48 protein-coding genes and 2 pseudogenes are annotated in these 57,671 nt (G+C 65.4%); 18 read left to right on the top strand and 32 right to left on the bottom strand.

Annotated features, from left to right (window positions below):
• Positions 1-16: 16 nt before the first annotated feature.
• Entirely contained in the window at positions 17-1,684 is a 1,668-nt protein-coding gene (ettA, locus tag HWX09_RS12590; protein ID WP_027783420.1) for an energy-dependent translational throttle protein EttA, read from the top strand.
• 130 nt (positions 1,685-1,814) lie between these two features.
• Here the strand turns inward: ettA and HWX09_RS12585 are convergent, their stop codons facing one another.
• The 4 genes from HWX09_RS12585 to HWX09_RS12570 all read right to left on the bottom strand — a co-directional run bounded on the left by HWX09_RS12585 (position 1,815) and on the right by HWX09_RS12570 (position 5,151).
• On the bottom strand, positions 1,815-2,438 hold the full coding sequence (locus tag HWX09_RS12585) for an HAD family phosphatase (RefSeq protein WP_027783419.1): 624 nt from the start codon (positions 2,436-2,438) through the stop codon (positions 1,815-1,817).
• The gene (locus HWX09_RS12580; RefSeq protein ID WP_027783418.1) at positions 2,435-2,986 is read right to left on the bottom strand and encodes a cysteine hydrolase family protein; all 552 of its coding nucleotides are present in this window, start codon (positions 2,984-2,986) and stop codon (positions 2,435-2,437) included. Before HWX09_RS12580 ends, HWX09_RS12585 begins: the two co-directional genes overlap by 4 nt.
• 77 nt (positions 2,987-3,063) lie before the next feature.
• Positions 3,064-4,878, bottom strand: a complete 1,815-nt coding sequence (locus tag HWX09_RS12575) for an aminopeptidase P family protein (RefSeq protein ID WP_027783417.1) — start codon at positions 4,876-4,878, stop codon at positions 3,064-3,066.
• Positions 4,879-4,896: 18 nt separating this feature from the next.
• Positions 4,897-5,151, bottom strand: coding sequence for a hypothetical protein (locus tag HWX09_RS12570; protein WP_006477062.1), 255 nt, complete (start codon positions 5,149-5,151; stop codon positions 4,897-4,899).
• A gap of 171 nt (positions 5,152-5,322) precedes the next feature.
• On the opposite strand from HWX09_RS12570, the gene HWX09_RS12565 reads away from it, so the two are divergent.
• From HWX09_RS12565 to HWX09_RS12535, 7 genes are all read left to right on the top strand, one after another.
• Positions 5,323-6,087, top strand: a complete 765-nt coding sequence (locus tag HWX09_RS12565; RefSeq protein WP_027783416.1) for a response regulator transcription factor — start codon at positions 5,323-5,325, stop codon at positions 6,085-6,087.
• Between the two features lie 26 nt (positions 6,088-6,113).
• Entirely contained in the window at positions 6,114-7,412 is a 1,299-nt protein-coding gene (gene hemA / locus HWX09_RS12560; RefSeq protein WP_027783415.1) for a glutamyl-tRNA reductase, read from the top strand.
• A gap of 93 nt (positions 7,413-7,505) precedes the next feature.
• On the top strand, positions 7,506-8,588 hold the full coding sequence (gene prfA / locus HWX09_RS12555; RefSeq protein WP_027783414.1) for a peptide chain release factor 1: 1,083 nt from the start codon (positions 7,506-7,508) through the stop codon (positions 8,586-8,588).
• Positions 8,589-8,595: 7 nt separating this feature from the next.
• A complete protein-coding gene (gene prmC / locus HWX09_RS12550) occupies positions 8,596-9,438 on the top strand; it encodes a peptide chain release factor N(5)-glutamine methyltransferase (RefSeq protein ID WP_027783413.1) in 843 nt (280 codons plus the stop codon).
• A gap of 67 nt (positions 9,439-9,505) precedes the next feature.
• Positions 9,506-9,817, top strand: coding sequence for a Grx4 family monothiol glutaredoxin (grxD, locus tag HWX09_RS12545; protein ID WP_027783412.1), 312 nt, complete (start codon positions 9,506-9,508; stop codon positions 9,815-9,817).
• 13 nt (positions 9,818-9,830) lie between these two features.
• A complete protein-coding gene (locus HWX09_RS12540) occupies positions 9,831-10,427 on the top strand; it encodes a UbiX family flavin prenyltransferase (protein ID WP_027783411.1) in 597 nt (198 codons plus the stop codon).
• Positions 10,428-10,628: 201 nt separating this feature from the next.
• The gene (locus HWX09_RS12535; RefSeq protein WP_027783410.1) at positions 10,629-11,420 is read left to right on the top strand and encodes a class III extradiol ring-cleavage dioxygenase; all 792 of its coding nucleotides are present in this window, start codon (positions 10,629-10,631) and stop codon (positions 11,418-11,420) included.
• 101 nt (positions 11,421-11,521) lie between these two features.
• On the opposite strand, the gene HWX09_RS12530 is transcribed toward HWX09_RS12535, so the two are convergent.
• Positions 11,522-13,120 carry an APC family permease gene (locus HWX09_RS12530; RefSeq protein ID WP_027783409.1) on the bottom strand — a complete coding sequence of 533 codons (1,599 nt, stop codon included), beginning with the start codon at positions 13,118-13,120 and terminating at the stop codon, positions 11,522-11,524.
• A 420-nt stretch (positions 13,121-13,540) separates the two neighbouring features.
• Between HWX09_RS12530 and HWX09_RS12525 the strand changes: the two genes are divergently transcribed.
• Complete coding sequence (locus tag HWX09_RS12525; protein ID WP_006477070.1) at positions 13,541-13,744, top strand: cold-shock protein; 204 nt, start codon at positions 13,541-13,543, stop codon at positions 13,742-13,744.
• Between the two features lie 99 nt (positions 13,745-13,843).
• On the opposite strand, the gene HWX09_RS12520 is transcribed toward HWX09_RS12525, so the two are convergent.
• The 3 genes from HWX09_RS12520 to HWX09_RS12510 all read right to left on the bottom strand — a co-directional run bounded on the left by HWX09_RS12520 (position 13,844) and on the right by HWX09_RS12510 (position 17,327).
• Positions 13,844-15,094, bottom strand: a complete 1,251-nt coding sequence (locus HWX09_RS12520) for an Hsp70 family protein (RefSeq protein WP_027783408.1) — start codon at positions 15,092-15,094, stop codon at positions 13,844-13,846.
• Positions 15,095-15,281: 187 nt separating this feature from the next.
• Complete coding sequence (locus HWX09_RS12515; protein WP_027783407.1) at positions 15,282-15,887, bottom strand: nitroreductase family protein; 606 nt, start codon at positions 15,885-15,887, stop codon at positions 15,282-15,284.
• A gap of 156 nt (positions 15,888-16,043) precedes the next feature.
• A complete protein-coding gene (locus HWX09_RS12510) occupies positions 16,044-17,327 on the bottom strand; it encodes an MFS transporter (protein ID WP_027783406.1) in 1,284 nt (427 codons plus the stop codon).
• A gap of 214 nt (positions 17,328-17,541) precedes the next feature.
• Between HWX09_RS12510 and HWX09_RS12505 the strand changes: the two genes are divergently transcribed.
• The gene (locus tag HWX09_RS12505) at positions 17,542-18,162 is read left to right on the top strand and encodes a TetR/AcrR family transcriptional regulator (RefSeq protein WP_027783405.1); all 621 of its coding nucleotides are present in this window, start codon (positions 17,542-17,544) and stop codon (positions 18,160-18,162) included.
• 112 nt (positions 18,163-18,274) lie between these two features.
• A complete protein-coding gene (locus HWX09_RS12500; RefSeq protein ID WP_027783404.1) occupies positions 18,275-18,847 on the top strand; it encodes a DUF1415 domain-containing protein in 573 nt (190 codons plus the stop codon).
• Positions 18,848-18,905: 58 nt separating this feature from the next.
• On the opposite strand, the gene HWX09_RS12495 is transcribed toward HWX09_RS12500, so the two are convergent.
• From HWX09_RS12495 to HWX09_RS12480, 4 genes are all read right to left on the bottom strand, one after another.
• Positions 18,906-19,796 carry an SAM-dependent methyltransferase gene (locus HWX09_RS12495; RefSeq protein WP_027783403.1) on the bottom strand — a complete coding sequence of 297 codons (891 nt, stop codon included), beginning with the start codon at positions 19,794-19,796 and terminating at the stop codon, positions 18,906-18,908.
• 89 nt (positions 19,797-19,885) lie between these two features.
• Positions 19,886-21,019, bottom strand: coding sequence for a class I SAM-dependent methyltransferase (locus HWX09_RS12490; RefSeq protein ID WP_027783402.1), 1,134 nt, complete (start codon positions 21,017-21,019; stop codon positions 19,886-19,888).
• A 135-nt stretch (positions 21,020-21,154) separates the two neighbouring features.
• Positions 21,155-21,487: a YegP family protein gene (locus tag HWX09_RS12485; RefSeq protein ID WP_027783401.1), complete on the bottom strand. Its 333-nt coding sequence runs from the start codon at positions 21,485-21,487 to the stop codon at positions 21,155-21,157.
• Positions 21,488-21,642: 155 nt separating this feature from the next.
• Positions 21,643-22,137, bottom strand: a complete 495-nt coding sequence (locus tag HWX09_RS12480; RefSeq protein ID WP_027783400.1) for an LEA type 2 family protein — start codon at positions 22,135-22,137, stop codon at positions 21,643-21,645.
• Positions 22,138-22,780: 643 nt separating this feature from the next.
• Between HWX09_RS12480 and HWX09_RS12475 the strand changes: the two genes are divergently transcribed.
• Positions 22,781-24,949 carry a M1 family metallopeptidase gene (locus tag HWX09_RS12475; protein WP_027783399.1) on the top strand — a complete coding sequence of 723 codons (2,169 nt, stop codon included), beginning with the start codon at positions 22,781-22,783 and terminating at the stop codon, positions 24,947-24,949.
• Between the two features lie 158 nt (positions 24,950-25,107).
• On the opposite strand, the gene HWX09_RS12470 is transcribed toward HWX09_RS12475, so the two are convergent.
• Both HWX09_RS12470 and HWX09_RS12465 read right to left on the bottom strand, forming a co-directional pair.
• A complete protein-coding gene (locus HWX09_RS12470) occupies positions 25,108-26,136 on the bottom strand; it encodes a transporter (RefSeq protein ID WP_027783398.1) in 1,029 nt (342 codons plus the stop codon).
• Between the two features lie 218 nt (positions 26,137-26,354).
• Complete coding sequence (locus HWX09_RS12465; RefSeq protein ID WP_027783397.1) at positions 26,355-27,341, bottom strand: hypothetical protein; 987 nt, start codon at positions 27,339-27,341, stop codon at positions 26,355-26,357.
• A gap of 121 nt (positions 27,342-27,462) precedes the next feature.
• On the opposite strand from HWX09_RS12465, the gene HWX09_RS12460 reads away from it, so the two are divergent.
• From HWX09_RS12460 to HWX09_RS12445, 4 genes are all read left to right on the top strand, one after another.
• On the top strand, positions 27,463-28,308 hold the full coding sequence (locus tag HWX09_RS12460) for a M15 family metallopeptidase (protein WP_027783396.1): 846 nt from the start codon (positions 27,463-27,465) through the stop codon (positions 28,306-28,308).
• A gap of 304 nt (positions 28,309-28,612) precedes the next feature.
• The gene (gene tssM / locus HWX09_RS12455; protein WP_027783395.1) at positions 28,613-32,587 is read left to right on the top strand and encodes a type VI secretion system membrane subunit TssM; all 3,975 of its coding nucleotides are present in this window, start codon (positions 28,613-28,615) and stop codon (positions 32,585-32,587) included.
• Complete coding sequence (tagF, locus tag HWX09_RS12450; protein ID WP_027783394.1) at positions 32,584-33,573, top strand: type VI secretion system-associated protein TagF; 990 nt, start codon at positions 32,584-32,586, stop codon at positions 33,571-33,573. The genes tssM and tagF overlap by 4 nt, the downstream gene beginning before the upstream one ends.
• A gap of 4 nt (positions 33,574-33,577) precedes the next feature.
• Positions 33,578-34,516, top strand: a complete 939-nt coding sequence (locus HWX09_RS12445) for an OmpA family protein (protein WP_027783393.1) — start codon at positions 33,578-33,580, stop codon at positions 34,514-34,516.
• A 92-nt stretch (positions 34,517-34,608) separates the two neighbouring features.
• Here HWX09_RS12445 and HWX09_RS12440 read toward each other — a convergent pair whose 3' ends face one another.
• From HWX09_RS12440 to HWX09_RS12430, 3 genes and pseudogenes are all read right to left on the bottom strand, one after another.
• Positions 34,609-34,803, bottom strand: coding sequence for a hypothetical protein (locus tag HWX09_RS12440; RefSeq protein WP_027783392.1), 195 nt, complete (start codon positions 34,801-34,803; stop codon positions 34,609-34,611).
• 21 nt (positions 34,804-34,824) lie between these two features.
• Positions 34,825-35,629, bottom strand: a pseudogene (locus HWX09_RS12435) (hypothetical protein).
• Positions 35,630-35,690: 61 nt separating this feature from the next.
• The gene (locus HWX09_RS12430) at positions 35,691-36,545 is read right to left on the bottom strand and encodes a DUF3304 domain-containing protein (protein WP_027783391.1); all 855 of its coding nucleotides are present in this window, start codon (positions 36,543-36,545) and stop codon (positions 35,691-35,693) included.
• Positions 36,546-36,852: 307 nt separating this feature from the next.
• On the opposite strand from HWX09_RS12430, the pseudogene HWX09_RS12425 reads away from it, so the two are divergent.
• Positions 36,853-37,101: pseudogene (locus tag HWX09_RS12425) on the top strand (OmpA family protein); the annotation flags it as partial.
• A gap of 62 nt (positions 37,102-37,163) precedes the next feature.
• Here the strand turns inward: HWX09_RS12425 and HWX09_RS12420 are convergent.
• The 15 genes from HWX09_RS12420 to HWX09_RS12350 form a co-directional block, all read right to left on the bottom strand.
• Positions 37,164-39,425 carry a DUF2235 domain-containing protein gene (locus HWX09_RS12420; RefSeq protein WP_027783389.1) on the bottom strand — a complete coding sequence of 754 codons (2,262 nt, stop codon included), beginning with the start codon at positions 39,423-39,425 and terminating at the stop codon, positions 37,164-37,166.
• Complete coding sequence (locus HWX09_RS12415; protein ID WP_034185457.1) at positions 39,412-40,332, bottom strand: DUF3304 domain-containing protein; 921 nt, start codon at positions 40,330-40,332, stop codon at positions 39,412-39,414. Before HWX09_RS12415 ends, HWX09_RS12420 begins: the two co-directional genes overlap by 14 nt.
• A gap of 118 nt (positions 40,333-40,450) precedes the next feature.
• On the bottom strand, positions 40,451-41,305 hold the full coding sequence (locus HWX09_RS12410; RefSeq protein WP_027783387.1) for a DUF3304 domain-containing protein: 855 nt from the start codon (positions 41,303-41,305) through the stop codon (positions 40,451-40,453).
• A 209-nt stretch (positions 41,306-41,514) separates the two neighbouring features.
• Positions 41,515-42,300 carry a hypothetical protein gene (locus HWX09_RS12405; protein ID WP_158683500.1) on the bottom strand — a complete coding sequence of 262 codons (786 nt, stop codon included), beginning with the start codon at positions 42,298-42,300 and terminating at the stop codon, positions 41,515-41,517.
• 28 nt (positions 42,301-42,328) lie between these two features.
• The gene (locus HWX09_RS12400) at positions 42,329-43,351 is read right to left on the bottom strand and encodes a DUF4123 domain-containing protein (RefSeq protein ID WP_027783385.1); all 1,023 of its coding nucleotides are present in this window, start codon (positions 43,349-43,351) and stop codon (positions 42,329-42,331) included.
• Entirely contained in the window at positions 43,351-45,909 is a 2,559-nt protein-coding gene (locus HWX09_RS12395) for a type VI secretion system Vgr family protein (RefSeq protein WP_027783384.1), read from the bottom strand. The genes HWX09_RS12400 and HWX09_RS12395 overlap by 1 nt, the downstream gene beginning before the upstream one ends.
• Positions 45,910-45,977: 68 nt before the next feature.
• Positions 45,978-47,099, bottom strand: a complete 1,122-nt coding sequence (tssA, locus tag HWX09_RS12390) for a type VI secretion system protein TssA (protein ID WP_027783383.1) — start codon at positions 47,097-47,099, stop codon at positions 45,978-45,980.
• Between the two features lie 43 nt (positions 47,100-47,142).
• On the bottom strand, positions 47,143-49,812 hold the full coding sequence (tssH, locus tag HWX09_RS12385) for a type VI secretion system ATPase TssH (protein ID WP_027783382.1): 2,670 nt from the start codon (positions 49,810-49,812) through the stop codon (positions 47,143-47,145).
• Positions 49,813-49,851: 39 nt separating this feature from the next.
• The gene (gene tssG, locus HWX09_RS12380) at positions 49,852-50,952 is read right to left on the bottom strand and encodes a type VI secretion system baseplate subunit TssG (RefSeq protein WP_027783381.1); all 1,101 of its coding nucleotides are present in this window, start codon (positions 50,950-50,952) and stop codon (positions 49,852-49,854) included.
• The gene (gene tssF, locus HWX09_RS12375) at positions 50,916-52,751 is read right to left on the bottom strand and encodes a type VI secretion system baseplate subunit TssF (protein WP_027783380.1); all 1,836 of its coding nucleotides are present in this window, start codon (positions 52,749-52,751) and stop codon (positions 50,916-50,918) included. The genes tssG and tssF overlap by 37 nt, the downstream gene beginning before the upstream one ends.
• Before the next feature lie 76 nt (positions 52,752-52,827).
• Positions 52,828-53,313 (bottom strand): type VI secretion system baseplate subunit TssE, encoded by a 486-nt coding sequence (tssE, locus tag HWX09_RS12370; RefSeq protein WP_027783379.1) that lies wholly within the window; start codon positions 53,311-53,313, stop codon positions 52,828-52,830.
• A 63-nt stretch (positions 53,314-53,376) separates the two neighbouring features.
• Entirely contained in the window at positions 53,377-53,880 is a 504-nt protein-coding gene (locus HWX09_RS12365; RefSeq protein ID WP_006477093.1) for a type VI secretion system tube protein Hcp, read from the bottom strand.
• Between the two features lie 70 nt (positions 53,881-53,950).
• A complete protein-coding gene (gene tssC, locus HWX09_RS12360; RefSeq protein WP_027783378.1) occupies positions 53,951-55,441 on the bottom strand; it encodes a type VI secretion system contractile sheath large subunit in 1,491 nt (496 codons plus the stop codon).
• Between the two features lie 15 nt (positions 55,442-55,456).
• Positions 55,457-55,972: a type VI secretion system contractile sheath small subunit gene (gene tssB, locus HWX09_RS12355; protein ID WP_027783377.1), complete on the bottom strand. Its 516-nt coding sequence runs from the start codon at positions 55,970-55,972 to the stop codon at positions 55,457-55,459.
• Between the two features lie 46 nt (positions 55,973-56,018).
• A complete protein-coding gene (locus HWX09_RS12350; protein ID WP_027783376.1) occupies positions 56,019-56,645 on the bottom strand; it encodes a tetratricopeptide repeat protein in 627 nt (208 codons plus the stop codon).
• A 374-nt stretch (positions 56,646-57,019) separates the two neighbouring features.
• On the opposite strand from HWX09_RS12350, the gene tssJ reads away from it, so the two are divergent.
• Positions 57,020-57,631, top strand: a complete 612-nt coding sequence (tssJ, locus tag HWX09_RS12345; RefSeq protein WP_027783375.1) for a type VI secretion system lipoprotein TssJ — start codon at positions 57,020-57,022, stop codon at positions 57,629-57,631.
• The last annotated feature ends 40 nt before the right edge of the window (positions 57,632-57,671 follow it).

Raw genomic sequence — 57,671 nt, 5'->3', positions numbered from 1 at the left:
TGACTTTCACACCGAAATGGCCCAATACGTTTTCACGATGAACCGGGTCGGCAAGATCGTGCCGCCCAAGCGCCAGATCCTGAAGGACATCTCGCTGTCGTTCTTTCCCGGCGCGAAGATCGGCGTGCTCGGCCTGAACGGCTCAGGCAAATCGACGCTGATCCGCATCATGGCGGGCGTCGACAAGGACATCGAAGGCGAAGCCACGCCGATGCCGAACCTGAACATCGGCTACCTGCCGCAGGAACCGCAGCTCGACCCGACGAAGACCGTGCGCGAAGCCGTCGAGGAAGGCCTCGGCGACCTGTTCCAGGCCAACAAGAAGCTGGAAGAAATCTACGCCGCGTATGCCGAACCGGACGCCGACTTCGACGCACTCGCGGCCGAACAGGCGAAGTACGAAGCGATCCTCGCGTCGAGCGACGGCGGCAGCCCCGAGCAGCAGCTCGAAGTGGCCGCCGACGCGCTGCGCCTGCCGGCGTGGGACGCGAAGATCGAGCACCTGTCGGGCGGTGAAAAGCGCCGCGTCGCATTGTGCAAGCTGCTGCTCGAAAAGCCCGACATGCTGCTGCTCGACGAGCCGACCAACCACCTCGACGCCGAATCGGTCGACTGGCTCGAGCAGTTCCTGGTGCGCTTCCCGGGCACCGTCGTCGCCGTCACGCACGATCGCTACTTCCTCGACAACGCGGCCGAGTGGATTCTCGAACTCGACCGCGGCCACGGCATTCCGTGGAAGGGCAACTACAGCAGCTGGCTCGACCAGAAGGAAGAGCGCCTGAAGCAGGAAGAAGCGTCGGAATCGGCGCGCCAGAAGGCGATCAAGAAGGAACTGGAGTGGGTGCGCCAGAACCCGAAGGGCCGTCAGGCGAAGTCGAAGGCGCGTATCGCGCGCTTCGAGGAGCTGAGCAGCCAGGAATACCAGAAGCGCAACGAAACGCAGGAAATCTTCATTCCGGCCGGCGAACGCCTCGGCAACGAAGTGATCGAGTTCAAGAACGTCAGCAAATCGTTCGGCGACCGCCTGCTGATCGACAACCTGAGCTTCAAGATCCCTGCCGGCGCGATCGTCGGCATCATCGGCCCGAACGGCGCCGGCAAGTCGACGCTGTTCAAGATGCTGACCGGCAAGGAACAGCCGGATTCGGGCGAAGTCGTGATGGGCCCGACGGTGAAGCTCGCGTACGTCGACCAGAGCCGCGACGCGCTCGACGGTTCGAAGACGGTGTTCGAGGAAATCTCGGGCGGCGCCGACGTGCTGACGGTCGGCAAGTACGAAACGCCGTCGCGCGCGTACATCGGCCGCTTCAACTTCAAGGGCGGCGACCAGCAGAAGATCGTCGGCAACCTGTCCGGCGGCGAACGCGGTCGGCTGCACCTCGCGAAGACGCTGATCTCGGGCGGCAACGTGCTGCTGCTGGACGAACCGTCGAACGACCTCGACGTCGAAACGCTGCGTGCGCTGGAAGACGCGCTGCTCGAATTCGCGGGCTCGGTGATGGTGATCTCGCACGATCGCTGGTTCCTCGACCGGATCGCGACGCACATCCTCGCGTTCGAAGGCGATTCGCAGGTCACGTTCTTCGACGGCAACTACCAGGAGTACGAAGCCGACAAGCGTGCGCGCCTCGGCGAGGAAGCCGCGAAGCCGAAGCGCCTGCGCTACAAGCCGATCAGCCGCTGACCGGCGCGGCCCGGGCGCCCGGCACCGCGATCGCGCGGCGCTGGGTGCCGAAGGCGGCCGCATCCGGAACGGCACAACGAAAAAGCGGGCTCATGGCCCGCTTTTTTATTTGCCCGGCGCCCGTCCGCCCTTACGCGAGCGCGCCCAGTTCGCGCAGCCGCGCCTCGGTCGCCGCCGCGCTCGTATGATGAATGCCGTGCCAGCCGAGCGCCGTCGCAGCCTCGGCGTTCTTCGCGTTGTCGTCGATGAACACGAGCTCGTGCGGCGCGATGCCGGGCAGGTGCGGATCGATCCGCGCATGCATCTCGCGGTAGATCGCCGGATCGGGTTTCACGAGCTTCACGCGGCCCGACACGACGATGTCCTTGAACCGGCGCAGCACCGGGAAGTTGTCCCATGCGTACGGAAACGTCTGCGCGGACCAGTTCGTCAGCCCGAACAGCGGCATCCCCTGCGCCTCCAGCCGATCGACGAGGGCCGCGCCCTCTTCGAGCACGCCGCCGATCATCTCGTGCCAGCGCGCGTAGAACGCGCGGATCAGTGCTTCGTGCTCCGGAAACTTCGCGACGAGTTCCGCCGTGCCCTCCTCGATCGTCTGCCCACCGTCCTGACGGACCACCCAGTCCATCGCGCACACGTGCGTGAGGAACCAGCGGCGCTCGCCCTCGTCGGGAATCAGTTCACGGTAAAGATACTCGGGGCTCCAGTCGATCAGCACGCCGCCGAAATCGAACACCACTGCCTTGATCGTCATGCGAACTCCGCGGCGAGCACGTCGGCGAGCGGACGCGGCGTCACCGCGTTGCCCGACAGCGAATTGTTGTGCCAGATGAAGTGATGATGCGCGACGATCTGCGCCGCCGACAGGTGGGCGCGCTCGTTCGTCGTATGCAGATCGGACACGACGGTCGTCCGGTAGCCGAGCAGCGCGGCACGGCGCGCGGCCGAATCGACGCAGAACTCGGTCGCATAGCCGCAGATCAGCACCGAACGGATGCCGTGGCGATCGAGCTGCGCCGCGAGCGGCGTGTCGTGGAACGCGTCGCTCGCCTGCTTGCGCACGCGCCAGTCGTCGCGACCGACGACCAGCCCTGCGTGCAGTGCCCAGCCCGGCGTGCCGGGCACGATGTCGTCGTCCGCGTCGCCGTCGTGCTGCACGAAGCACACCGGCGCATTCGCCGCGCGCGCCGCCGCCGTCAACCGGTTGATGCCCGACACCACGTCGTCGAGCCGGTACGCGGGCTGCGCCCGCTCCACCAGCCCGCGCTGCATGTCGATCACGATCACCGCGGTGTCCGCCATTGCTTGCCCTCGCCGTCGTTGTCCGGCCGTCGTGCGACCGCTACCCGGCCGCTATCCGGCCATTACCGCGCGTTGCGTCAGATCGGCTGCGTGCGCACATCGAGCCATGCCTTCGCGTCGCCGCTCAGGTGCCGGCCGACGCGCTCGCGCACCGTTGCGTGATACGTGTTCAGCCACGCGCGCTCTTCGTCGTGCAGCATCTCGATCAGCACGCAACGCGTGTCGATCGGGCACAGCGTCAGCGTCTCGAACGCGAGAAAATCGCCGAATTCCGTCTGCCCTGCCGCGCGGTTCACGACCAGGTTCTCGATCCGGATGCCCCACTGGCCCGGACGGTACACGCCCGGCTCGATCGACGTGATCATCCCCTCTTCCATCGCCGTGTACGGCTCGGCCGGCGCGTAGTGCGAGATGACCTGCGGGCCTTCGTGCACGTTCAGGAAGTAACCGACGCCATGCCCGGTGCCGTGGCCGTAGTCGAGCCCGGCCGCCCACATCGGCGCACGCGCGATCGCGTCGAGCATCGGCGAGCGGATGCCGCGCGGGAAGCGGGCGCGCGACAGCGCCATCATCGACTTCAGCACGATCGTGAAATCGCGCCGCTGCAGGTCGCTGACGGTGCCGACCGGCACGACGCGCGTGATGTCGGTCGTGCCCGTCGTGTACTGGCCGCCCGAATCGATCAGCAGCAGCCCGTCGCCGGCGATCGTCGCGTGCGACTCGCGCGTCGCGTGGTAGTGCGGCATCGCGCCGTTCGCGTTGAAGCCGGCGATCGTCGCGAAGCTCGCCGACACATAGCCGGGGCGGCGGGCGCGCGCGGCCGTGAGCTTCTCCTCGATCGTCAGCTCGGTGATCGTCTCGCGATTGACGGCCTGTTCGAACCACGCGAAGAATTCCGCGAGCGCGGCGCCGTCGTGCTCCATCGTCACGCGCACGTGCTCGATCTCGGCGGACGTCTTGCGCGACTTCGCGAACGTCGACGGATTCACGGCCTCGACGAGCTTCACGCCGGCCGGCACGGCCTCGAGCGTGCCGAACGTCACGCGGCGCGGGTCGATCAGCAGCGTCGCGCCGTCGGGCAGCGCCGCGAGCGACGCACGCGCGGCGTCGTACGCGCGGACGTCGACGCCGTCCTGCGCGAGCGACGCGGCCAGCGCCGGCGGCACCTTGCCGTCGGCGACGAACAACGTCGCGCGATCGGCGCCGATCATTGCGTGCGCAACGAACACTGGATTGAAGTTGACGTCGGCGCCGCGCAGGTTGAACAGCCACGCGAGATCGTCGAGCGTCGACACGAAGTGCCATTGCGCGCCCTGCGCGTGCATCGCGCGGCGCACGTCGGCGAGCTTGCTGGCGCGCGTCGTGTCGGCCTGCGGCGCCACGTGCTCGAATACCGCGTCGCCGGGCAGCCCCGGCCGCTCGGGCCAGATCGCGTCGAGCAGGTCGACGTCGGTACGCAGCGCGATGCCGCGCGCGCTCAGCGCGGCCGTCAACCCGCGTGCGGCCGCGACGCCGAGCACGGCGCCGTCGACCCCGACCGTCGCGCCGGCCGCCACGTTGCGCGCGAGCCAGTCGACGTACGGTGCGCTCTGCTGCCCGCCCGTCATCTTCATCAGCTGGACGCCCGTGCCCGCCAGTTCGGCATCGGCCTGCACCCAGTAGCGGCTGTCGACCCACAGCCCCGCGAAATCTGCGGTCACGACCAGCGTGCCGACCGAGCCCGTGAAGCCGGACAGCCAGCGGCGCGCCTGCCAGCGTTCGGGCAGGTATTCGGACAGATGGGGATCGGCGGACGGCACGAGATAGGCGGCCAGATTCTCGCGGGCCATGGCGCCGCGCAGCAGCGCGAGACGGGCCGGCACCGGCGAGACTTCGGGGAGACGGGCATTCATGATTTCACCTGAGAGCATTCAGCGACGGGCCGACAGCGCGACCGTCACGGCTACGGCGAGGAACGCGACGCCGGTGCAGACCGGCCATTCGAGCGTCTCGCCATCGTAAAACAGTCCCGAGAGATTGCCGACCATGCGGGCGGCGGCCGCGCCCACGATGCCGACGAGCACCGCGATCCACCACGCCGGCCGGCCCGTGCGCCGCATCGGATGCAGCCAGCGGCCGAACAGCCCGACGGCCGCTCCCAGGACAAGGATTCCAAACCAGTTCATTCAACGCCTTCTATAAATTCAGATTCGTCCCATAGGCGTGAACGCTGCCAGCGGCTAGCATCGATTCATCCATCGAACCCGAGACCAGCCGGGCGCCGCGAACATTCGAGTGTAGGGGCCGACTCGACGTTATGGCAAGCGCACACCGGCTGCCATATTGAAGAAATTCTCATGCGAATCGCTCTGATCGATCCGGAATCGCGTCATACCGCACTCCTGAACCGCCTGCTCTTCGCGGGCGGTCACGTGTGCCATGCGTTTCCGTCCAGCACCGCATTCTTCGAGTGGCTCGCCGCCGACAACACCTGCGACATGCTGGTCACCGGTCATTGGGCCGGTGACCAGCAGGCGCAGGAAGTCATTCCGCGCGCGCAGGCGGTCCTGCCCGGGCTGCCGGCCATCGCCGTGATGCAGTCGGCGCGCGAAAGCGAAATCGTGTCGTGCCTGCACGCCGGCGCCGACGATTGCCTCGTGCGTCCCGTGAGCGGGCCCGAGCTGCTCGCGCGTGTCAACGCACTGAGCCGGCGCGCCGGCGTACGGCGGCCACCCACCCGCTCGCGCGAAATGTATGGCGAATACGCGTTCGACGCCACGCATTGCCTCGTGCGTTTCGGCGACGCAATCGTTTCACTCACGCCGAAAGAGTTCCGTTTCGCCCAGTTGCTGTTCACGAACCTGTCGCGGCCCGTGTCGCGCGCGCATATCCTCGAAACGGTATGGGCGCGCCGCCGCGACATGAAGTCGCGCACGCTCGACACGCACGCGTCCCGGCTGCGCAGCAAATTGCAGCTGCTTCCGGAGCGCGGCTACCGGCTGTTGCCGCTCTACGGCTTCGGCTATCAGCTCGACCGCGTGCCGATCGAGCCCCCAAATTCGCGGCCGCGCCACGCCGATGCCCGGTATGCGGCGAGTGAGGAAATCGCCGAAACGCTATAATATGGGGCTAAACGATAGCCCTCGATATGCAACTCCTCACGATCGGAATCAACCACCACACTGCGCCTGTCGCCCTGCGCGAACGCGTGGCGTTTCCGCTCGAGCAAATCAAACCGGCTCTCGTCACCTTCAAGAACGTGTTTCTCGGCCCGCAGGCGCCCAATACGCCCGAAGCGGCGATTCTCTCCACCTGCAACCGCACCGAACTGTATTGCGCGACCGACGATCGCGCGGCCCGCGAAGGCGCGCTCCGCTGGTTGTCGGAGTATCACCGGATTCCGGTCGACGAACTCGCGCCGCACGTCTATGCGCTGCCGCAGTCGGAAGCGGTCCGGCACGCGTTCCGCGTTGCCTCCGGCCTCGATTCGATGGTGCTCGGTGAAACCCAGATTCTGGGCCAGATGAAGGATGCCGTTCGCACCGCGACGGAAGCCGGCGCGCTCGGCACCTATCTGAACCAGTTGTTCCAGCGCACGTTCGCGGTCGCGAAGGAAGTGCGCGGCACGACCGAAATCGGCGCGCAGTCGGTGTCGATGGCCGCCGCCGCGGTTCGCCTCGCGCAGCGGATCTTCGAGAAGGTGTCGGATCAGCGCGTGTTGTTCATCGGCGCCGGCGAAATGATCGAGCTGTGCGCGACGCACTTCGCCGCGCAAGGCCCGCGCGAACTCGTCGTCGCGAACCGCACGGCCGAACGCGGCCAGCGGCTCGCCGAACGCTTCAACGGCCGCGCGATGCCGCTGGCCGACCTGCCCACCCGCATGCACGAATTCGACATCATCGTGTCGTGCACCGCATCGACGTTGCCGATCATCGGCCTCGGCGCGGTCGAGCGCGCGGTGAAGGCGCGCCGCCACCGTCCGATCTTCATGGTCGACCTCGCGGTGCCGCGCGACATCGAGCCTGAAGTCGGCAAGCTGAAGGACGTGTTCCTCTACACCGTCGACGATCTCGGCGCGATCGTGCGCGAAGGCAACGCGTCGCGCCAGGCCGCGGTCGCCCAGGCCGAGGCGATCATCGAGACGCGCGTGCAGAATTTCATGCAATGGCTCGACACGCGCAGCGTCGTGCCGGTGATCCGTCACATGCATACGCAGGCCGACGCGCTGCGCCGGGCCGAAGTCGAGAAGGCGCAGAAGTTGCTCGCGCGCGGTGACGATCCGGCCGCCGTGCTCGAAGCGCTGTCGCAAGCGCTGACCAACAAGCTGATCCACGGCCCGACGAGCGCGCTCAACCGCGTCAACGGCGCCGATCGCGATTCGCTGATCGACCTGATGCGTGGCTTCTACCAGCACGCGCCGCGCTCGAACGACCCGTCCGGCCACTAGCGCCGGCCGCTCGCCCTGCCGCCGGCCGGTCGTTGTGCTGTCGCCGGTCTATCCTTTCCGAATACCCCTTGCCCGGGAGCGCCGCTCCACACCATGAAGACGAGCATGCAACGCAAGCTCGACCAGCTTTCCACCCGGCTGGCCGAACTGAACGACCTGCTGAGCCGCGAAAACGTCACGGCCGACCTCGACCAGTACCGCAAGCTCACGCGCGAACATGCGGAACTCGGCCCGGTCGTCGAGCAATACGCGTTATGGCGCCAGTCGCGCAGCGACGAGACGGCCGCGCAGGAACTGCTCGCCGATCCGTCGATGCGCGATTTCGCGGAAGACGAAATCCGCAGCGCGCGCGAGGGCATGGCGCGCCTCGAGGTCGAGCTGCAGAAGATGCTGCTGCCGAAGGATCCGAACGACGACCGCAACATCTTCCTCGAAATCCGCGCGGGCGCGGGCGGCGACGAATCGGCGCTGTTCGCGGGCGATCTGCTGCGCATGTACCTGCGCTTCGCGGAACGTCAGCGCTGGCAGGTCGAGATGATGTCGGAGAGCGCGTCGGATCTCGGCGGCTATAAGGAAGTGATCGTGCGGATCGCGGGCCAGGGCGCGTATTCGCGCCTGAAGTTCGAATCGGGCGGCCATCGCGTGCAGCGCGTGCCGGCCACCGAGACACAGGGGCGCATCCATACGTCCGCGTGCACGGTCGCCGTGATGCCGGAAGCCGACGAGATCGGCGAGGTCGAGATCAATCCGGCCGACCTGCGCATCGATACGTTCCGCGCGTCCGGCGCGGGCGGCCAGCACATCAACAAGACCGACTCGGCGGTGCGCGTCACGCACCTCCCGACCGGGATCGTCGTCGAATGCCAGGACGACCGCTCGCAGCACAAGAACAAGGATCGCGCGCTGAAGGTGCTCGCCGCGCGCATCAAGGACAAGCAGTATCACGAGCAGCATGCGAAGGAAGCCGCGACGCGCAAGAGCCTGATCGGCTCCGGCGACCGTTCCGAACGAATCCGCACGTACAACTTCCCGCAGGGCCGGATGACCGACCACCGGATCAACCTGACGCTGTACCGGCTCGAGGCGATCATGGACGGCGATCTCGACGAACTGATCGGCGCGCTCGTCACCGAGCACCAGGCCGAGCTGCTCGCGTCGCTCGGCGAAGCCGACTGAGGCCGCGATGTCCGACACCACCGCCGACGCGCTGCTGCGCGCATCGCCGCTCGACCCGGTCGATGCACGCGTGCTGCTCGCGCACGCGCTCGGCTGGACCCGCACGCAGCTGATCACGCGCGGCGACGCGCCGCTCGATGCCGCCGCGGTCGAACGCTATCGCGCGCTCGAAGCGCGGCGCGTCGCCGGCGAGCCCGTCGCGCAGCTGGTGGGGATGCGCGAGTTCTTCGGGCGCCCGTTCGATGTGACGGCCGACGTGCTGATCCCGCGCCCCGAAACCGAGCTGCTCGTCGAAGCCGCGCTCGAGGCGATCGACGGGCTGCCGCACGCGGCCGTGCTCGATCTCGGCACCGGCAGCGGCGCGATCGCCGTGTCGATCGCGGCCGAGCGTCCCGATGCGCGCGTGTGGGCGCTCGACCGTTCGCCGGACGCGCTCGCGGTCGCGCAACGCAATGCCGACAAGCTGCTCGGCGCGCCGCGCCCCGGCGGCCCGCTGCACTGGCTGCGGAGCGACTGGTACGCGGCGCTCGATCCCGCGCTCGCGTTCGATACGATCGTCAGCAACCCGCCGTACATCGCGCGGCACGATCCGCATCTCGGGCAAGGCGACCTGCGTTTCGAGCCGCGCGGCGCCCTCACCGACGATGCCGACGGCCTCAGCGCGATCCGTACGATCGTCGCGGGCGCCGGCGCCTATCTGAAACCGGGCGGCACGCTGTGGATCGAGCACGGCTACGACCAAGCCGAAGCCGTCCGCGCGATACTGGCGTCGCACGGCTTCGTCGCGGTCGAATCGCTCGCCGATCTCGCCGCCATCGAACGCACGACCGGCGGCCGCCTGCCCGGCTGATGTCCGGCCCGCCCGGTTGAAATCCGCTATCATTTCGATCTAACGCCCCGCTAAAGCAAGGTCAGTCATGGACACCCAACAACGTATCAAGCAAATCGTCGACGAAAACCAGGTCGTGCTCTTCATGAAGGGCAACGCGCAATTCCCGATGTGCGGCTTCTCGGGCCGCGCCGTGCAGGTGCTGAAGGCCTGCGGCGTCGACCAGTTCAAGACGGTCAACGTGCTGGAAGACGACGAAATCCGCCAGGGCATCAAGGCATTCTCGAACTGGCCGACCATCCCGCAGCTCTACGTGAAGGGCGAATTCGTCGGCGGCTCGGACATCATGATGGAGATGTACCAGTCGGGCGAACTGCAGCAACTGTTCGCGGCCGCGTAACGTCCCCCTTTCGATGGCATCTCCCAGCGCGCCGCCACGCCGGCTGATCGTCGCGATCACCGGCGCCACCGGCGCGATTTACGGCGTGCGGCTGCTCGACCTGCTGCGCGCCGCCGGCGGCGTCGAAACGCACCTGCTGATTTCGAACGCCGGCTGGCTCAACATCCAGCATGAACTGAAGCTGCCGAAGGCCGATGTCGAAAGCCGCGCGGACGTCGTGCATTCGGTGCGCGACGTCGGCGCGACGATCGCATCGGGCTCGTTCGCGACCGACGGCATGGTGATCGCGCCCTGCTCGATGAAGACGCTCGCGAGCGTCGCGCACGGGCTGTCCGACAACCTGATCACGCGCGCGGCCGACGTCACGCTGAAGGAACGCCGCCGTCTCGTGCTGATGGTGCGCGAAACGCCGTTCAACCTCGCGCATCTGCGCAACATGACCGCCGTCACCGAAATGGGCGGCATCGTCTTTCCGCCGCTGCCCGCGTTCTATGCGATGCCGAAGACGATCGAGGAACTCGTCGATCAGACCGTCACGCGCGTCCTCGACCTGTTCGCGCTCGGCGCGCCGCTCACGACGCCGTGGGCCGGCATCCGGCACGCGCAGTAACCGCGCCTCTTTTTCGCGCATCGCCGCCAAATCGCGCTGCAATTCCTTCGATTTCCCACTTTCGGATGCGAATCGGTATTCGATTGCCTGCCGCCGCAGCGATTATCAACCAGCAAGCACCAATCAAATTCACGTTCGCCGATTTATCAATGCACGGTGCGCGCCTATAGTCACAGGCAAACCCTTTTGCAGGTCATCCCCATGAACCGCTTGCCTTCGCTGTACCTGTCCCACGGCGCCCCGACGCTGCCGATCGACCCGGCGCTGCCGTCCGGCGCATTCGCGCACCTCGGCGCCGAATTGCCGCGCCCGCGCGCGGTGCTGATGCTGTCCGCGCACTGGGGCACGCAACAGCCGGTCGCGAGCGTCGCCGCGCATCCGGACACGATTCACGACTTCTACGGTTTCCCGCAGGCGCTGTACGACATCCGCTATCCGGCGCCCGGCGCACCCGACGTTGCCGAGCGCGCGGCCGCGCTGCTGAACGCAGCCGGCATCGCGACCGCGACGGCCGAACACGGCCTCGATCACGGCGCGTGGGTGCCGATGCTGCTGATGTTTCCGGAAGCCGACGTGCCGGTCGCGCAACTGTCGATCCAGCCGCGCGCGGATGCCGCGCATCACTTCGCGCTCGGCCGCGCGCTGCGGCCGCTGCGCGACGACGGCGTGATGGTGATCGGTTCGGGGCAGATCACGCATAACCTGCGCGCCGCCGATTTCGGCGCGGCGCCCGAGGATGCGGATCCGCGCGTCGCGGAATTCACGGACTGGTTCGAGGCGAAACTTGCCGCGCGCGACGTCGACGCGCTGCTCGACTACCGTCGGCAGGCGCCGCACGCTGCGCTGATGCATCCGGCCGACGAGCACCTGCTGCCGGTCTTCACGGCGCTCGGCGCGGCGGACGACGACTACCGGCTCGGCATCCAGTCGCTCGGCACCTACCAGCGCGTGCTCGCGATGACGAACTACGTGTTCGCGAGCGCCGGCGCCTGATCCGCGGCGCAACCGCCCAGCAAAAAGCCCGCCCGAGCATCGCTCGGGCGGGCTTTTGTCACTGCATCCTGCCGCCGCCGAATCCGGCGACAGGTCAGCCGTCAGACACCGACCCCTTCGAGGATCTCGTCGTGCGACTCTCGCTCGTCGAGATACTGGGTCCGGTAACCGGTATTCACGCCCCAGAAGTAGAACACCAGCGCGATTGCCGCGACGACCAGCATGTCCCAGCCGTACGGCAGCACGCCGTGACCGCCGAACTCCTTGCTGCCGATCAGCGACAGCACGGCCATCGTCGGCAGGTACGCGACCAGCCACCATGCGGCCTTCAGGTCGGCGCCCCAGCCGGTCCAGCCCGACTTCGCCTGGAAGAAGAAGTACACCGGCAGCGCGACGATCATCAGCAGGATGATTTCGCCCGTCAGCGGCCACTTCGCCCAGTACAGGATCAGCGATGCGCACACGAACGCGAACGGTGCGATCAGCTTCATCAGCGGAATCGACAGCGGACGCTCGATGTCGGTCGCCGCACGGCGCAGCGCCATCAGGCTGATCGGGCCGGTCAGGTACGAGATCACCGTCGCGACCGAGATCACCGCCGCGAGCGAGCTCCAGCCGCGGAAGAAGAACAGGAAGACGAACGACACGAGCAGGTTGAACCACATCGCCTGGCGCGGCACGCCGTAGATCGGGTGCACGTTGCCGAACATCTTCGGCATCGTGTTGTTGCGCTCCATCGCGTAAATCATGCGGGTGGTCGTCGCCATGTAGGTCGTACCGGTGCCGCTCGGGCTGATGAACGCGTCGACATACAGCAGGATCGCGAGCCAGTTCAGGTTCAGCGCGATCGCGAGTTCCGCGAACGGCGACGAGAAGTTGAAGTGCGCCCAGCCCTTCGCGACGTCGGCCGGATTCACCGAACCGATATACGCCATTTGCAACAGCACGTAGATCACGAGCGCGAGCAGGATCGACGTGATCACCGCGAACGGCACGCTGCGCGACGGATTGCGCGCTTCACCGGCCAGATTCACCGGGCTCTGGAAGCCGTTGAACGCGAACACGATGCCGCTCGTCGCGACCGCGGTCAGCACGGCCGACCAGCCGTACGGCGCGAAGCTCGTATTCGACGCGGTGCCGAGGTTCTCCGAGTGGAAGCTCGTCAGCATCAGGCCGAGGATCGTCAAGCCGGGGATCAGGAACTTGAAGATCGTGATCGCGGTGTTCGCCCGCGCGAAGGCCTTGACGCCCCAGTAGTTCAGCATGAAGTAGATGACGACCAGCACGGCCGACAGCAGCAGGCCGAGGGTTTGCAATTCTCCGTTCACGAACAGCGCATGCGCCCACGGATACGGCCACGTGCTCATGTACTGGATCGACGCTTCGGCCTCGATCGGGATCACGGATACGATCGCGATCCAGTTGGCCCATGCGCTGATGAAACCCACCAGCGAACCGTGCGAGTAGCGCGCGTAGCGCACCATGCCGCCCGACTCGGGGAACATCGCGCCCAGTTCCGCATACGTCAGCGCAATCGCGAGAATCACGACCGCGCCGATGATCCATGCGCAGATCGCCGCCGGACCGGCGATCTTCGCGGCCTTCCAGGCACCGAACAGCCAGCCCGAGCCGATAATCGAACCCAGCCCCGTCAGCATCAATGCAAACGGGCCGATGTTCCGTTGAATAGAACTCTTCACATCCTCTCCTGTGTCTCAAAAAGCATGGTCGGCCTGCGGTCCGGGATCGGCTCGGACAGCACCGCGCACGCATTCTTGGGGGGGAGGGTCACCCGATCGGGGCAACCCGTCCACGCGGCGCGTAGTTTAACGGTTGCACCTCGAACGTGGCGCCAAAATCGATCGGCCCCTACAAAAAATTCGCATGGCTTGCAAGCTTTGTAAACCTGATCTCCGCAATAACCCTGAGAGCACGGGAATACGGTTGACCATCAGACGGATTAGCCGTATAAAGGACTTCGCAGGATTTCAAGTGGCGAGTGAATTGGTTCTTTCGTAGTTCGCCCATCAACGGTACTCCGGTTGGTCCTATTACCCCTTCCTTGATTTTCCGCACACCATGGGCTTCGGCCCCGTTTTATCTTTTTAGGAACAAGTAACATGGCAACCGGTACCGTCAAGTGGTTCAATGACGCAAAGGGCTTCGGCTTCATCACCCCGGAAGGCGGCGGCGACGATCTGTTCGCGCACTTCTCGGAAATCCGCGTCGAAGGCTTCAAGACGCTGCAAGAAAACCAGAAGGTTGAATTCGAAGTGAAGACGGGCCCGAAGGGTCTGCAAGCTGCGAACATCCGTCCGGTCTAAGCTTGGCGCGATCATTCGTGTAAAAAAGCCCCGCTTCGGCGGGGCTTTTTGTTTTTGGTGCCGGCCGTCCGGCATGGGGAGCGATAGCCGCCCCGCCATTCAGCCGAACAGTCGCTGCGCGTGAATACCGAGCCCCGTCGCGACACTCGCGAGGCGGTCGCCGAACACCGGCTGCGCATCCGGAAACGCGCCGGCGAGCGCGCTCGACAGGAACCCGAGCCCCGTCGAACCGCCGGTGAAATACAGCGCACCGACCTCGCGCGGCGCGACGCCCGCGAGCCGCACCGTCTCGCGCGCGGCGTCGACGATGCGCGCGGTATCGTCCCGACTCGCGTCGACGAGGCGATCCGCGTCGAACGCGATCAGCAGATCTTCTTCCACGTCGTTCAGGTCGATCATCGTCTCCCCGCCCGCCGCGACGCCGATCTTCGCTTCTTCCGCGCGCGCCATCAGCGCGTGCCCGAGCCGCTGCTCGACCACGCTCGTGAGCCGGTCGTACTGCCGCACATCCTGGTACAGGTGCTTCATCAGCTTCAGCTCGCCGACCCGCTTCGGCGTGTAGACGGTGTTGATCAGGTGCCAGGTCGCGAGATCGAAGTAGATCTTGTTCGGCAGTTCGCGTCCTTCCGGGTCGAGCGAACGGTAGCCGAATGCGGGCAGGATCGCCGCCAGCTCGACACGCCGGTCGTAGTCGGTGCCCGCGACGTGCACGCCGTGGTGCGCGAGCACGTCGTCCTTGCGCTCGAGCCGCGCCATCCGCTCCGGGCCGACGCGCACCAGCGAGAAGTCGGACGTGCCGCCGCCGATGTCGGCGACGAGCACCAGACGCTCGGCCGGCTGGCGCGATTCGTAGTCGAACGCGGCGGCGATCGGTTCGTACTGGAAATGCACGTCCGCGAAGCCGACCGATCGCGCGGCCGCCTCGAGCTGATCCTGGGCGAGGCGGTCGGCGCGCGGATCGTCGTCGACGAAGAACACCGGCCGGCCGAGCACCGCGCGGCCGATCGGCGCGCCCGCGCGCGCTTCGGCCTTGCGCTTCAGGTGCGTCAGGAAGCGCGCGATGATTTCGGTGTACGCGATCGCACTGCCGTCGCCCAGGTCGGTCGTCGTTTCCGCGAGCGGCGAGCCGAGAATGCTCTTCATCGAGCGCATCAGCCGGCCGTCGAAACCGTCGATATAGGAGGCCAGCGCCGCCCGGCCGTATTCGACCGTCTCTTCGTCGTTGTTGAAGAAGATCGCGGTGGGCAGCGTCAGGTGGTCGCCCTCGACGGGCGCGAGGCGCATGCCATCGCCGTCGGGCAGCGCCACGGCGGAATTGGACGTGCCGAAATCGATCGCGCAGTAAGTCATGGGAAATTGCCGCAGCAGGCCGGCGCGAAAACGGAAAGGACCGGCTTTTTAACATGAAGCCCGCGGGATCACAACCGGGGCCGGCCACCAGCGCCGCGCAACGGGCGCCGGCGGCAACGGCGCGCGGCGTGGCGCACCGGGAACATGCGCGGACAGGACGCGCGACGCAGCCTGCCCGCCCGCGGGGTCAGGCTGCCGCGTCGAAGCTCTTCTTCCACGCACCCGCGTAGACGACTTCGCCGATCGCATGGCGCGTACGCGGCGCCTTCTCGCGATCGCGCAGCACGGGATCGAGCTTGTCGACGTTGCCGTAGTGGCCGAGCGAGATGATCGACGCGATCGCAACGTCCGCCGGAATCGCGAACGCGTCGCGGAACGCCTTCGCGTCGAACCCGCTCATCTGGTGCGCGGCGAGGCCGAGCGCGTGCGCCTGCAGCACCAGCGACATCGCGGCGGCGCCGGCGTCGTACAGCGCGGTCGGCGCCGGCTCGCCCTTCGGCGTCAACGTGTGCGCGGTGACCGCGATCAGCACCGGCGCCGGCGCATTCCAGCCCTGATTGAACGGCACCAGCGTCGCGAACGCGCGCTTGAATGCATCTTCGTCCTGGGCGCGTTCGAATACGATGAAACGCCACGGCTGCGCGTTGTACGCGGACGGTGCCCAGCGCGCCGCTTCGAGCACCGCGTGGAGATCGCCGACGCTGACGGGTTCGTCCGAATACGCGCGCGGGCTCCAGCGGCCCGCGATCAGATCGTGAATCGAAACAGTGGTGGGAGCAGGTTTGACGGACATGCGGTTCCTCGCTGACATCGATGAAGGGGCGCGAACGCCCGGCGAACCGCAAGCATACCCGCTTGAGCGATTGCGCGCCCGATCCCGCCGCGCCATGCAAATCTCCTGGTGTGCAATGGCCGGCCGCAGCCTGTACGGCCGGCCGGGCCGCCGCGATCAGGCTGCCTGCGCGGCCGCGCGCGACGGTCCGCGGTTGATCCGCAGCACGATCAGCGCCCCGACGATGCACAAGCCGCCCGAGATCATCGACGCAATCGTATAGGTGCCGAGGCTCGCGCGCAGCAGCCCCGCGCCGAGCGCCGCGAACGCCGCGCCGAGCTGGTGGCCGGCGACGATCCAGCCGAACACGACCGGCGCCGCGGCCTTGCCGAACACGTCGGTCGCGAGCCGTACGGTGGGCGGCACGGTCGCGATCCAGTCGAGCCCGTAGAACATCGCGAACAGCGGCAGCCCGAAGAAATCGATCCCGAACGCATGCGGCAGATAGATCAGCGACAGCCCGCGCAGCCCGTAATACCAGAACAACAGCACGCGGTTGTCGTAACGGTCGGACAACCATCCCGACAGCGTCGTGCCGAACAGGTCGAACACGCCCATCGCCGCGAGCAGCGACGCGCCCTGTACTTCGGTCATCCCGTAGTCGCTGCACATCGCGATCAGGTGCGTGCCGACATAGCCGTTGGTGCTCGCGCCACAGATGAAGAAGCTGAAGAACAGCAGCCAGAAGTCGCGCGAGCGGCTCGCCATCAGCAGCGTGCGGAACGCGACCGCGAGCGGGTTCTCCTTCGTCGCATCGGGCGCGGACGGCGCATCGGCCGGCTCGCCGTACGGGCGCAACCGCACGTCGGCCGGCCGCTCGGGCAGCAGGAACGCGACGAGCGGAATCACGATCGCGGCCGCCACCGCGACGACCAGCACGACCGGCCGCCAGCCGTGGCGCTGCGCGATCGCCGCGAGCATCGGCAGGAACACGAGCTGGCCGGTGGCCGTGCTCGCGGTCAGGATCCCCATCACGAGGCCGCGCCGCGCATGGAACCAGCGCGTGACGAAGGTCGCGGACAGCGTCAGCGCGACGACGCCCGTCGAGCTGCCGACCATCAGGCCCCAGATCGCCACCATCTGCCAGCTCTGCGTCATCATCGACGACAGCGCGACGCCCGCGCTCATCGTCACGAGCGCGGTGAGGATCGTCGGCCGCAGCCCGAAGCGCTGCATCGCGGCGGCCGCGAAGGGGCCCGTCAGGCCGTACAGCGCGATGTTCACCGAAATCGCCAGCGAAATCGCCGCCCGGCTCCAGCCGAGCTCGCGTTCGAGCGGCACCATCAGCACGCTCGGCGTCGCGCGTGTGCCGGCCGCCGCCAGCAGGATCAGGAATACCACCGCCGCCGCGAGCCATCCGTAATGAAAGCGCCCGCCGATTCGTGTCACTGCCCAGTTCATCTTCGCGTTCTCCAGTTGGCGGCTCCGGCGCCATCGCGCCTGCCCCGCCCCGCCAGGCCACCTCCGCCGCACACCGCATCGGCTGACCCGGGCCGATGCTTGGCATTTTCCGTCGATCCGGCCGGCATTGTTACCGGTCGGTCACAAGTGTGTTGCGATCGTAGTTACCAGTCGGTAACATGTCAAGCAATTCACCACGTAGTCGAGGGTCATCATGTCGGGCATCGAGGTCGCCAAACCGCTGGCGCGACGCACGCGCCGGCAAATCGACGGCGCCACCGCGCAGGAGCACCTGCTGCGTGCCGCCGAGGAGCTGTTTTACAGGGAAGGCGTGCGAGCGGTCGGCGTCGAGGCCGTGGTGGAGCGCGCGGGCGTCAACAAGATGAGCCTGTATCGCCAGTTCTCGTCGAAGGACGAGCTGATCCTCGCGTATCTGGAACGGATGGACGCGTGCTTCTTCGAGCGGCTCGACACGAGCGCCGCGAAGCATCCGGGGCAGCCGAAGGCGCAGTTGATCCAGTACTTCGTCGATCTCGCCGAGCGTGCGACACAAAAGGACTATCGCGGCTGCCCGTTCGTCAACGTCGCCGCCGAATTCCCGGATGCGTCGCACCCGGCGCGCGAACGCGTCGCGCAGAACAAGGAGCAGTTGATGAAACGGCTCGTCGCGCTTTGCGAAGGCGCCGGTGCGCGACAGCCGAAGGCGCTGGCCGATGCGCTCGCGCTGGTGGTCGAAGGCATCTACGCGGCGAGCCAGACCTACCGGCACGGCGAAACGCCGATCGGCATTGCGCCCGCGCTCGTCACGCAGTTGATCGAAGCGGCCTGCGCGTGACGGGTCGCGCGCGTTCGTCCCCGGCGCGCCCGCTACAATGCGGCCCTCTTCGCCCTTTTTGCCCTTTTTGCCCTTTTTGCCCTTTTTGCCCTTCCGCCCGACTGGTATCACGATGACCGACACCCGCCCCGACTCGCACGACGACATCCTCGCCGCCACGCGGCACTGGCTCGCGCGCGCGGTGATCGGGCTCAACCTGTGCCCGTTCGCGAAAAGCGTCTACGTGAAGGAACAGGTGCGCTACGCGATCAGCGAAGCGACGACGCTGGAAGACGCGCTCGCCGAACTCGAAACCGAGTTGCGCGCGCTGGAAGCAGCGGACCCGCAGCAGGTCGATACGACGCTCGTGATCTACCCGCACGCGTTCGCCGATTTCGTCGACTACAACGATGCGCTGTTCTTTGCCGAGCGGCTCGTGCGGCAATTGCGGCTCGACGGCGTGCTGCAGATCGCGAGCTTCCATCCGCGCTACCAATTCGAAGGCACCGAACCCGACGACATCGAGAACTACACGAACCGCGCACCCTATCCGATCCTGCACCTGCTGCGCGAGGACAGCATCGCGCGCGCGGTCGACGCGTTCCCGGACGCGTCCGCGATCTACGAAAAGAATCAGGAAACCCTACGCCGCCTCGGCCACGAAGGCTGGCGCGAATGGATGCGCCGGCCGGGCGACGACGTGTGACACGGCGTGCAACGGGGCGGCGCGGGCGCCATGCCCGCGCCGCCCACGCGCTCGCGCGTCAGCCTTCGGCCGGCTCGACGATGTCGTCGCCCGCGGCGGCGGCTTGCGCGACGAAGAAGCGCTCGTTCAGTTCGGCGAGCCCGAACATTTGGAGGATTTCGTTCAGCCGCTCGCCGGGCTTGCGGCGCGGCAGGTTCTTGTACTGCGCGATGATCAGCTCGTTCTTCATCGAATGCTCCCAGCCGACCAGCTCGGTCACGCTGACCTGGTAGCCGTGCGCCTCGAGCTGCAGGCAGCGCAGCACGTTGGTGATCTGGCTGCCGAATTCGCGCGTATGCAGCGGATGGCGCCACACCTCGGTCAGCGCATTCGCGAGCGACTTGCCCTTGTTCCTGCGCAGCACGCCCGCGACTTCCGCCTGGCAGCACGGCACCAGCACGATGTGCTGCGCGCGCTTCGCGAGCGCGAAGCGGATCGCGTCGTCGGTCGCCGTGTCGCACGCGTGCAGCGCGGTGACGACGTCGACCGTTTCGGGCAGTTGCGGCGACGTGATCGAATCGGCGACCGACAGGTTCAGGAACGACATGCCGCCGAACCCGAGCCGCGCGGCAAGCTCGGTCGAACGCGTGACGAGCTCCTCGCGCGTCTCGATGCCGTACACGTGCGACGCGAACGCCGGCGTGCCGTGCCCCGGCTGCTGCTTGAAGAACAGGTCGTACAGGATGAAGCCGAGATACGACTTGCCGGCGCCGTGATCGACGAGCGTCACCTGACCTTTGTCGGCCTGCACGCCGGCGAGCAGCGGCTCGACGAACTGGAACAGGTGATAGACCTGCTTCAGCTTGCGGCGGCTGTCCTGATTCAGCTTCCCGTCGCGGGTGAGGATGTGCAGTTCCTTCAGCAGCTCGACGGACTGCTCCGGACGGATTTCGTGGGTTTTGTTCGACATCGTGAAGCGCCGCCGGGCCACGGTCTGTCGACCACGGCCCGGCGGCGGGAATTCGTGAGGAATGGCGGTAGTTTACCGAAAATACGCGGTCAGGCCCGGGCGCCGAGCCGCCACAGCGACGTGACCTCGGCGCGACGCGCCGCATGCAGCGGATCGTCGGCGTCCGTCGACTTCGGATGCGCGGGGCGGATGTCGTCGCGGCCGAGCACGACGAGGCCGGCTTCGTCGATCCACTGCAGCAAGGTTTCGCGCGGCCGCAGGCCGAGATGCTCGGCGAAATCGGACAGGATCAGCCAGCCCTCGCCGCCCGGCTCCAGATGCGCGGCCAGCCCTGCGAGGAAACCGCGCAGCATGCGGCTGTCCGGGTCGTAGACCGCGTATTCGATCGGCGCGCTCGGCCGGGCCGGCACCCACGGCGGGTTGCAGACCACGAGCGGCGCGCGGCCGGGCGGAAACAGGTCGGCCTCGACGATATCGACCTGGCCCGCGTGCCCTAGCCGCGCGACGTTCTCACGCGCGCAAGCCAGCGCGCGCGGATCCTGGTCGGTCGCGACGATGCGCTCGACGCCGCGCGACGCGAGCACCGCCGCCAGCACGCCGGTGCCCGTGCCGATATCGAACGCGAGCGACGTCGCCGGCAGCGGCGCACGCGCGACGAGCTCCACGTATTCGCCGCGCACCGGCGAGAACACGCCGTAGTGCGGATGGATCGGCGCGCCGCCGAGCGCCGGGATCGGCACGCCCTTCTTGCGCCATTCATGGGCGCCGACGAGGCCGAGCAATTCGCGCAGCGACACGACCGACGGCGCGCCGCCGGGGCCGTACGCCTCCTCGCAGGCCGCCCGCACGTCGGGCGCGCGGCGCAGCGGGATCGTGTAATCGGCGTCGAGCGGGATCAGCAGCATGCCGAGCGTGCGGGCGCGCTGCGATTGCGCGAGACGATGCAGGTTGAACGCATCGACGCCGGCCGCGGCTTTCGCCTTCTTCGGCTTGCGTTCGACACGGCGCGCCATCGCCTGCACGAGCTGGCGCGCATTCTGGAAGTCACCCTGCCAGACGAGCGCGGTGCCTTCGCAGGCGAGGCGGTAGGCTGCGTCGGCGGTGAGACGGTCGTCGGCGGGCACCGCGCGCTTCGGCGGCGGCACGCCGGCTTCGGAGCGCCAGCGCACGGCATGATCGACGCCGTCGGCGTCGGTCCAGTGGAAAACGGGGGAATCGGTCACGCGAACTCGGTACGGTTGGCTTCAACGGCGGCGAGAATTCGCCGCGCGGACCACACCATACCGCGCTTTGCCCGACCCGGCAAAACGGGCGCCGCGACGGCCGCCCGCAAGTGTTCGTCGCGGCGCAACCGTCGATCAGGCGAGATCGACGGCTTCCGCAACGGGCGCGTCGCGCTTGACGGCAGCGATGCCGTTCTCGCGTGCCTGCACGCTGCTGTACGTCTCGCTCGTGCCGATGACCTGGTGGTTGGCCGCCTTCAGATTGAACATCGGCTCACCGTTGTGGGCGAGCTTGCGCTCGTAACGCTCGTCGAGCGGCGCATTTTCCCGCACGGATGCAATCCCGTTTCTCGCACCGCTTTTCTCCTCGTACCGCTCGCTCGCGAGGATGATCTCGCCGTTCGCCGACTTCAGGTGGAAGTAGTACTGACCGTTCGTGGCCTTCTTGAGCTCGAATTTTGCCGCCATGGATTTCCCCTAAAAGAATGTCCGACCCTCGGACATCGGCAAGTGTAAGGGGGCCCGTCGACGAAAGTCGACATTCCGCGGAGATAGGCGTTAAAGACTGTTAAATAGTAAATATTTCGACACATTTGGCCGATGTTGAATTTCGATCGGACGATCTAGCCGCCCCATCCCGGCAGGGTCGGCAGACGCAGCGTGCCCGCGTCGCTGAAGTGCACGGTGCCCAGCACGCTGCCGGCGAGCCGGCCGCGCAGCGCATACGGCAGCTCGCCGTTCGCGGCCGCGCCGGGCAGGTTCCACGCCTGCCGCGCGGCCGCGAAGGCCGATACCGAAACCGGCACGTCGAGCACGGCCTCGCCGAACCGCGGCACGGTGCCCGCCCGATCGCTGACGCCGCTCGCGAACGGCGTGCCGTTCAGGTCGAGCGCGACCGAGATGCCGTCGTAGTCGATCGGCGCATCGTTCGGGTTCTGCACGCGCAACTTCAGGCTGAAGCGCATCTCGAGGCCCTGCCCGACGAGCGGGTCGAGCCCGGCGACCGACACGCGCACCGGCTCGCGCGTGAGCCCCGCGCAACCACCCAGCACGAACATGGCGGCAAACAGCAGCAGCGCGGCGCGCAGCGGCGCGATACGGAACAGGGCTCGTGGCATGGGACAGTCTCCTCGCGGCAATCGGTGAACGGGATCGTCGATGCATTGTACCGACCGTGCCGCCCTTCACCGGATTTCGTAGTTTTCGCGGCGGCGCAAGATTGTTAATAGATTAAAACTACGAAATCGCCAGCTAAACGGAAAGCACATTAATGACTTTCAGCATTCAATGAAGCGCTCGGAATTCAATAGATGCTCTTTCTAAATTTTTCGTTTCCTTTACCCAAAACCATCAAGTATATTTACGCATCCTTGGAGCAAGCCGACAAACCTTGAAGCCGCATGACGGCGAATTTACGGGATGGCGACACGCTGTCCTTCCGTCCTGCGGACTGGCCCGGCCAGCCCCGTAGGTCGTCGGTTCAAAGGGATTGCGCGCCCGCGCCGGGCGTGCGGCCCCGTGTCGTGCGCGCGAAATCAATTCAGTACAACACGCGTGCGGCCATTTTGAACCGGCCAGTTAACCGACATCCGGAAATTCAGAGGGGGCAGTAAACCATGATTACCTTCACGTAGTCGGCCGCCGTCTTTTCGAATAATCCGTCATTGGCATTTTTTCGCTGTTGATTAAACGGCGAGGGGATTGCTTTTGCCGGCGTTTTCGCAGCACTGAACGATTCTTTCAACAATCGAGGATTCAGTCATGTCGATTCATATTCGCAAGATGCGTTATCTGCCGCTCGTCGCCGCACTCGCGCTCGCCGGGTGCGGCGGCGACGACGGCGGTGCGGGCTCCGCTTCCGCGCTCAGCTCCGCCGGCGCGCCGCACACGGGCTCGTCGCCCGCCGTCACCGCGCCGCCGAGCGCATCGAACGTCGACAAGAGCGTCCCGCCTGTCGAACTGCCGGACACCGTGGTGCCCGTGAACTACCGGCTGTGGTTCCGCCCGAACGAAGCGCTGAACGCGTTCGACGGCCGCGCCGACGTCGAGATCAAGGTGCTGAAGCCGGTCAACAACATCGTGATCGCCGGCCACCGGATCAAGTTCACCAACGGCCGCATCACGCTGCAGCCGGGCAACATCCAGCTGATCGCGACGCCGCAGGACAAGGGCGACTTCTATCAGTTGCGCCCCGTCGCCGGCACGATCGCGCCGGGCAACTATTCGCTGCACATGGAGTGGTCGGGCATCATCAACTTCAAGTCGTACGACGATCCGGCCACGCAAACGGGCGGCAGCTGCGGCGACGATCCGTATCCGGGCTGCTCGGCCGCGGAAGGCGTGTTCCGCGTCGACCTGAAGGGCACCGACGGCAAGACGAGCGGCGCGATCCTGACGCAGGGCGAAACCAACCTGTCGCGCCAGTGGTTCCCGGGCTGGGACGAGCCGGCGTTCCGCCCGACCTATGAAGTGACGGCCGAAGTGCCGCAAAGCTGGCGCGTCGTGTCGAACGCGGCCGAGAAGCCGTCGACCAACGTCGGCGGCGGCTACAAGCTCGTGCAGTTCGAGAAGACCCCGCCGATGCCGTCGTACCTGCTGTTCTTCGGCGGCGGCATGTTCGACACCTACGAGGACGACTTCACGAGCCCGCTGCCGGGCGGCAAGGGCGGCCTGCACCTGCGCGTGTTCACGCCGCCGGGCATGAGCGAGTGGGCGAAGCCGGCGATGGACCGCACCAAGCAGGCGCTCGACTTCTACTACCGCTACACGGGCATCGCGCTGCCGCTCACGAAGTTCGACACGGTGGCCGCGAACGACGCGTTCAAGGAGCAGAAGGACCTGAACTTCGGCGGGATGGAGAACTGGGGCTCGATCCTCGAGTTCGCCGACGACATCCTGCCGCAGCCGGGCCAGCCGATGTCGCACTACGGCAACGAAGTGCTGACGCACGAAGTGGCGCACCAGTGGTTCGGCGATCTCGTGACGACCGACTGGTGGGACAACGTGTGGCTCAACGAATCGTTCGCGACGTTCTTCGAGACGAAGACCACGATCCAGTTCTTCCCCGACGAATTCAGCTGGCTCGACCAGGTGAAGAACAAGTACCGCGTGATCAATCGTGACATCGGCCCGAACGCGTTCCCGGTCGCGCCGAACTTCAACGACTGGGCATCGAACGACTTCGTGCTGAGCGCCAGCGCGTTCACGTACGACAAGGGCGGCCACGTGCTGAAGACGCTCGAGAACTATCTCGGCGAGCAGACCCTGCGCAAGGGGCTGCAGCAGTACCTGGTCGACTACTCGTTCGGCAACGGGACGCCGAAGCGTCTGTGGGATGCGCTGTCGAAGGAAAGCGGCCAGGCGGTCGGCCCGATCGGCGACAGCTACGTGCGTCAGACCGGCGTGCCGCTGATCTCGCTCGACACGCAGTGCGACATGACGAAGAACCAGACGGTCGTCACGCTGAAACAGCAGCCGTTCCCGAACAAGAACGCGTATCCGGGCCTGCAGTGGACGGTGCCGATCACGCTCGCGTACGGCCAGGGGCTCGCGAAACGCACGACGCTCGCGCTGAAGGATACGCAGGCGCAGACGCGGATCGACGGCTGCACGGGCGTGGTCGCCGACCCGAGCGGTCTCGACTACTACGTCGTGAACTACAGCGACGCGGCCTGGAGCGGGCTGCTCACGCAGGTCAACGGCTCGACCGATCCGGTGCTGCTGGCGAACCTGAAGAGCGAAGCGGCGCTGCTCGTCGCGAACAACCTCGCGCCGGCCTCGCGCTCGACGTCGATCGGCTCGGTCGCTTCGCCGGCCGCGATGAAGCTGCGCCAGACGCCGACCTTCGGCGGCATCGAACCGGTGACGAAGGAACGCCCGGCACGGCAATACCAGGGCATCTTCAAGCCGCGCAAGGTAGTGACGCAGTAACGGTGCGGATCCGGCCGGCGCCGCGCCACCCGCGGCGCCGGCCGGCGTACCGGTTTCTCCGACCTGTTGACGGGCCTCGCACGCGAGGCCCTTTTTTCATGCCGTCCGGCGCGGGCGCGAAACGCGCTGCCGCGTCGATGCGATGCTCGAATGCCGCGCTAGCGATCGTCACGGCGCCGAAACGCCCACCACGCAGCCAGCGCGGTGAAACCCGCGACGAGCAGCACCATCAGCCAGAAGCCGTGCTTGTTCTCCGAGAACGGCACGCCGCCGACGTTCATCCCGAAGAAGCCCGCGACGATGTTGATCGGCAGCGCGATCACGGTGACGAGCGTCAGCGTGAACAGCGTCCGGTTGTTCTGCTCGTCCAGGCGCGAGCCGATCTCTTCCTGCAGCAGCTTGATGCGCTCGTTGAGTCCCGACAGATCGGCGAGCACCAGCGAGAATTCCTCGGTCGACTCGCGCAGCTCCTGCACGTCTTCCGTGTGCAGCCACGCGGGCGGCTTCGCGAGCAGCCGGAAGATCGAGCCGGGCTCCGGCGCGAGCATGCGCTGCAGGCGCGTCAGCGTGCGGCGCATCGCGCCGAGCTCGATGCGGCTCGACGTGAGCCGCTGCGACAGGAAGCGATCCTCGATGCGGTCGACATCGACGCTCGTGCGCCGCATGATCTGGATCAGCAGGTCGGCCTGGTCGCGCAGCAGGTGCACGAGCAGTTCCGCGGGCGAGCGGAATTGCTCGCCGTCGCGCACGCACGCGCGCAGCGTGTCGACGGAGCGCAGCGGCTTGAGCCGCGCGGTCACCATGATGCGCCGCTCGACGTGGACGAACAGCGTCGCGATCTCCGACGGCGTGAGCTCGAGATTGAACATCACGTCGTTGACGACGGCGCGCAACGCGCCGTCCTCCTGCTCGATGCGCGTCGAGCGCGAGCCTTCGTGCAGGAATTCGAAGAAGCTGTCGGGCAACCCGAGATGCGTGCGCATCCAGCGTTCGCTCGCGCCATGCGCGAGATTGAAATGCAGCCAGACGAAATCGCCCGATGCGGCCGCGCCGTGCTCGCGGCACGTGCGCAACCACGCGGCGGCCGCGTCGGCATCGAGCATCGCGCCGGCGCCGCCCGGAACGAAGCGGAATCCGCACACCATGCCGGACGTATCGGCGCCGTAAGTCTGTACGATCAGATCCATCGTGTCGAAGGTCGTGCGGCGCGCGGCGCGCGGCACGCCGCACATCGCGGGTCGCGGGCCCGCGCCGGGAAAGATAGGAAACGTATGCCCGACGGGCGTGACGCGCTCGTGACAGTGTCACGCGGCATCCTACCGGCAGCCGCTCCTTGCCCCGAAAACAACGCGCCGCCCATTGGGCGGCGCTGACGGGAAAGACATCGCGGCGTGCGCGGCACGCGTTACTGCCGCGTCTCCGACTGCGCGGCGCTCGGGCACGCGGGATCCTTGCCCCAGTGGCCGTCGCACACGCGCCAGCGGCACAGCTGATCCTCGAAGAAACCGCGCTCCGAACACTCCTTCACGCGCGACGCCAGCGAGCCGCCGGTCGCCGCCGCCGTCTTGGTCGGCACGGCCTGCCCCTTCTGCGCGGCGAGTTTCTTGTCGGCCGGCTTCGTGCGCGCGACGAGCGCGGCGAGCAGATCGGCATCCGGATCGTCCTTGCCGCCCGCCTTCGCGGTTCGGGTCGGCGTCGCGTCGCGGCGCTTCTTCGCCTGCGCGAGCTCGGCCTGCTGTTCCTTGCGATGCTTGCGGGCTTCGGCCTTCGTGTCGGCCTTCGCCTCGGCTTTCGTGTCGGCCTTGCCGTGCGCGGCGACCTTCGTGCTCTTCGACGCGTCGGCCTTCGCCGTCTTGGCCGTCGCCGCCGCGGCGGCCGCCGCCGTTGCGGCTGCGCCGGCCGTGGCCGCGCCCGATGCGTCGTCGGCGCCGTTGGCAAGCGCGCGCGACAGGCGGCTGTTGTCCGCGGCAGACGCGGCCGAAGCCGATGCAACGGCCTGGGACGCCGAATCGTCGTTGACGATCGTGGCCGGTTGCACGGCCGACGCGGCGGATGCGCCGTTCTGCGCGACCTGTACGGCGGCGCCGCTGGCCGGTGCGGCCTTGTCCGGCGCAGCCGCCGCGGGTGCGGGCGCAGCCGCGACGACCGCGGGCCGTTCGCCCGACGACTGCTGCATGCGCCATGCGCCCCAGCCGCCGACGGCCACGACCAACGCCACCACGGCGGCGATCGGCGCCTTCAGCGAACGGCGCGGCGGCTCGGCGGGCGGCGTGACACGCCCTTCCAGATCCGCGAGAATGCGCGACTGCCGAGGTCCTCCCTCGCCTGCCGGTTTAGTATCGGACAGCAGGCTGGGCGGAGTTTTCGAATTTGAATTTTCCGGCGCACTCATTCAGCGTCTCATTGAATCCTGGTTTAATTCACCGCGATAATATAGCCCGGCCTCTCGAAGCAGCCTGATTCTAAGAGCAAGCATTGCAAAACACAATCAATTCCAATTTCCGGGGATTTCGTTGATAGCCGTCGCACTCGTCGCCTATTTCGCCCTTGCCGTCGCCGTCGCGGCACTGTTGCTTTTACCGGGTATCCGCGCGACCGTTTTTGAATCCGTCGCCCAGTTTCACGGCCGCCTTACGCGTCGTGCGAACGATCGCGCCGCGCGCACGCGGAGTCAGATTGTTAAATCGGCAAGCGCGACGCGCGGCGCATTAAGCGATGTGCAAAATTTACTGGTTCGGCGGCGCTTGATGATTATGGTATCGGCAGGTATTCTTGCGACGCCGCCATTGGTCGCCATTGCGTTACGCGGCCGGCAATTGTTCCAGTACGACGACACGGCGCGCGTGCCCGACGAGAAAATCGCCGCGTTGCTGCAGGGCGAGCAACTCGTGCCGCCCCCGCCGCTGCCGCCGGAAGTCTTCGCCACCAAGGAAGTCGAACAGGTCCGCCCGGCGCTGAAGGATGCGAGCCGCGACTGGAACCTGCTGGACCCGGATTTCCGTACGCGTTTGCTGCTGGTCTACAAGATCATGCACGAACAGCACGGTTATGAAATGGCGTTGCTGGAAGGTTACCGGAGCCCGGAACGGCAGAACCGGCTGGCACAGATGGGCAGCAACGTGACCAACGCGGCAGCCTTCCAGAGTTATCACCAATTCGGGCTGGCGGCCGATAACGCATTCCTGCGCGACGGCAAGCTGGTCATTTCCGAGAAAGATCCGTGGGCGATGCGCGGCTACCAGTTGTACGGCCAGGTCGCCGAGCAAGTCGGCCTGACCTGGGGCGGCCGATGGAAAATGATGGATCTCGGGCACGTGGAATACCATAAACCCGGTTTTAAACTGGGACGCGGCAGCTAGCCAGGGCTGCCGGACAAGAAATAATGAGGGCGGCATGGGGCTTTTTAATCACCCGGCAGGAAACGATCTGGGCGGCGCAAACAATCGGGCATTCCGGTGCGCGATTTTTTCCGGCCGCCGCTTCCGTTTTAAATCTCACAGCGTCCTTTCGTTAATGCGCGCGCCTTCTCCGATGCCGCGAGCGCGTTGATGCCAGCCTCCTCCTTCATCCCGTTTGACAGCATGGCGACACATCGCGGCGCCACCCTTGCCGCTCGGCGCGCCTGCGTCGCCTCACCGAATCGCACCGGAACCTGAACGTCCTATGCAACGCATCCTCAACGTGCTGACTCATCCGCGTACGCTCTCGATCGTCGGGATCGTCGCGCTAGCGGCCATCCTGTTCATCGTCGCCGACATGCTGCAGTTGCCGCTCCTGTGGGCGGCGATCGCATTCGCGGCGGTCCTCGCGCTGTGGCTCGTCGTCGCGCTGTGGCGCCGCTGGCGCGTGAAGCGCGCGAACCAGCAGCTCGGCCAGGTGCTGGAAGAGCAGGCGGAAACCGGCAAGATCGCCGCACCGGCCGCCGCCGCGCTCGCGCCGGACGCGAAGACGGCCGATCTCGACGTGCTGCGCACGCGCCTGTCGGATGCGGTGAAGACGATCAAGACGTCGAAGATCGGCCAGGTGTCGGGCGGCTCCGCGCTGTACGAGCTGCCGTGGTACATCGTGATCGGCAACCCGGCCGCGGGCAAGAGCAGCGCCGTGCTCAACTCCGGCCTGCAGTTCCCGTTCGCGGACAAGAACAGCGCCGTGATCCACGGCATCGGCGGCACGCGTAACTGCGACTGGTTCTTCACGACCGAAGGGATCCTGCTCGACACGGCCGGCCGCTATTCGGTGCACGAGGAAGACCGCAGCGAATGGCTCGGCTTCCTCGGGCTGCTCAAGCGCTACCGTCCGAAGGCGCCGATCAACGGCATCATCGTCACGGCGAGCATCGCCGAACTCACCGGCAACCGCCCCGAATTCGCGATCAACCTCGCGAAGAACCTCCGCCAGCGCGTTCAGGAGCTGACGGAAAAGCTGGAAGTGTTCGCGCCGGTCTACGTGATGTTCACGAAGGCCGACCTGATCACCGGCTTCACCGAATTCTTCAGCAGCAGCGACAAGCACGAGTACGACCGCGTGTGGGGCGCCACCCTGCCCTACGAACCCGACGACAAGCGTGACGTCGTCGCGCAGTTCGACACGCACTTCGAGGAACTCTACGAAGGGCTGAAGGAAATCAGCGTCGCGCAGCTGTCGCTGTCGCGCGGCAACCAGCTGTCGCCGGGCCAGTTGAGCTTCCCGCTCGAATTCTCGACGATCAAGCCGTCGCTGCGCGCGTTCCTCGCGACGCTGTTCGAGAACAACCCGTTCCAGTACAAGCCGATCTTCCGCGGCTTCTACTTCACCAGCGCGCTGCAGGAAGGCGAAACCAACAGCACGGCCGCGCAGCGCATCGCGCACCGCTTCGGCCTCGACGGAAGCGCGCTGCCGAAGCCGCACAGCGCGTTCTCGAAGAACGGCTTCTTCCTGCGCGATCTGTTCTCGAAGGTGATCTTCGCGGATCGTCAGACGGTGCGCCAGTTTGCGAGCCCGACCAAGACGCGGCTGCGCTACGCGACCTTCTTCGGCTTCGTCGCGGCGCTCGCGCTCGCGCTCGGCGGCTGGACCTGGTCGACGATCGGCAACCAGCAGCTCGTCGCGAACGTGCAGGCCGACCTCGACAACGTCACGCGCCTGCAGCAAGGCCGCAACGACCTGCAGTCGCGCCTGCAGGCGATGGACATCCTCGAGGACCGGATCGAGCAGCTCGAACAGTTCCGCCGCGACAAGCCGATGTCGGTGTCGCTCGGCCTGTACCAGGGCGACCGTCTCGAGCAGCACCTGCTGACCGAGTACTACAACGGCGTGCGCCAGATCCTGCTGGCGCCGGTCTCGCAGAACCTCGCGTCGTTCATGAAGGACGTGAACGCGCACCCCGACCAGCTCGTGCCGATGACGCGCCCGCCCGAATCGGGCGCCGTGCAGGGCGGCACGCTGCCGGTCTCGACGAACGCGGCAGGCGCCGCGCCGCAGGCCGGCGCCGTGCTGGCCGCGTCGGCCGCCGCGCCGGCCGCCGCCCCGCAGCAGGCGGCCGCGCCGCAGGGCGGCCTCTACAGCGACGCGTCGCCGACCAACGTGCAGGACGCCTACAACGCGCTGAAGACGTACCTGATGCTGTCCGACAAGCGCCACGTCGAACAGGCGCACCTGACCGACCAGCTCGCCCGCTTCTGGCGCGGCTGGCTCGAGACGAATCGCGGCAACATGCCGCGCGACGAGATGATCCGGAGCGCCGAGCGCATGATCTCGTTCTACCTGTCGCGCGTGAACGACGACGACTGGCCGATGATCGACGCGAACCTCGCGCTCGTCGACCAGACCCGCGAGAACCTGCGCCGCGTGGTGCGCGGCATGCCGGCCCGCCAGCGCGTCTACGAGGAAATCAAGGCCCGCGCGTCGACCCGCTTCGCGCCGATGACCATCGCGCGCATCGTCGGCGACGGCAACCAGGGGCTCGTGGCAGGCAGCTACGCGATTCCGGGCACGTTCACGCGCGAAGCGTGGTTCGACTACGTGCAGCCGGCGATCCGCGATGCGGCGACCAAGGAACTGCAGGCGAAGGACTGGGTGCTCAACACGTCGACGCAGGACGACCTGACGCTCGAGGGCAGCCCCGAGCAGATCCAGAAGACGCTCGTCGGCATGTACAAGACCGAGTACGCGCAGCACTGGCAGAAGTTCATGCAGGGCATCGCGGTACAGGGCTTCACCAGCTTCGGCCAGGCCGTCGACGGGATGAACCGCCTCGGCGACCCGCAGGATTCGCCGATCCGCAAGATCCTCGAGACCGCGTACGACCAGACGTCGTGGGACAACCCGTCGCTCGCGAACGTGACGATCAAGAAGGCGCAGACGGGCGTCGTGAACTGGGTCAAGCAACTGTTCTCGCGCTCGCAGGCCGGCCAGGTGGCGGCGGCCAACATCGACATCAACGGCAATCCGGCCGAGGTGCCGATGGGTCCGATCGGCCAGGAGTTCGTCGGGCTCGCGCGGATCGTCGCGACGCATGACGGCACGTCGATGCTGAAGGGCTACATGGAGTCGCTGTCGAAGGTCCGCACGCGCTTCAACGTGATCAAGAACCAGGGCGACCCGGGCCCGGGCGCGCGCCAGCTGATGCAGCAGACGCTCGACGGCAGCGGTTCGGAACTCGCCGATTCGCTGAAGCTCGTCGACGAGCAGATGCTGACGGGCCTGACCGATTCGCAACGCAAGTCGCTGCGTCCGCTGCTGGTGCGGCCGCTGATGCAGGCGTTCGCGGTCGTGATCCAGCCGGCCAGCGCCGAGGTCAACAAGGTGTGGAACGCGCAGGTCTACCAGCCGTTCCAGAGCTCGCTCGCGACGAAGTACCCGTTCGCGGCGAACGCGAAGGTCGAGGCCGGCGCCGGCGAGATCGCGCAGGTGTTCGGTCCGGACGGCTCGATCGCGAAGTTCGTCGGCACGACGCTCGGGCCGCTCGCGGTGCGCCGCGGCGACACGCTCGCCGCCCGCACGTGGGGCGACATGGGCATCGGGCTCACGCCGGACTTCACGAACGGCTTCGCCCGCTGGGTCGCGCCGCTCGCGGGCGGCGCGGCCGGCAGCGCGGCCGCGTCGGCCGAGCCGCAGACCGTGTTCCAGATCCTGCCGCAACCGAGCACGGGCACGACGGAATACACGATCGCGATCGACGGCCAGCAACTGCGCTACCGCAACACGCCGCCGCAGTGGACCAACTTCGTGTGGCCGAACCCGCAGGGCTCGCCGGGCGCGACGCTGTCCGCGACGACCTTCGACGGTCGCACGGTGCAGCTCGTCAACGAGCCGGGCCGCTACGGTCTCGAGAAGCTGATCAACTCGGCGCAGCGCAAGCGCCGTCCGGACGGCACCTTCGACCTGACGTGGGCACAGGGCAGCGTGAACGTGTCGGTGACGATGCGCATCATCAGCACGTCGCAAGCGTCAACCGGCGGCGGCGACCAGCCGCAGCAGCAGAGCCTGCGCGGCCTGCAGCTGCCGTCGTCGGTCGCCGACGCGAGCGCGGGCGCCGCGCAGAACGCGACGCAGTCCGGCACCGGCACGTCCGGTACCGGCACGTCCAGCACCGGCACGCCGGGCGCAGCACCGGCCGTCGCGGCCGCCAACGCAACGAATGCACAGAGGGCGCAATGACGCAAACCGTACAGGCGCAAATCGCCTACTTCGGCAAGATTCCGTCGCGCGGCGACTTCGTGAAGAGCGCGCACAACCCGCAGCTGCTGCAGACGCTCGATCGCTGGATCGCGCAAGCGCTGGAGCTGCTCGCGGAAGACCCGCGCTGGAAGATCGTCTACGAGGACGCGAAGCCGATGCATTTCGCGTTCCTCGGCTCGCGCAGCAAGCTCGCGATCGCGGGCCACATGGTCGCGAGCCACGACGTGTCGATGCGCCGCTTCCCGTTCCTCGGCGCAACCGCGCTCGAGGTCGACCGGCCACTCGCGTTCCTCGCGCGCAGCCCGCTCGCGTTCGCTCGGCTGTGGTCGCGCGTCGCCACGCAGATCCCGCCGCTGCTCGGCAAGGAAGAGCCGCCCGGCGCGCTGCAGGCGCTCGGCGACACGCAGGTGCCGATCGACATCGGCGGCCCCGGCACGTCGCATGACGGCACCTTCAACGATTTCGTCGAACACCAGTCGCTGTACGGCCTGCAGGAGATGCTGCTCGAAAGCGGTCATCCGGTGCGGCTGCGCGGCGCGATGCTCGCGCTCGGCTCGCTGCTGCGGCCGGTGATGCAGAGCGGCTCGTCGCACATCGAGCGCGGCCTCACGCTGCCGCTGCCGGTGGATCCGTTCTACCGCAGCCTCGTCGCCGCGTTCTGGCTCGAGCTGATCGCGCCGTTCGTCGCGCAGGCCGACTTCGAGCTCGCGATCTTCATCGGCTCGATCGCCGAGCGCGAACGGCTCGTCATCGGCTTCAACGGCGCGTCGGCGAAAACGCTGCTGAGCGTCGTCGACCCGCAGACCTACGCCGCCCACAACATCGACATCGACGATCCCGAGTGGATCGACGCCCATGCGCAAAACGATCATCAGATCAGCAAGCTCGTCAGCTACCTCGACCAACCGCAACTCTCGCTGCGCGTCGCCATCGACGCGTTCCGCGAAGCGTTCATCGGAGGCTGACGGGATGCATCGCATGAATCACGCACGACGCGCAGGCGTTTCGACCGCCCTCGCCGCGCTGTTCGCGGCCGGCCTCGTCGCGAGCGGCGCGGCCTTCGCGCAGAACACCGGCGCGACCGTCACGCCGGTCGGCAACGGCTCGGTCGCGACGACCGCGCTGCCGCAGGCCGGCTCGAACGCCGGGGGCGCGTCCGGCACGGTGGTGCACGGCACGGCCGGTACCCTCACGCCGCCGCCCGCGAACGCGGCGCCCGGCCAGGTGGTCGTCGGCGGCAAGGTGCCCGACGAAGCGACCAAGGCGTCCGTGCTGCAGAAGCTGCGCGATACCTACGGCGCGACGAACGTCGTCGACCAGATCGAGGTGGGCGACGTCGCGACGCCGCCGAACTGGAGCGCGAACGTGCAGAAGCTGCTCGGCGCGCAGCTCAAGCAGATCAGCAAGGGTCAGCTGAAGATCAACGGCACGCAGATCGAGATGAAGGGCGAGGTGCACAACGAAGCGCAGCGCCAGCAGCTCGCGAGCGACATGGCCAACACGCTGAACCCGACGTACACGATCAAGAACGGGCTGCGCGTGTCGGCGTCCGAACAGGGGGTGCTCGATCAGACGCTCGCGAACCGGACGATCGAGTTCGAGACCGGCAGCGCGACGCTGACGCCACAGGGCAAGCTGATCCTCGACCAGATGGCGGCCGCGCTCGTGAAGATGCAGAACCGCACGGTCGACATCATCGGCCACACCGACAACTCGGGGAACCGGACTTCGAACATCGCGCTGAGCCAAGCGCGTGCGGATGCGGTGAAGGGGTATCTGATCACGAAGAGCATTCCACCGCAGCAGATGACGACGACGGGCGTCGGGCCGGATCAGCCGATCGCGCCGAATGATACGGCGGAGGGAAGGGCGAGGAATCGGAGGATCGAGTTCCGGGTGGGGCAGTAGGCGAGCCGCAGCTGGCTCCATCGCGAGCCGGTGTGCGATCCGATGCGGGCGGCAGCAGCAATGCGCCGCCCGTTTTCGGTTAACGGCCGCCGTCAATGGGACGGTGTCGCGCCGCCATTGTAGTCCCGCGCCCACTCCTCGCTCTGCTTGGCCACCTGGTCAATACGTGCGGCGGCAAGATCGCCCTTCTTGCGCTTCTTTGCTTCCTTTTCGAAATCGGACGAACCGAATTCGTCCTTGTCTCGTGCGGCACCACGGCGTATGTCGATTTGATCATGCTTGCCCACTTGCCAATTGCCGCTCGAACGTCAATCCCGAGCCCGAGCATCTCTCCCATGCTGCTTCTTCTCCACATGTGGCGGCGGTATCAGCCCATCAGGAATCGTCGGCACAATGACCGGCTCAAACCTGTCGGTCGTCAACGCAAACAGTACATTCTTCGATAGCGACTGCATCGACTTTGCAAACATACCCGGCTGAGCAGCGGCCGTCTGCAAGACTCGCTGAATCTCCGGATGCGCATCGAACCGCTTGTTCACAAGCAAGCTGTAGTACGCGTACTGTTCGAGATCGCTCCGATCGGTCAGGTGGTATTTCAGCCATGCGCCAGCAACGATGCGAGCGACGCGTCGATGCGACTGTCCATCCGTGTCGTCAAACTTCTCGTCGAGTTTCGTTTGATAGTGAGTGACCATCCATCGCGACACCTCGACGATCGGAACGCGTGAATCGTCCAGAAGTCCACCGGGAAACTGAAGCTCGACGTGACGATCGGGGTAAAAATGAACTTCGAGAACACGACTTCCAACCTCGCCGGGAATGGGCGAAGGCGACATCACGACCTTCGTCTCGCTCTGCTGCATATGCGAGTCCTCCTGTGTCCAACGATCCGCATCGTAGTACCTCCACCGGACCGTGAACTCAGTTCCCTTGAGCTTGTAGCAACATGCCACGCTTCCTCCACCAGCACCGGGTGGATCATCTCCCCCCGCCGCTCGCCTGGTTTCCATATGCATCGGTAATGGTGAAACCGTCCATGTTGTACGGCAGATAATTCCGGCCGATCACCGAAATCCCGCTATACGCGGGTTCCGACTTGCCGCATGCTGCCATGGTCGTCACCAACAGGCACCCTGCCACTACGCGGCTCGCCGACCTCGAAAAATCCACGGCCCTATTCATTGATGTTTTCCTTCCAACCGCGCCGTTCGTTCACCACCCGCGGCGGCGGCAACAGGCCTGCGGAAATGGGCGGCACAGCCACCGCCGTGAATTCATCGCTTCTCAACTCGGACAGAACGCTCTTCGGCAGTGCCTGCATCGAAGTCGCGAATGCGCCCCACCGGCCTGCTGTGCTTTGCAAGATGCGCTGGACCTCGGGATGCGCATCGAATCGATCGTTGACGAGCAAACTGAAATACGCGTACCGATTCAAATCATCACGATCAGTCAAACGGTATTTCAACCACGCAGATGCAACGACGCGAACGATGCGACGAAACTGCTGATCCTCACGCTCGTCGTAGCGCTTGTTCAACTGCTCCTGGTAGTGACTCGATATCCAACGTGACACATCGATCATCGGAATGCGCGATTCATCCATCAGCGCGCCAGGAAACTGAAGCTCGACGTGACGATCCGGATAGAAGTGAACTTCGAGAACTCGATCACCGATCTTCTCCGGAACCTGCGACGGAGACAACGTAGCCTTTGCCTCGGCGTGAAGCGTTTCCTCGTTGCCTTTGTGCCACTGGTCGACGTCGACATAATTCCATTTGACCGTGAACTCGGTACCTTGGAGCTTGTAGCAACAAGTCACCCCCCCTACGCCACCCGGCAAGCTATTCCCTCCGCTTGCTTTGTTTCCGGAAGCATCGTTGATCGTAAATCCATCTATGTTGTACGGCAGATAGTTGTGAGCGGTAACCGAAACACCGCTATACGTCGGCTCCGACTTGTTGCATGCCGCCACGGCGGCCACGAGGAAACACCCCGCCAGCACGCGACTCACCATACTCGAACATCTCATTGCTCTACTCATTGAGTTTTCCTTCCGAATATTGCCCGCATGCCCTGCCGACGTATAGATTGCATTGGTTTCGCTCACTCGTGTCGTCAGACGAGTCCGTCTCTCGTTGCCCGAACTGCTCTCGATGCAATCAGCCATGCCGCGCAGCGTCCGCATGTGGCGACGGTATCAGCCCATCGAGAATCATCGACACGACGACCGGCTCAAACCTGCCGCTCGTCACCGCAGACGGTACATTTTTCGATAGCGACTGCATCGATCTTGCGAACATCCCTGGCTGGAGCCCAGAAGCCCACCAAGAAACTGAATGGCGGCCGCGCTCGCGAAGATGCAGAACCGCACGGTCGACATCATCGGCCACACCGACAACTCGGGGAACCGGACGTCGAACATCGCGCTGAGCCAGGCGCGCGCGGATGCGGTGAAGGGTTACCTGATCACGAAGAGCATTCCGCCGCAGCAGATGACGACGATGGGCGTCGGGCCGGATCAGCCGATCGCGCCGAATGATACGGCGGATGGTGGGGCAGCGAGGTGGCGGGGCGGCTCGCAGTGAGTCGCCCCCGTACGATCGGGGGCGTTAGCTATGCGGAAAGCGATGCACGTCGTGCAATAACGTCAACGCGTAGGGGGCGTCCCCTTGTAGCCCCTCGCCCATTGCTGACTCTGCTTGCTCGCCTGTTCGACCCGTTCGGCGGTGAGATCGTCGTTCCTGCGCTGCTCGTCTTCCTTCGCGTAATTCGTCGTTCCGAACACGTCCTTGTCCCGTGTCCTGAAGTACAGTGATGGTGCGAGCACGTGATCCTGCCAGCTCGTCAGCAACGTATCGTGAACAAGCATGTCGAACAGCGCCATCACCTCGGACGGAAGCGGGTTCTTTCCCGCATACCCCTGCTGCCAAGCCTTGACGAGTGCAATTTCGTCCTCCTTCAGCTCGACGTGGCTTGCAAGCGCCGGCGCGAGGAACAGCGGCGTATAGGTAAGCTTGTTGTTGAACGACTGCACGAAGCGGCGCTGTTGCCGTGCCTCGTATTCCGGTCGCATTTTCTCCCACTTGCCAGTCATCTCCTTCGCCTCGTTATCGAGGCGCTGCCAGACCGTCGTGTAGTTGCTTGGCGGGACGTCCTTCCATAGATCGTTGTAACGCTTATCCGCCACCTGCTTCGCGAGCTTCAGCTTCTGGATCTCGGGCGTGTCCATCCGCTTGCTGCCCATCATTGCCCAGTCGAGCTTCGCTTTTGCGTCACGTCGGTCGTAGTCGGCCTTTTCGACGTCCTTGCGCCACTCGGTCGCTGGGTCGGTCACGGAATGACGGAATTCCGGATCCTGGTACCGCATGGCGATCCAGCGCAGAAATACCTCCGCATGCGGCAGAAAGTTCACGCCTTGCGTATCCGGAACGACCTTGCGGTACGCATCGACAAGCGCCTTGATCTTGTATTGCTTGCCTTCATAGGTGATCGGCGTCGCAATCGAGAAGCGGCTGAATACGTCAGGTCTCCGCTTGGCCAGCGTTTCCATGTCGAGGAGCGCACTGCCGGCCTTGAGCGCTTCGAACAGCATGTCCCTGAGCGGAACACGCATCAGCTCCGCATTGAAGCCTAACGAGCCATGCAGCGAACCGCCCGCTACATCGCTGCTCGTTCCCGGATAGAGCCGCTGCTCGGCGCGGGTCTTTTCCAGGCTGTCGAGACGCTGGTACATGCGCATCTCGTGAGCGGCGGCGAAATGCACGCATCGCTGGACACTCGCCGGCACGGCAAGCGACCGGTCCTTGTAATTCGGCTTGATGGTCCCGAGAAACGGAAGGATGCCGATAATCTCGCCAGCCTCTTCCGACATGATCGACGACACCGCATCCAGCAAACCGACGAATTTTATTTCAAGCGAAATGCCATCGAGCGCAAGATCCTGATCGTCCCGGCGCTTGTACTTGGTAGCCAGATCATTGACGAACGCGCGCGCGAGCACGCAGCCGCGGTCTGCGCCAAACACTGATACTTCGATCTTTCGAATCTTCGACATCTGTCCCTTGACCGCCTCGACCGCTTTTTCCAGCTGGTCCTGCGCGGCGACGAGCCGTGAATCGACGCCAGTACCGAAGTAGACGCTCATCACTTGCGAATCACGCACGATCGGTACGTTTTCGATCGCGATTCCCGTAATGACCTGACGGACTGTCGATTGCACGATCTTGAGCGGATTATGCTTCAGATCGTTCTTCGCGTTCCGAAACACCGCGATGCCGCCCGCCTTCGTGCGCTCCCATATCCGCTCCGGCGATGCGTCCAGCACATTCGCGATGCGGCGCGCGGTTCGAGGAATGTTCTGGATGTCTTTCTTGAAATCGTTGAAAGCATTCAGCATCGGCCGAAACGAAAACTCTGCAGCGGACTGCTTCGCTGCCGTCGTCGCGCGACTTTTCACATCCAGTTGCTTGATCGGCTGGTTCACGCGTGCGACCGACTCTGCCACGCCTTTTGCTGCGGCGAGCGCATTCTTGCCGACCATGTTCGCCGCAGCGAGGCCGGCATTGAGCCAGTCGTTCGATTTGGCATCCGCGTTGAGGTCCGTACCGAGGCCCGAATAGTAAAGTCGGAACCAGAACTGATTCACGGGACGGTCGACGTCCATGTTGGTACGGTGCGCATCGAAAAGACGCGAGATGTTCGAGTACAGTCCGCTATCCGGATCGTCTTCGTCCTTGCTGCGACCGAACGCATCGAAGAATACGCCGATACGGATCGTTGCCCCACACGGCAGACAGTCCCCCTTCGGATAGTTGTCAGCCGCCATCTTGTCGACTGCCATGCGAACGCTCTGCGGCGTAGCATCATCCGGATCGAGTCGAATTGCGTTTCGATCGTTAGCTCCGGCCATTGCTATTCTCCTCACGTGGGGGCGGCACCAGCCCCGCAGGAATCGACGGCACCGCAACCGCCTGGAATCGGTTCTGCCCAAGGTCCCTAGCAACCGTCGGCGGCAGGGTTGCCGCCGCCTTCGCGAATGCGCCCGGCTTCCCCTTGCTCGATTGGATGAGTTTCTGCACTTCCGGGTGGGCGTCGAACCGCGGATTCACCAGAAGCGCGTAATACGCGTATTGCTCGAGGTCGCTGCGATCGGTGAAGCGGTATTTGAGCCAAGCCTCCGCAACGGCTCTCGAAATCCGGCGATGCGACTGGGCATCGTTGTCCTCGTATTTCTTGTCGAGCCGCTTTCCGTATCTTTTCGTCAGGTCACGCGAAACCTCCACAATCGGCAATCGCGTACTTCCCAGCATCTCGCCGGGAAAAGCCAGTTCGACATGACGATCGGGGTAGAAGTGAACCTCGAGAATGCGCGAGCCGATCGAATCCGGCGCCTTGGTCAGCGGCAACGAGACAGCCGCCTCCGCCTGCTGTTTTTTCACCTGCTCGCCCGGCCGCCAGTCGTCCGCATCGTAATACGTCCACTGAACCTTGAAATCGGTGCCTTTCAGCAAGTAACAGCAGGCGATGCTGCCTTCCCCAGCCCCGGGCTCCAGATCACCACCTCCGCGTGCCTTGTTGCCAAACTGATCGGTAATCGTGAACCGAACAAGGTTGTACGGCAGGTAGTTCAGTGCCTCTGTTGAAATGCTCGCGTAGGTCGGATCAGACTTGCTGCATGCCGCCATCGACACGAACAGCAAGCTCACCGCGGCGACTCGCAATGCAGCGGACAACCGTCCGCCAGCCGTGCGCATGGTGTGGCGGCCGGGAACAGCCGCATGGAATTTCAGTGCAGTGTGTTGCATGCGATCAGGCATAAGCATTCTCTTCACATAGCCGCGACAAGATGCCGTCGACGACACGGCGACCTGTCGACTAGCTCAATATTGTCGTTCGTCAATTCGAACAGCGGCCGCTTTGGCATCCACTCTGCCGTTACATCCGGTATGTCGACTGCTCCCGTGCTGCCTCCCTCGTACGCCACGGCGGCAGCAAGCCGTCTGGAATCGCCGGGACGGTCACCGCATTGAAGTTGTCGTTCGTCAACTCAGATAACACGTTTCTTGATAGAGATCGCATCGAAGTTGCGAACGCGCCGGGTTGATGGGCAGCCGCTTTCAAGACTCGCTGAATTTCCGGATGCGCATCGAATCGACTATTCACCAGCAAGTCGTAGTATGCGTACTGCTTCAAGTCATCAGACTCAGTCAGCCGGTACTTCAACCACGCTGCAGAAAGGACGCGAACGATGCGCCGATACTGCTGATCCTCGCGCTCGTCGTAGCGCTTGTTCAACTGCTCCTGGTAGTGACTCGATATCCAGTGAGACACGTCGATCATCGGAATGCGGGAATCATCCATTGGCGCAGCGGGAAACTGAAGTTCAACGTGACGATCCGGATAAAAATGAACCGCGACAATTCGTGTCCCTACGTTCTTCGGAACCTTTGACGGAGGCAACGCGACCGTTGCTTCGGCATGAAACGTCTGCTCGTCGCCTTTATGCCACTGGTCAACATCGTAGTAGTCCCACTTGACCGTGAAAACGGTCCCCTTGAGTTGATAGCAGCAAGTAACGCCCCCGCCACCGCCCGGCATGCTGTCGCCACCGCCACTAGCCTTGTTGCCGTATGCGTCAACGATCGTGAACTTGTCCAGGTTATAGGGTAGATAGTTCTGGGCCATGACCGAAATCCCGCTGTAGGTCGGCTCCGACTTCCCGCATGCGGTCATGGCCACCGCGAGCAAGCACCCTGCCAGAACACGACTCGCCAGACTCGACACCCTCATTGCTCTATTCATTGATGTTTCCCTTCCGAATCGCGACCGACCCGCCATGCCAACATCGACCAGCCCCAACCATCCGAATATCCTCAGCGACAAGCCACTAAGCGCGCCGCACCTATTTCCGTCGCCGCGCGTCAATCGCGCCGACGTCCACGTGTCATCAATCCCGCTCGTCCACATCGAAAATTTCATACGAGACGCGCCCGATACGATCAGCCACGCCGTGCATCCTCTGCACGCGGTGACGGCAACAAGCCATCGGGTATCGCCGGCACCACCACCGCTTCGAACTCGTCGTTCGTCAACGCGGACAATACGCTCTTCGGCAGCGATTGCATCGATTGCGCGAACATCCCGGGCTTGCTGGCGACCGACTGCAGGATGCGCTGAACCTCCGGATGCGCATCGAATCGACTATTCACCAGCAAGTCGTAGTACGCGTACTGCTTCAAATCATCGAGATCAATCAGCCGGTATTTCAACCATGCCGCCGCAACGACGCGCGCAACGCGACGAAACTGCTGGTCCTCGCGTTCGTCGTATCGCTTGTCTAGCCGAGCCTGAAAATGCTTCATCCACCTGACGACATCGACCATTGGCAATCGATCGTCATCCAGCATCTCGCCGGGGAACTGGAGCTCAACGTGCCGATCCGGAAAGAAGTGCACTTCGAGAATCCGGGCACCAACATCGTCGGGGGACTGCGACGGTGACATCGATACCTTCGCGTCGCCACGGAACATCCGCTCGTCACCCTTATGCCACTGGTCGACATCGTAGTAGTTCCACTCGACGACAAACTCCGTGCCCTTGAGCTTGTAGCAGCACTTCAAACTCCCCCCGCCTGCGCCGGGCGGATCGTCGCCCCCACCGTGGGCCTTGTTTCCATACGCGTCAGTCACGGTAAACCCGTCCATGTTGTACGGCAGATAATTCCGGCCCATCACCGAAATCCCGCTATACACCGGCTCCGACTTGCCGCATGCGCTCAAGGCCATCGCGAACAGGCACACCACCGCCACCGACTTACGCCACGCCACTGTGCACCTCCAGCAATTCCCGCTCGTGCGCATCGCGAATCGCATCCCACGTCGCGTCGTCGATCGTCGCCAGCGCGTCATTGAGCGTCGTCTCTCCATGAGCCACGGCCCCCAGGCACGCCCGTACCGCCGGATGTTCGTCGAACCGGGGCCCAACCAGCACGCCCGTCATCACGTAGCACTGCAATTCCGCTTCTTCGGCGATTCCGCGCGCAGTTGCACGATCGAGTTGCTCGACAACCTGGTCATACAGTTGCGCATCGGACAGATGGTCGACCACGGCCGCCATCGTCTCCCGAAACTTCAGCACGAGCTTGTCCGGATACCCGAGTTCGATCAACTGCGCATGCTGCTGCTCGCTCAAGCCCGGCGCATCGCCGGCCAACGCCGTGCCTTCGATCAACGGCATGTCATTACGCCACACGACTTCCTCAAGCCGCCGATCGCGGTAGCGAATCTCGTCGAACGGCGCAACGAACTGCCGCGCCTGCGCATCGCTCCACACCTGCCGGAGCCGCCCGAACACATGGTTGTCGAAGAAGAACAGGTAGTACGCGCGGCCATTCGGCAACGTGTACTTCACGTACTGGCGCAGATGCGCGTCGAGTGCATCGAACGACCACGCCGAGCACAACCACGTCACCGCATGCAGATCGACCGCGTCCAGCCACAGTTGCCGCAGCACGCGATGCTGCTCGGTGTTCTCGTCGTCGAGCGCGTGCCGGTCGAACGCGATCAGGTACGGTGCGATATCCGTATAGGCCTCCAGCCCGGTATCGGCCCAAAGCGACGCATGACGCAGCCCGCGCACGGCTGCAAGCTGCGTGTCCAACTCCTGATAACCGCGCGTATCGACGAGCACGTAAAGCTTCATCGCTCTACCGTCGTCAGCCTTGCGCTCCAGCGATGCCTTCAGTGTCTCGAGGAATACCGGCCATTCAGGCTCGCGCGGATTCGGCAGATCCGCGGCCACCTCGATGGCTTCGCCCGTATCGTTGACTTCGTCCATCAATCCGCCTCGACCATCGACTCGCGCCCGCTATGTGCATTCAGCACGCATTGCTTGCACGTACCGCCCGGCATCGCGGGCAGCGGATACGGCATGCTCGTCGGGCCGCTGAACTGGTGCTGGGCACCCTTGAAATCGATCTTCCCGGGCGCATGAATCTCGATGTTGCCGCCCTTGATCCGGATATAGGCGCCGCCGGACGTCAGCAGGATCTCCCGCTTGGCGGCCACGTCGACATTCTCCGTCGCCGACACCATCTTCACGGCCTTCTGCGCGGTAAGCTCGACACTGTCCGCGTGCGCCTGAACCTCGACCTTGCCCTTCGCGGCGAACAACTTCATCCCGGCGTTCTGCGCGAACAGACTGATACGATCCCGGATGCCGGCGATCAGCGACTTCCCACTGGTAATGAACGTACTTTCGCCACTGACGATATTGGTCTGCCGGTCGCTCGCCAGATGCACCGACTGCTGCGACGCCATCCCGATCCCCGCAGGGCTCGCGAACAGCATCACCGGCTCCTTGAACGCATTCGCATTACCGGTCCCGCCGCCCGCCGTCCTGCCGCCCGAGGTCGCGCCCGCCACGCTGTTCTGCGTCGCGTCGGTGAATTGCTTCAGCGCGTCGTGGCCTGTGCCGAGACTCTCCGCCTGATGCATTTCACTGACCTGCGACATCGATTCCAGCAGCCCTTCCGCATTGACGAGCTGCTGCTGCGCTTCGCTCACATCGAGCGGCTGGCTGTTCGCCTGCTTCGGATGCGTCGTGACATACAGCCCCTGCCCGGCACGCACGGCGCCATACGCATCTGTCCGCAAGTCGAACCCCGAACCGAGGTACGCGCCCCGCGTGTTGCCGTTCTGCTCGATCAGATAGCCGAGATGCAGCATCGAATTCGCACTGCTGCTGAACAGGCGCGCCCGGTTCTGCCCGGTCGCGTCGTCGAGCACCATCTCGTTGTGACCCGATCCCGCATACTCCTTCGACCGGAAACCCGACAGGATCCCGTCGCTATGCCACTGCGGCTTGGCGGCCCCGTTGTAGACGCGATGCATCACGATCGGCCGGTCGCAGTCCCCGCCGATGTAGCCGATCATCACTTCCTCGCCGACCCGCGGAATATGGACGCCGCCGTAACCGCCGCCGGTATCCGACTGCACGACGCGCATCCAGCACGACGCGTTTTCGCGGCCTTCGCTCTGCCGGTCCCAGACGAACATGACCTTGATCCGGTTCAGTTCGTCCGTATGAACCTCCTCGCCCTTCGGCCCGACGACGACGGCCGTTTCGAGCTGCATCGCGGGCTTCCGGTGCTCGAACGGGCTGCGATACGGCACGGCCGCGCGTTGTGCTTCGACTTCGACGAGATAGAACCCGGCTGAACCGTCGTCATGCCCCACTTCGAATGCAGCCGCTTCGCCATGACCGGCTTTCACCTGTGCCAGCCGTCCCTGCAGACTGTGCGGGAAATTCGCTTCGTGGTCCGAGATCGGCAGGTTGTTCTCGATGTACCGCGACACCTTCAGTGCCGCGAATTCCCGGTCTTGCGCGGCATCGCGATCATGCTCGGGGTGATCCGCCAGCGTGAAGCGTCGCCCGGCATCGATCCCCCGCACGCCGCCCACGCCGAAGAAGCGCTTCGCGCGCGACTCCCACTCCTCGAGACGAATCTTCGACAGATGTTCGCCGCGATCCTGCCCCGCATACGTATACGCACCGGTGTATTCGTAGATTTCCGCCTGATCCGGCAGATCTCCCTGGCCGGCCTTCGTCGGCAACGTCGTACCGTTCGGATTGCCCGGCGAGGACGGCGACTTGTAGTCGAAGGTACGCGTCGTGTGCAGCGTACTCTGCAACGTCCGCGATGCCGCCCATTGCGTGAAACCCGCAGTCTCCGTGCCCGCTCCCGAATGGTCGAATCTGACGGTTTTCGGCGACAGTTCATCGACCGCATGCAGGTCGTCGGTAATGACCAGCGTGTGCGCGTTGCCGTCGTCGCTGTGCCGCCAGAAGCCAAATAGCCCTTCTTCTTCCATCAGGCGATGCACGAAGTTCCAGTCGGTTTCGCTCTGGCGGCAGTACGAACGCAACGGCAGCGGCTTCGACAACGCGAACTGATACTGCCCCTTGGCCTGAGGATGCGCGTCGAACACGTCGGCCAGAATCGTATCGACACGCTCGTCCTGCCAGTACCGCATGTCGCTGCGGAACTTGAGGAAGTGCATCCACGACGCGAAAGTCAGCTGGTAGCTCGACAAGCTACCGTCCGCGCCAAGCCGACGCGCCGTATGGATATAGCCGTTGATCGGAAGATACGACTTGTCCGCCTGCTGGATCCACAGCGTCATCGGCTTCGCGATCAGCGTCTTGAGCTCGACGTCGCTCGCGGTGGAGACCAGGTCCAGCTCGACGCTGAAATCGCGCCCGAGCTCCGAAGAGGTCACGGCGCGGCGCGGCACGAGCGCATTGTTCGGCAACGACGGAATGTCCGCCTTCAGCAGGCGATCCTGCTGAATCAGGCCGCCGCGAATCGCCTGTGCGAGTTCGGTCACGTTCATGCGTCAATCCATGTTCTTGTCTGCCGCGAACCCGCTGGGCTCGCGCTCTCAGGTCAACAACCCGGCGCTCACGACTGCTCGTCCGGCCTCACACCCAGCAATTCGCGAATGTGCGACAGCGAGCCGTCGTCCTTCACGACGCTCTCGAGCCACTTGTGCAGCGGCATGTCGGCCCATTCGGCCGCCTTGTCGGCGAGATACGCGACCGGGCTGTGCGGCTCGGTCTGACGGAAATAGCGCGCCACCGCACGCAACTGGTCGACGGCCTGCGCGCGGTTCTGGATGCCGGCGATCATCTGCGTCACCGGAGGACGCGAAGCGGTCTGCTGCTGCACGTGAGTCTCCTCGGTCTGGATCGAATTGCCGAAAACCGGCTCGATGCGTTCGGGCTGGGCCTGCGGCGCCGACGGCGTGTGCGGCGCGCTGCCCGTATATCCTTGCTCGCGCGCAAAGCGCTCGGCGAGCCGGTACACCGTCTCGAACGCGTCGCGCGCCTGCCGGAAGCTCGGGGCCGAATCGCCCGCGCGTTCGACGAGCCGCTCCTCGAACGCATCGAGCGCGAATTCGAACGCCTTCAGATTCGCCAGCAGCGTCGTGTAGAACGCGATCGACGTCACGCGCCGCGACGCGTCGATCTGCTCGATCGACGGCTTGCCGCGCGCGATGTCGTCCGCGTGGTCGGGGTCGCGCTTGATCGACTGCGCGACGTGCTGCGCGACTTCCCAGTCGAGCGTGCTGAACGCATTCGATGCGCCGTCCGTCAGCGGCACCGCGCGCAGCAGCTCGGCCGTGCGGCCGGACAGCCACGCGACGTTGCCGAGCCGGTGCTCGATGTCGTCGTCCTCGGGCAGCGGGTGGAAGGTGTCCCAGAACTCGCGGCACAGGCCCTCGAGCAGCGCATAGCCTTCGGTGAGGCCCGTGATGCCGTCCTCGAGCGCGAGCGCCTCGGTCAGCCATACGGCGAGCCGCAGGTCCTTCGTGCGCGTGCGCAGCAGCTCGCCCGCATGATCGACGACGAAGCCCCAGTCGGCCTCCTTGATCTCGGTCACCCACTCGCCCTGGTCGAGCGTCGGGTCGTCATAGCGCCGCGCGTCCTGGATCGCGTCGAATTCGTTCGAAAACAGCAGGTCGTCGCCGCTGGGCGACGCCTCGCTGACCGGCGTCAGCAGCTCGGGGAGATTGATCGGCATGGTTCAGTGAATCCGTTGATGCATGAGATGTCGCGCGCCGAACTCATTCGACCGTATAGGCGAATTCGCCGGCCTCGTCCGCGCGCACCGCGATGCGCGCGATGGCCGCGCCGTCGGCGATCCGCCCGAGCACGTGGCCCGCGATCTCCGGCAGCAGCGTGCCGTTCAGGATGTGGTCGACGTTGCGGGCGCCCGAGTCGACCTCGGTGCAGCGCGCGAGCACCGCCTCGACGAGCGATTCGTCCCATTCGAACGCGGCCTTGTGGTTCGTCTCGATCCGGCGGCGGATGCGTTCGAGCTTCAGTTCGATGATCTCGGCCAGCACGTCGTCGGAAATCGGGTAGTACGGGACGACCTTCATCCGGCCGAGGAACGCCGGCTTGAAGGTCTTGTACAACTGCGGACGCAGCGTCTCGGCAAGCGCGTCCGGATCGGGCAATTCCTCGGCCGGCTTGTTCAGGCAGGCCTGCATCACCGCGGCCGAGCCGACGTTCGACGTCAGGATGATCAGCGTGTTGCGGAAGTCGATCTCGCGCCCTTCGGCGTCGTCCATCGCACCCTTGTCGAACACCTGGAAGAACATTTCGAGCACATCCGGGTGCGCCTTCTCGACCTCATCGAGCAGCACGACGGAATACGGGTTGCGGCGCACGGCCTCGGTCAGCACGCCGCCTTCGCCGTAACCGACGTAGCCCGGCGGCGAACCCTTCAGGCCCGACACGCTGTGCGCTTCCTGGTACTCGCTCATGTTGATCGTGACCATCTTGCGCTCGCCGCCGTACAGGATGTCGGCCAGCGCCAGCGCCGTCTCGGTCTTGCCGACGCCCGACGGCCCGACGAACATGAACACGCCGCGCGGCTTGTTCGGATCCTCGAGGTTCGCGGTCGCGGTGCGCACGCGCTGCGCGATCGCCTCCAGCGCATGGTCCTGGCCGATCACGCGCGCGCCGAGCAGCGACTGCAGGTTCAGCACGGTGTCGATCTCGTCCTTCACCATCCGGCCGAGCGGAATGCCCGTCCACGCGGCGACGATCTCGGCGACCACGTGGCCGTCGACCTGCAGCGGCACCATCGGCTCGCCGCCCTGTAGCGCATGCAACGCCGCGACGCGTTCGGCGAGCTTGTCGCGGGTGGCCTGCACGTCGACCGGCTGGCCGTCTTCCGCCGGGCCGCGCGCGCGGTCGAGCGCGTCGCGCAGTTCGGTGATCTCGGCGACGATCACGCGCTCGGCTTCGTAGCGTTCCTCATCCTTCGCCAGTTGTTCAAGCGCCGTGTCGCGCGCGCCGCGCAGCTCGCCGAGCCGCTCGTCGTGCACCGCACCGCCCGCCGCCTCGCGCTCCAGCGACGCGATTTCCGCATCGATGCGCTCGATGCGCTTCTTGGTATCGTCGATCGCGGCCGGCGTCGCGCTGTGCGCGAGCGCGACCTTCGCGCACGCGGTGTCGAGCACGCTGATCGCCTTGTCCGGCAACTGGCGGCCGCTGATGTAGCGATGCGACAGGCGCACGGCCTCGGTGATCGCATCGTCGAGAATCCGCACGTTGAAATGCTTCTCCATCAGGCCCGACATCCCGCGCAGCATCGCGGCGGCCAGCGGCTCGCTCGGCTCCTCGACCTTCACGACCTGGAAGCGCCGCGCGAGCGCCGCGTCCTTCTCGAAGTACTTCTTGTATTCGCTCCACGTCGTCGCGGCGATCGTGCGCAGCTCGCCGCGCGCGAGCGCCGGCTTCAGCAGGTTCGCCGCGTCGTTCTGGCCGGCCTGACCGCCCGCGCCGATGATCGTGTGCGCCTCGTCGATGAACAGGATGATCGGATGCGCGCTCTTCTTCACCTCGTCGATCACGCTCTTCAGACGGTTCTCGAACTCGCCCTTCACGCTCGCGCCGGCCTGCAGCAGCCCCATGTCGAGCACATGCAGCGCGACGCCGCGCAACGGCGGCGGCACGTCGTCGGCCGCGATCCGCAGCGCGAGCCCTTCGACGACCGCCGTTTTGCCGACGCCGGCCTCGCCAGTCATGATCGGGTTGTTCTGGCGGCGGCGCATCAGGATGTCGATCGCCTGGCGGATCTCCGCTTCGCGGCCGATCACCGGATCGATCTTGCCGTCGCGCGCGCGCTGCGTGAGGTTGGTCGTGTACGTGTCGAGCGCGGGCGTCTTCGACGGGCCGGCCGCGGGCGCCATGCCGTCGCCGGCCGGCGCGACGTCGCTGCCGTCGTCGTCCGCCTGGCGCGGCTCGGCTTCGCTCGAACCGGCCATGATTTCGTCGAACTTGTGCTTCAGGTCCGTCACGTTCATTTCCGCGAACCGCGACGACATCCGTTGCGCGAACTGCGCGAGATCCGGCGCGGTCAGCAGCGCGAGCAGCAGGTGCCCCGAACGGATGCGGCCGAGCTGCGAATCGAGCGACGCGATCAGCCACGCCTGCTCGAACAGCGCGATCAGATGCACGGAGAACACCGGCGTGCGCGTGTTGCCCGTCTTCAGGCGCGTCAGCTCACGTTCGAGATCGGCATGCAGCGCATGCGGATCGACGCGGCTCGCGCGCAATGCGAGCGGCAGGTCGCCCGTCGCTTCGTCGAGCAACGCGAGGAACAGGTGCTCCAGATCGACCTCGTAGTGGCCGCGCGCCAGGCACGCGCTCGCCGCACGCTCGGTCGCGTGGCGACACAGCGGGTTCAGTTTCGTGATCAGGGTCTTCAGAGGCGTGCTCATGGCGTCGATCTCAGGTTCGATTGCTTGTTGTTGTCAGGGTCAGTGAATCACGTGCAGTTCGTAGCGGGCGTCCGAGCGGTCCTCGAGCGCGTCGCGCGTGCACAGGAACGCATCCCAGCCGAGCCGTGAGCCCGCACCGAGCACGCTCGCGCCGACTTCCGTGCGCTTGAGCACGAGCTTCACCTCGTACTCGAGCGTGACGCCGGCGAGCAGCGTCAGCATCCGCTCGAGCGCGACGGCATGCGCGCCGCCGGGCAGGAATGCCTCGTAATCGCGCTTGGACAGCGGGCCGACGACGATCCGCGCGCGCATGTCGCGCTGCCACACGCGTTCGCCGACGAGCGCAGTCGCGCCGAGCACCGCGTTGACTTCGCCCAGCACGCTCAGTTGATCGGGCGGCACGTCGTACCACTTGCCGACGAACTGGTCGATCTTCACCGGCACGCGGAAATAATCGGACAGCGTGCGCTGCAGGTACGCGGCCGACATCGGCCGGTGCCGCGCGGCGAGCGCGTAGCCGGCCACGGCCTCGTCGAGCACGCCGCCCGGGCCGGCGGCGAGACTGTCGCGCACCTCGTCGCTCGGCACGCCGGCGATCGCGAGCAGCAGCGGCAGGTAGCGCTCGTCGCGGTCGAGTTCGTAATGGAACGGCAGCCGGTATTTCTTCCACGCCGCGTAGAACAGCGCGGTCGCGCGGTTCGAGAACACGTCGAAGAACGCGCGCGCCGCGTGGTCGCGCCTCAGGTGCTCGCGCGCGACGATCTGCTCGGTGTAGTGCAGCGGCAGCGCGCCCTGCCCGCCGAGCAGCCCGAAGAACGCCGGCGTCAGCTCGACGCGTCCGAGCTCGCCGGCGGCCAGCGCGGCGCCGCGCTGCTCGCCGGAGTTCAGCGGCATGCCGCCGTCGTCGAACGAGCGCGCGCCCTCGATCTCGCTCGGCGGGAAGCCGAGCGATAGCGTGTTGCGGAATGCGATGCGCTGCGCGACCACGTCGCCCTGCCGCCACGCGCCCGGCGCATCCGACGCCTGCCGCGCGAACAGCCCTTCGAGCACGCGCACCGCCTGGAAGAACTCGAAGCGATGCGGTTCGTCGAGCAGCGCGTCGACTACGCCAGGATCGATTCGCCGGTTCGGGGCTTGCATCGAATGATCTCCTCGCCGGTGCGCTTCGACACGGCGACCAATTGAACGAAACTGTTGAGGTGGACGTACAGCCCGAAGAAGCTGTCGAGCACGCGCACGAACGACGCGAGGCTCGCGCCGACGAAGTGTTCCTCGTCGATCGTCAGCCGGATCTCGATGCCGCGCACGAACGTCGCGAACGGCTTGCCGGGCAGCCACTGCACGGCGCCGCGCTGCTCGACGCCGGCCAGGCCGTCGATCTGGCGCATCGATACGGCCGTGCGTCGCAGGTCGTACAGCGTCAGCATTTCCTTCAGCGGCGCGAGGCCGTGCGCGACGAGCGACACGTGGTTGAGCGCGAGGTGCGACACGAGCCGCCAGTGCGCGGCGCGACCGCGCTCGAAGCGCACGCTTTGCGTCGGGCGGCGCAGCAGCGAGACGCCGCTCGTCTGCGCGCCGCCTTCCTGGAACAGGTCGCCGCCCTCGAGGCCGAACGCCAGCATCGCCGGCAGGTCGCGGTTCGTGCAGGTCAGGTCGAGGCTCAGCGTGTCGGTCTGCGGCGACGTCGGCTCGAAGTCGATGTCGACGATCGAGATCTCGGTTTCGTAGCCGGGGCTTTTCTGGGCGACCCAGTCGTTGCGGCGCGCGAACCAGTAATGCCCGATCCGCGCCGATTCGCCGTGATGCAGCGAATAGAACGGCCGGAACTCGATCACCGATTCCTCGTGTGCCTGCTGCCGGACGAGCTTCACCGAGTCGATCGAGTACACCTCGTACGCGAACGCGCGCCGCGCCTCGGCGATCACCGGATACGACACCGCGCGGTGCGTGATGCGGATCGGCTCGCCGTGCTGGCGGAACAGGTTGACGATCGGCGTGCAGAACAGCCGGAAATGGCTCGCCGTCAGCAGTTCGAGCAGGCGCGCGACGTGCGAATCGCTGCGCACGTCCTGCAGCACGAGGTGCAGCGTCGCGCGCCGGCAGCGGCCCGATGCGCGTGCGATCGCCGCGAGGTCGAAGTCGACGAAATCGAACTTGTCGGGGAACGCGAAGTATTCGGTGAGCAGCCGGTACGCGGGATGCGATTTCGCCGGATAGTCGATCAGCGCGTCGTCCTCGGCGAAGCCGGCCTGCGCAATCGGCAGCTTGCGCAGCGCGGTCCAGCGGCCGTTACGCTCGGGCTCGACGTACGCGCCGAGCACGTTGACGAACAGGCAGTCGGTCAGCGCGGCGACGAACGACTGCTCGCCGTGCAGGTGCGCGCGCAGCGTCGACAGTTTCAGCGCGCCGAGATCGAGCTGCGCGGCGAGCGATTCGAACGTGATCGAGATCACGCCCGTCGCGTTCGACGGCAGCACCGTCGCGCTCGGCGCGAGCGCGACCGGCGTATAGCGCGCCTCCGAGATGCGGATCGGCGCGAGCGTCACGTCGTAGGCGGTGCGGAACCGGCACTGCACGCCGCGGATCGGGCGGCTCTTCAGCTCGGTGCCGCGATCGATCACGACCGGTTCGGTCTGCTGGCCGGGCGACGCCGGCGTGAACTGCGCGATCGAGCACGACGGGAACGGCCGCAGGTAGTGCGGATACAGCACTTCCAGCAGCGCTTCGGTGAATTCGGGGTAGTCGTCGTCGAGCTTCTTGTTGATGCGCGCGCCGAGCAGCGCGAACGACTCGATCATCCGCTCGACGTGCGGATCCTCGCAATGCTCGCCGGACAGCGCGAGGCGCGCGGCGATCTTCGGATAGCGTTCGGCGAAATCTCGCGAATAGCGCCGCAAAAACGATAATTCGCGTTCGTAATACGGCAGCAATTCTTCCATCGACGACCCCGAACCTCAATATTTCATGCCGGACCTGATTGACCACCGGGCGGTCCGGCCCGCTCGGCGGCTTGATTTACTGCATTCGTGCCGCGCGTGCGCGCGTGACCGAATATTGCAGCGTCGACGGTTGCAGCATCGCGTCGAAACTCACCGGCTCCTCGGCCGGGTGCACGACGAGCAACGCCTGGATCGCGAAGTAGAGCGCGTTGGTCGCCTGCTCGTTCAGCTCGAACGTCACCTGCACCTGCTGCAGGCGCGGCTCGTGACGCGCGATGGCCTGCTGGATCGACTTGCAGATGAACGCGCGGTCGTAGTGGCTCGCGAGGCTCAGCCCCGCAAAATCGTTCAGCCCGTAGGTCAGCACCGATTTCTGGCATTCCGGCAACGCGGCCAGCTCGTTCTCGGTATGCGCGATACGGGTGTTGAGGATCGCCTCGACGTCGCGGGCGACCGTGTTCTTGAGCTCGTCCAGCGACAATTGCCGCATCGCGGCCGTTGCCGGCAGATGCGGTTCGTCGTCGAACAGCTTGTCGAGAAAACTGGGTTCGAATCGTTTCATCGGCCGGAGTGCACAGAGCAAAACGGCAACGGGACGCGACGCGCCCCGTTGCCGCAACCGACCTTAGACCGCGTAGGTCTTGTCGTTCTTCGTCAGGCTCCAGGCGCCTTGCGTGTTGCCGCCCTGGTTGCCGCCGATCTTCTGCTGGGTTTGCTTCCACTGCACGGCTGCGTACTTCAGCGAGAACGTCTCGAGCGGCAGACCTTCCTCGCGAACGCTCGGGGCGATGCTCGAGATGATCACGTACTTGAGCTTGACTTCCAGATACTGCACGCGCTTGCCTTCACCGTCCGCGCGCGAGAAATGGACCGTCACTTCGTCGAACGTGGTACCGCCCGAAGCGTGCTGATACAGCAGCGGGCTCGACGAATCGATTTCCTTCGTGAAGATCATGTCGCCGTGCTCGCAACGCGTCATCGTGTGACCGCCAGCGGTCGATGCGGTTGCCGAACGCGGCTGAACGATCGAGTGATCCCACGATTTCAGTTCGATCCAGCCCTGATGGTCTTTGTCCGCGGACTCGCCCTTCACCGCGGGACTACCAAACTGCAAGTGCATATGTAACATGGCCCTTCGACTCCCCAAAGAGGTGGTTTTAACGTCCTACCCAGGCGGCCCGCCCGGGCGATTTACTCGCTTATGAATTTGCCGGTTTGGGCAGATCAGCGACAAGTCGCAGAGAAATCGAGAGCTCGTCGAGCTGAAAGTGCGGGCGCAGGAACGCGACCGAACGATACGAGCCCGGCTTGCCCGGAATCTCCGACACTTGTATGGATGCCTCGCGCAGCGGGAATTGCGCTTTCTGTTCCTGCGAGGCGTTGTCGTCGAGCAGGACGTACTGCGAAATCCACCGGTTGAGGAAAGTCTCCACGTTCTGCGCCGATGCGAAGCTGCCGATCTTGTCCCGCATCATCGCCTTCAGGTAATGCGCGACGCGCGATACCGAGAAGATGTACTGAAGCTGGGCGGACAGGACGGCGTTCGCATTCGCGCTGTCGGTGCTGTATTTCTTCGGCTTCTGCACCGATTGCGCAGCGAAGAACGCGGCGTAATCTGAGTTCTTGCAATGGACGAGCGGGATGAAGCCGAGGTCGCTCAGCTCCTTCTCGCGGCGATCGGTGATCGCGATTTCGGTCGGGCACTTCAGCGCGACTTCACCGTCGTCGGTCTTGAACGTGTGGGTCGGAAGGTCCTCGACGAGGCCGCCGCCTTCGACGCCGCGGATCGCCGCGCACCAGCCGAAGTCGTCGAACGCGGCCGTGAGACGTGCCGCAAAGGCCCATGCCGCGTTGCACCACAGGTACTTGTCGTGATCGGTGCCGTCGACTTCCTCGACGAAGGTGAAGTTCTCCGCGGTCTGGCCGTCCTTCGGATTGAACGGCAGGCGGCCGAGGAAGCGCGGCAGCGTCAGGCCGACGTAGCGCGAATCCTCGGCGTCGCGGAACGACTTCCACTTCGCGTATTCGACGGTGTCGAACACCTTGCCGAGGTCGCGCGGCTTGCCGAGGTCGGAGAACGACTCGAGGCCGAGCAGTTCCGGCGACGCCGACGCGATGAACGGCGCATGCGCGGCCGCCGCGACGTGCGACATCTGCTCGATGAAGTACATGTCTTCCGGCTGACGCGAGATCTCGTAATCGCCGATCAGCGCACCGAACGGCGAGCCGCCGAACGTGCCGAATTCCTCTTCGTAGACCTTCTTGAACAGCGCGCTCTGGTCGAATTCGCTCGCGCCCTTGAAATCGCGCACGAGGTCGCGCTTCGGTGCGTGCAGCGCCTTGATCTTGATCGTCTGGCCCGTGTTGCTTTCCTTGACCAGATAGTCCATCCCGCGCCACGTGCTTTCGAGGCGCTGGAATTCCGGCGCGTGCATCACGGCGGAAAGCTGCGTGGAAATCAGGCGGTCGAGCTCCGCGACGCGAGCGTCGATCGTGGCCGACAGGTTGTCCGACACGATCACCGTGCCGTCGAGCACCTGGTGCACGAGTTCGCCGATCAGGTCCTTCGCGCGCGCATGCTCGGAATCGGATTTCGCGACCTTGCTCTTCTCGACGATGTCGTCGAGCAACGAAGTCCCGGCGGCGTATTCCGCGCCGCTCGCTTGGGCCGCAGCCGTTTGCTGGTTCATCTCAACACTCCGTCGTCATTCGCCGTCTTTGTCGCTGCCGGTGCCCTTCGCGAGCTCCTGCAACTGCTGCGTGTTCTTCAGCACCTCGGACAGCAGATCCTCGAGCTTGTCGTTGCCGGCAAGCTTGTTGCGCAGGTCGGCGAGCTTCGAGCGCGCCTCGAGCAGGCGGCGCAGCGGCTCGACCTGTTCGACGACTTCGTCCGGGCTGAAATCCGACAGCGAGCGGAACTTCAGGTCGACCGCGAACTTGCCGCCTTCCGGGCTCAGGCGGTTTTCCACCTGGAACGCGGCACGCGGCTCGATCGCCTTCATCACGTCGTCGAAATTGTCGCGGTCGATGTTGACGAACTTGCGGTCGCGCAGCTTCGGCTGCTCGATTTCGGACTGACCCGCCAGATCGCCGACGACCCCGACGACGAACGGCAGCTCCTTCACCTCGATCGCATCGCCCTTCTCGACCTCGTAGGTCAGCTGGACGCGCGGCGGCCGTATTTTCTGCAAGCTTTTCTGAATGCTTTCTTTCTTGGCCATCTCGACGGCTCCCAGGTTAGTTGTGGTTATCGCGTCAGTTGCGGTTTCAGTTGCGCAGCGCGCCGAACGGATCCGCGCTGCCCTTTTGCGCCGGGGGCTGCGTCGGCGTGGTCGACGCAGCCGCCTCGGCGGCCGGTGCGGCACCGCCCTTCGGACGATGGACGACGCGGCGCGGCGTGCGCGTTTTCACGGTCTTCGTTTCCGGCGGGAACAGCGCCGATTCGCCGAGCGTGTCGCGCAGTTGCTTCGCGAGCGCCTGCGCGTCGGACTTCGCGTCGCCCGCGAGCGACGCATCCTGGCGCAGCTCGCCGAGCGACTGCGTCGCGATCCGCAGGCCGGCGACGGCCAGCACGCTCTTCGCCTGACGATCGGTCGCGTCGCGCTGCAGCGCTTCCTGAGCGGCGACGATCGCCTGGCCGTAATGGTTTTGTGCGAACTGGATTTGCGCGATGCGCGACCACGGTTCCTCGCGCGTCGGATCCGACTTCGCGAGCTGCTGGTACAGGCCGAGCGCCTTGTCCTGGTCCCCCGCCTTCGCGACGGCGTCCGCATCGGCCAGCGACTTGTTGAACACTTCCGCAGTCGGCGGCGCGGGAGGCTGGCTCGCACAGCCGGCGATCACGCCACAAGCCACCACTACCCCAGACAGTTTTGCGAACAGACGGTCTTTCATCGTTATATCCACCGGCGCGTGAGTTTTAAATCGTTGAGAATCTGGTTCTTTTGCTTTGCAAGATGCGCGCGGGTATAGTACCGATCAATTTTTCATAATTCAATCGTCGTGTGAAGAGTAATTCCTTTTAAAACCGGGCGCTACCCCCTCAAATGGCCTCTCGCTGCGGGCTCGCGGCGGTTTTTTCTTTCGACCGGAATGCGCAAGTTTTACTGGCCGCACGACGCGCCGCCCGGATAGCGGAAAAAATTTCCGAACGCTTGCCTGGCGCGAGCGTGCTTAATAGTTGAATGGTGCAGTGTCGGGGGATACGCGGCGAACGCGGCAAAACCCGGCAGTTTTGACAGGGATAAAGGCGGCACGCCGGAAAAACGATGAGATCGTCCATGATTCGCTACGCGCTGCCGCTGGTTGCCTGCGCCCTTCTGGCCGGATGCGCGGCCGCCCCGCTGCTCGGCTCGGCCGCGAGCGCCGTGATGTCCGCGGCCGGCATCGGCAAGCCCGAGGTGCCCGACGCGCAGAAGCCGCCGCGCAACATCGGGCTCACGCTCGCCGCCGCGCCGAACCTGAATGCCGCGACCGACCACAAGCCGCTCGCGCTCGTCGTCCGGCTCTATGCGCTGAAGGACCCGACCTCGTTCCAGCAAGCGCCGTTCGACGCATTTACCGATCCGACCAAGGAAAAAGCCGCACTCGGCGCCGATTTGCTGAACGTGCGCGAAATCACGCTGATTCCGGGCCAGCGCTATACGGCAACCGAGAAGGTGTCGCGCGAAGCGCAGGCATTCGGCATCGTCGCGCTGTTCCGCGATCCCGCACTGCAACGATGGAAACTGACGTTCGATCCGGTGAAGTCGGAGAAATCCGGCATAATCATCGGCCTGCATAATTGCGCGATGACGGTCACCGACGGCACGGTCATCGCACCGCAACAGGGTGCGCCTTCGCAACCGCTGAATATGCTTTCTTCGGTCTCCTGCGGTTAAACATGACGCACGAATGTCAATTAACAAGAATTAACACTCG

This window comes from Burkholderia sp. BCC1208 (genome assembly GCF_902833095.1).
GTDB lineage: Bacteria > Pseudomonadota > Gammaproteobacteria > Burkholderiales > Burkholderiaceae > Burkholderia.
This window is presented reverse-complemented; position numbering and strand designations above follow the sequence as displayed.

Excerpts from the sequence above, each read along its gene's own strand:
- HWX09_RS12520 (WP_027783408.1), bottom strand. The coding sequence starts at position 15,094 with ATGACTTACTGCGCGATCGATTTCGGCACGTCCAATTCCGCCGTGGCG.
- tssC (WP_027783378.1), bottom strand. The coding sequence starts at position 55,441 with ATGAACCAGCAAACGGCTGCGGCCCAAGCGAGCGGCGCGGAATACGCC.
- HWX09_RS12445 (WP_027783393.1), top strand. The coding sequence starts at position 33,578 with ATGCATCGCATGAATCACGCACGACGCGCAGGCGTTTCGACCGCCCTC.
- tssJ (WP_027783375.1), top strand. The coding sequence starts at position 57,020 with ATGAGATCGTCCATGATTCGCTACGCGCTGCCGCTGGTTGCCTGCGCC.
- HWX09_RS12350 (WP_027783376.1), bottom strand. The coding sequence starts at position 56,645 with ATGAAAGACCGTCTGTTCGCAAAACTGTCTGGGGTAGTGGTGGCTTGT.
- grxD (WP_027783412.1), top strand. The coding sequence starts at position 9,506 with ATGGACACCCAACAACGTATCAAGCAAATCGTCGACGAAAACCAGGTC.
- HWX09_RS12515 (WP_027783407.1), bottom strand. The coding sequence starts at position 15,887 with ATGTCCGTCAAACCTGCTCCCACCACTGTTTCGATTCACGATCTGATC.
- HWX09_RS12565 (WP_027783416.1), top strand. The coding sequence starts at position 5,323 with ATGCGAATCGCTCTGATCGATCCGGAATCGCGTCATACCGCACTCCTG.
- HWX09_RS12405 (WP_158683500.1), bottom strand. The coding sequence starts at position 42,300 with ATGGCCTTGAGCGCATGCGGCAAGTCGGAGCCGGTGTATAGCGGGATT.
- HWX09_RS12420 (WP_027783389.1), bottom strand. The coding sequence starts at position 39,425 with ATGGCCGGAGCTAACGATCGAAACGCAATTCGACTCGATCCGGATGAT.
- prfA (WP_027783414.1), top strand. The coding sequence starts at position 7,506 with ATGAAGACGAGCATGCAACGCAAGCTCGACCAGCTTTCCACCCGGCTG.
- HWX09_RS12510 (WP_027783406.1), bottom strand. The coding sequence starts at position 17,327 with ATGAACTGGGCAGTGACACGAATCGGCGGGCGCTTTCATTACGGATGG.
- HWX09_RS12585 (WP_027783419.1), bottom strand. The coding sequence starts at position 2,438 with ATGACGATCAAGGCAGTGGTGTTCGATTTCGGCGGCGTGCTGATCGAC.
- tssB (WP_027783377.1), bottom strand. The coding sequence starts at position 55,972 with ATGGCCAAGAAAGAAAGCATTCAGAAAAGCTTGCAGAAAATACGGCCG.
- HWX09_RS12430 (WP_027783391.1), bottom strand. The coding sequence starts at position 36,545 with ATGAGATGTTCGAGTATGGTGAGTCGCGTGCTGGCGGGGTGTTTCCTC.
- HWX09_RS12495 (WP_027783403.1), bottom strand. The coding sequence starts at position 19,796 with ATGTCGAACAAAACCCACGAAATCCGTCCGGAGCAGTCCGTCGAGCTG.
- HWX09_RS12365 (WP_006477093.1), bottom strand. The coding sequence starts at position 53,880 with ATGTTACATATGCACTTGCAGTTTGGTAGTCCCGCGGTGAAGGGCGAG.
- HWX09_RS12535 (WP_027783410.1), top strand. The coding sequence starts at position 10,629 with ATGAACCGCTTGCCTTCGCTGTACCTGTCCCACGGCGCCCCGACGCTG.
- HWX09_RS12395 (WP_027783384.1), bottom strand. The coding sequence starts at position 45,909 with ATGAACGTGACCGAACTCGCACAGGCGATTCGCGGCGGCCTGATTCAG.
- HWX09_RS12485 (WP_027783401.1), bottom strand. The coding sequence starts at position 21,487 with ATGGCGGCAAAATTCGAGCTCAAGAAGGCCACGAACGGTCAGTACTAC.
- HWX09_RS12400 (WP_027783385.1), bottom strand. The coding sequence starts at position 43,351 with ATGGACGAAGTCAACGATACGGGCGAAGCCATCGAGGTGGCCGCGGAT.
- hemA (WP_027783415.1), top strand. The coding sequence starts at position 6,114 with ATGCAACTCCTCACGATCGGAATCAACCACCACACTGCGCCTGTCGCC.
- HWX09_RS12465 (WP_027783397.1), bottom strand. The coding sequence starts at position 27,341 with ATGAGTGCGCCGGAAAATTCAAATTCGAAAACTCCGCCCAGCCTGCTG.
- HWX09_RS12480 (WP_027783400.1), bottom strand. The coding sequence starts at position 22,137 with ATGCCACGAGCCCTGTTCCGTATCGCGCCGCTGCGCGCCGCGCTGCTG.
- HWX09_RS12505 (WP_027783405.1), top strand. The coding sequence starts at position 17,542 with ATGTCGGGCATCGAGGTCGCCAAACCGCTGGCGCGACGCACGCGCCGG.
- tssE (WP_027783379.1), bottom strand. The coding sequence starts at position 53,313 with ATGAAACGATTCGAACCCAGTTTTCTCGACAAGCTGTTCGACGACGAA.
- tssG (WP_027783381.1), bottom strand. The coding sequence starts at position 50,952 with ATGCAAGCCCCGAACCGGCGAATCGATCCTGGCGTAGTCGACGCGCTG.
- HWX09_RS12410 (WP_027783387.1), bottom strand. The coding sequence starts at position 41,305 with ATGAGGGTGTCGAGTCTGGCGAGTCGTGTTCTGGCAGGGTGCTTGCTC.
- tssM (WP_027783395.1), top strand. The coding sequence starts at position 28,613 with ATGCAACGCATCCTCAACGTGCTGACTCATCCGCGTACGCTCTCGATC.
- HWX09_RS12500 (WP_027783404.1), top strand. The coding sequence starts at position 18,275 with ATGACCGACACCCGCCCCGACTCGCACGACGACATCCTCGCCGCCACG.
- prmC (WP_027783413.1), top strand. The coding sequence starts at position 8,596 with ATGTCCGACACCACCGCCGACGCGCTGCTGCGCGCATCGCCGCTCGAC.
- HWX09_RS12570 (WP_006477062.1), bottom strand. The coding sequence starts at position 5,151 with ATGAACTGGTTTGGAATCCTTGTCCTGGGAGCGGCCGTCGGGCTGTTC.
- tagF (WP_027783394.1), top strand. The coding sequence starts at position 32,584 with ATGACGCAAACCGTACAGGCGCAAATCGCCTACTTCGGCAAGATTCCG.
- HWX09_RS12575 (WP_027783417.1), bottom strand. The coding sequence starts at position 4,878 with ATGAATGCCCGTCTCCCCGAAGTCTCGCCGGTGCCGGCCCGTCTCGCG.
- tssF (WP_027783380.1), bottom strand. The coding sequence starts at position 52,751 with ATGGAAGAATTGCTGCCGTATTACGAACGCGAATTATCGTTTTTGCGG.
- HWX09_RS12580 (WP_027783418.1), bottom strand. The coding sequence starts at position 2,986 with ATGGCGGACACCGCGGTGATCGTGATCGACATGCAGCGCGGGCTGGTG.
- HWX09_RS12415 (WP_034185457.1), bottom strand. The coding sequence starts at position 40,332 with ATGCCTGATCGCATGCAACACACTGCACTGAAATTCCATGCGGCTGTT.
- tssA (WP_027783383.1), bottom strand. The coding sequence starts at position 47,099 with ATGCCGATCAATCTCCCCGAGCTGCTGACGCCGGTCAGCGAGGCGTCG.
- HWX09_RS12525 (WP_006477070.1), top strand. The coding sequence starts at position 13,541 with ATGGCAACCGGTACCGTCAAGTGGTTCAATGACGCAAAGGGCTTCGGC.
- HWX09_RS12470 (WP_027783398.1), bottom strand. The coding sequence starts at position 26,136 with ATGGATCTGATCGTACAGACTTACGGCGCCGATACGTCCGGCATGGTG.
- HWX09_RS12475 (WP_027783399.1), top strand. The coding sequence starts at position 22,781 with ATGTCGATTCATATTCGCAAGATGCGTTATCTGCCGCTCGTCGCCGCA.
- tssH (WP_027783382.1), bottom strand. The coding sequence starts at position 49,812 with ATGAGCACGCCTCTGAAGACCCTGATCACGAAACTGAACCCGCTGTGT.
- HWX09_RS12540 (WP_027783411.1), top strand. The coding sequence starts at position 9,831 with ATGGCATCTCCCAGCGCGCCGCCACGCCGGCTGATCGTCGCGATCACC.
- ettA (WP_027783420.1), top strand. The coding sequence starts at position 17 with ATGGCCCAATACGTTTTCACGATGAACCGGGTCGGCAAGATCGTGCCG.